The organism is Paenibacillus glycanilyticus (genome assembly GCF_023715145.1).
GTDB lineage: Bacteria > Bacillota > Bacilli > Paenibacillales > Paenibacillaceae > Pristimantibacillus > Pristimantibacillus glycanilyticus_A.
In genome coordinates, this window is the sequence record NZ_JAMBNP010000010.1 from 1 (window position 1) to 57,671 (window position 57,671).

53 protein-coding genes and 1 pseudogene (1 of these 54 running past the window's edge) are annotated in these 57,671 nt (G+C 50.8%); 31 read left to right on the forward strand and 23 right to left on the reverse strand.

The features are described from left to right. Positions 1-161: 161 nt before the first annotated feature. From M3194_RS22965 to M3194_RS22995, 7 genes are all read right to left on the reverse strand, one after another. Positions 162-419: a DUF6953 family protein gene (locus tag M3194_RS22965; RefSeq protein WP_251656424.1), complete on the reverse strand. Its 258-nt coding sequence runs from the start codon at positions 417-419 to the stop codon at positions 162-164. Positions 420-537: 118 nt separating this feature from the next. Beyond that, a complete protein-coding gene (locus M3194_RS22970) occupies positions 538-972 on the reverse strand; it encodes a hypothetical protein (protein ID WP_251656425.1) in 435 nt (144 codons plus the stop codon). A gap of 39 nt (positions 973-1,011) precedes the next feature. Continuing rightward, positions 1,012-1,917 carry an ABC transporter ATP-binding protein gene (locus tag M3194_RS22975; protein WP_251656426.1) on the reverse strand — a complete coding sequence of 302 codons (906 nt, stop codon included), beginning with the start codon at positions 1,915-1,917 and terminating at the stop codon, positions 1,012-1,014. Next, complete coding sequence (locus M3194_RS22980) at positions 1,904-2,935, reverse strand: ABC transporter ATP-binding protein (RefSeq protein ID WP_251656427.1); 1,032 nt, start codon at positions 2,933-2,935, stop codon at positions 1,904-1,906. Before M3194_RS22980 ends, M3194_RS22975 begins: the two co-directional genes overlap by 14 nt. A gap of 54 nt (positions 2,936-2,989) precedes the next feature. Next, a complete protein-coding gene (locus M3194_RS22985; protein WP_251656428.1) occupies positions 2,990-3,835 on the reverse strand; it encodes an ABC transporter permease in 846 nt (281 codons plus the stop codon). A gap of 4 nt (positions 3,836-3,839) precedes the next feature. Further along, on the reverse strand, positions 3,840-4,790 hold the full coding sequence (locus M3194_RS22990; RefSeq protein ID WP_251656429.1) for an ABC transporter permease: 951 nt from the start codon (positions 4,788-4,790) through the stop codon (positions 3,840-3,842). A 220-nt stretch (positions 4,791-5,010) separates the two neighbouring features. Further along, the gene (locus M3194_RS22995; RefSeq protein WP_251656430.1) at positions 5,011-6,624 is read right to left on the reverse strand and encodes an ABC transporter substrate-binding protein; all 1,614 of its coding nucleotides are present in this window, start codon (positions 6,622-6,624) and stop codon (positions 5,011-5,013) included. Positions 6,625-6,956: 332 nt separating this feature from the next. Between M3194_RS22995 and M3194_RS23000 the strand changes: the two genes are divergently transcribed. The 7 genes from M3194_RS23000 to M3194_RS23030 all read left to right on the forward strand — a co-directional run bounded on the left by M3194_RS23000 (position 6,957) and on the right by M3194_RS23030 (position 14,760). After that, the gene (locus M3194_RS23000; protein WP_251656431.1) at positions 6,957-7,835 is read left to right on the forward strand and encodes a hypothetical protein; all 879 of its coding nucleotides are present in this window, start codon (positions 6,957-6,959) and stop codon (positions 7,833-7,835) included. A 145-nt stretch (positions 7,836-7,980) separates the two neighbouring features. Next, positions 7,981-8,889, forward strand: a complete 909-nt coding sequence (locus tag M3194_RS23005; protein WP_251656432.1) for an ArsR/SmtB family transcription factor — start codon at positions 7,981-7,983, stop codon at positions 8,887-8,889. A gap of 203 nt (positions 8,890-9,092) precedes the next feature. After that, positions 9,093-10,841 carry an ABC transporter substrate-binding protein gene (locus M3194_RS23010; protein WP_251656433.1) on the forward strand — a complete coding sequence of 583 codons (1,749 nt, stop codon included), beginning with the start codon at positions 9,093-9,095 and terminating at the stop codon, positions 10,839-10,841. A gap of 60 nt (positions 10,842-10,901) precedes the next feature. Continuing rightward, a complete protein-coding gene (locus M3194_RS23015) occupies positions 10,902-11,855 on the forward strand; it encodes an ABC transporter permease (protein ID WP_251656434.1) in 954 nt (317 codons plus the stop codon). Between the two features lie 17 nt (positions 11,856-11,872). Further along, entirely contained in the window at positions 11,873-12,805 is a 933-nt protein-coding gene (gene opp4C, locus M3194_RS23020; RefSeq protein ID WP_251656435.1) for an oligopeptide ABC transporter permease, read from the forward strand. A 13-nt stretch (positions 12,806-12,818) separates the two neighbouring features. Then, the gene (locus M3194_RS23025; protein WP_251656436.1) at positions 12,819-13,802 is read left to right on the forward strand and encodes an ABC transporter ATP-binding protein; all 984 of its coding nucleotides are present in this window, start codon (positions 12,819-12,821) and stop codon (positions 13,800-13,802) included. Continuing rightward, a complete protein-coding gene (locus M3194_RS23030; RefSeq protein ID WP_251656437.1) occupies positions 13,795-14,760 on the forward strand; it encodes an ABC transporter ATP-binding protein in 966 nt (321 codons plus the stop codon). The genes M3194_RS23025 and M3194_RS23030 overlap by 8 nt, the downstream gene beginning before the upstream one ends. A 407-nt stretch (positions 14,761-15,167) precedes the next feature. Here M3194_RS23030 and M3194_RS23035 read toward each other — a convergent pair whose 3' ends face one another. Both M3194_RS23035 and M3194_RS23040 read right to left on the reverse strand, forming a co-directional pair. Beyond that, on the reverse strand, positions 15,168-16,673 hold the full coding sequence (locus M3194_RS23035) for a response regulator transcription factor (RefSeq protein WP_251656438.1): 1,506 nt from the start codon (positions 16,671-16,673) through the stop codon (positions 15,168-15,170). After that, positions 16,670-18,436, reverse strand: a complete 1,767-nt coding sequence (locus M3194_RS23040; RefSeq protein ID WP_251656439.1) for a cache domain-containing sensor histidine kinase — start codon at positions 18,434-18,436, stop codon at positions 16,670-16,672. The genes M3194_RS23035 and M3194_RS23040 overlap by 4 nt, the downstream gene beginning before the upstream one ends. Positions 18,437-18,569: 133 nt before the next feature. Here M3194_RS23040 and M3194_RS23045 point away from each other — a divergent pair, with 133 nt between their 5' ends. From M3194_RS23045 to M3194_RS23055, 3 genes are read left to right on the forward strand one after another with little or no spacing between them, the layout of a single operon-like run. Further along, positions 18,570-19,478, forward strand: coding sequence for an ABC transporter permease (locus tag M3194_RS23045; protein WP_251656440.1), 909 nt, complete (start codon positions 18,570-18,572; stop codon positions 19,476-19,478). Positions 19,479-19,489: 11 nt separating this feature from the next. Continuing rightward, positions 19,490-20,362: a carbohydrate ABC transporter permease gene (locus M3194_RS23050; protein ID WP_251656441.1), complete on the forward strand. Its 873-nt coding sequence runs from the start codon at positions 19,490-19,492 to the stop codon at positions 20,360-20,362. A 32-nt stretch (positions 20,363-20,394) separates the two neighbouring features. Continuing rightward, the gene (locus tag M3194_RS23055) at positions 20,395-22,080 is read left to right on the forward strand and encodes an extracellular solute-binding protein (protein ID WP_251656442.1); all 1,686 of its coding nucleotides are present in this window, start codon (positions 20,395-20,397) and stop codon (positions 22,078-22,080) included. A gap of 362 nt (positions 22,081-22,442) precedes the next feature. Here the strand turns inward: M3194_RS23055 and M3194_RS23060 are convergent, their stop codons facing one another. The 8 genes from M3194_RS23060 to M3194_RS23095 form a co-directional block, all read right to left on the reverse strand. Continuing rightward, positions 22,443-22,784 (reverse strand): ArsR/SmtB family transcription factor, encoded by a 342-nt coding sequence (locus M3194_RS23060; protein WP_251656443.1) that lies wholly within the window; start codon positions 22,782-22,784, stop codon positions 22,443-22,445. Positions 22,785-22,801: 17 nt separating this feature from the next. Continuing rightward, positions 22,802-23,224, reverse strand: a complete 423-nt coding sequence (locus M3194_RS23065) for a DoxX family protein (RefSeq protein WP_251656444.1) — start codon at positions 23,222-23,224, stop codon at positions 22,802-22,804. Positions 23,225-23,532: 308 nt separating this feature from the next. Then, positions 23,533-25,176, reverse strand: a complete 1,644-nt coding sequence (locus M3194_RS23070) for an S-layer homology domain-containing protein (RefSeq protein WP_251656445.1) — start codon at positions 25,174-25,176, stop codon at positions 23,533-23,535. A 116-nt stretch (positions 25,177-25,292) separates the two neighbouring features. After that, the gene (locus M3194_RS23075) at positions 25,293-27,476 is read right to left on the reverse strand and encodes an amidase family protein (RefSeq protein WP_251656446.1); all 2,184 of its coding nucleotides are present in this window, start codon (positions 27,474-27,476) and stop codon (positions 25,293-25,295) included. Positions 27,477-27,913: 437 nt separating this feature from the next. Then, a complete protein-coding gene (locus M3194_RS23080) occupies positions 27,914-28,459 on the reverse strand; it encodes a DinB family protein (RefSeq protein ID WP_251656447.1) in 546 nt (181 codons plus the stop codon). 66 nt (positions 28,460-28,525) lie between these two features. After that, positions 28,526-29,473 (reverse strand): helix-turn-helix transcriptional regulator, encoded by a 948-nt coding sequence (locus M3194_RS23085; RefSeq protein WP_251656448.1) that lies wholly within the window; start codon positions 29,471-29,473, stop codon positions 28,526-28,528. A 19-nt stretch (positions 29,474-29,492) separates the two neighbouring features. Then, complete coding sequence (locus M3194_RS23090) at positions 29,493-29,936, reverse strand: oxidoreductase (protein WP_251656449.1); 444 nt, start codon at positions 29,934-29,936, stop codon at positions 29,493-29,495. Positions 29,937-30,362: 426 nt separating this feature from the next. Beyond that, positions 30,363-30,623 (reverse strand): hypothetical protein, encoded by a 261-nt coding sequence (locus M3194_RS23095; protein WP_251656450.1) that lies wholly within the window; start codon positions 30,621-30,623, stop codon positions 30,363-30,365. Positions 30,624-30,882: 259 nt separating this feature from the next. On the opposite strand from M3194_RS23095, the gene M3194_RS23100 reads away from it, so the two are divergent. The 17 genes from M3194_RS23100 (at position 30,883) to M3194_RS23180 (ending at position 50,408) form a co-directional block, all read left to right on the forward strand. Continuing rightward, positions 30,883-32,103, forward strand: coding sequence for an ABC transporter substrate-binding protein (locus tag M3194_RS23100; protein ID WP_251656451.1), 1,221 nt, complete (start codon positions 30,883-30,885; stop codon positions 32,101-32,103). Between the two features lie 18 nt (positions 32,104-32,121). Beyond that, complete coding sequence (locus M3194_RS23105; RefSeq protein WP_251656452.1) at positions 32,122-33,948, forward strand: ABC transporter permease; 1,827 nt, start codon at positions 32,122-32,124, stop codon at positions 33,946-33,948. Between the two features lie 2 nt (positions 33,949-33,950). Further along, on the forward strand, positions 33,951-35,123 hold the full coding sequence (locus tag M3194_RS23110) for an ABC transporter ATP-binding protein (RefSeq protein WP_251656453.1): 1,173 nt from the start codon (positions 33,951-33,953) through the stop codon (positions 35,121-35,123). Then, entirely contained in the window at positions 35,095-35,859 is a 765-nt protein-coding gene (locus tag M3194_RS23115; protein ID WP_251656454.1) for a PHP-associated domain-containing protein, read from the forward strand. Before M3194_RS23110 ends, M3194_RS23115 begins: the two co-directional genes overlap by 29 nt. 33 nt (positions 35,860-35,892) lie before the next feature. Beyond that, positions 35,893-36,726 carry a MurR/RpiR family transcriptional regulator gene (locus M3194_RS23120; protein WP_251656455.1) on the forward strand — a complete coding sequence of 278 codons (834 nt, stop codon included), beginning with the start codon at positions 35,893-35,895 and terminating at the stop codon, positions 36,724-36,726. 187 nt (positions 36,727-36,913) lie between these two features. Continuing rightward, positions 36,914-37,315 carry a (deoxy)nucleoside triphosphate pyrophosphohydrolase gene (locus tag M3194_RS23125; protein ID WP_251656456.1) on the forward strand — a complete coding sequence of 134 codons (402 nt, stop codon included), beginning with the start codon at positions 36,914-36,916 and terminating at the stop codon, positions 37,313-37,315. 23 nt (positions 37,316-37,338) lie between these two features. Then, complete coding sequence (locus M3194_RS23130; RefSeq protein ID WP_397334376.1) at positions 37,339-40,242, forward strand: DEAD/DEAH box helicase; 2,904 nt, start codon at positions 37,339-37,341, stop codon at positions 40,240-40,242. A gap of 36 nt (positions 40,243-40,278) precedes the next feature. Continuing rightward, on the forward strand, positions 40,279-41,145 hold the full coding sequence (locus tag M3194_RS23135) for a phosphorothioated DNA-binding restriction endonuclease (protein WP_251656457.1): 867 nt from the start codon (positions 40,279-40,281) through the stop codon (positions 41,143-41,145). A 174-nt stretch (positions 41,146-41,319) separates the two neighbouring features. Further along, positions 41,320-41,904, forward strand: a complete 585-nt coding sequence (locus M3194_RS23140) for an RNA polymerase sigma factor (RefSeq protein WP_251656458.1) — start codon at positions 41,320-41,322, stop codon at positions 41,902-41,904. Beyond that, positions 41,864-42,874 carry a hypothetical protein gene (locus tag M3194_RS23145; protein WP_251656459.1) on the forward strand — a complete coding sequence of 337 codons (1,011 nt, stop codon included), beginning with the start codon at positions 41,864-41,866 and terminating at the stop codon, positions 42,872-42,874. Before M3194_RS23140 ends, M3194_RS23145 begins: the two co-directional genes overlap by 41 nt. A 262-nt stretch (positions 42,875-43,136) precedes the next feature. After that, positions 43,137-45,845 carry an alpha-L-rhamnosidase gene (locus M3194_RS23150; protein WP_251656460.1) on the forward strand — a complete coding sequence of 903 codons (2,709 nt, stop codon included), beginning with the start codon at positions 43,137-43,139 and terminating at the stop codon, positions 45,843-45,845. Positions 45,846-46,086: 241 nt separating this feature from the next. Further along, positions 46,087-46,872: a TatD family hydrolase gene (locus M3194_RS23155; RefSeq protein WP_251656461.1), complete on the forward strand. Its 786-nt coding sequence runs from the start codon at positions 46,087-46,089 to the stop codon at positions 46,870-46,872. A 318-nt stretch (positions 46,873-47,190) separates the two neighbouring features. Beyond that, positions 47,191-47,682 carry a hypothetical protein gene (locus tag M3194_RS23160; protein WP_251656462.1) on the forward strand — a complete coding sequence of 164 codons (492 nt, stop codon included), beginning with the start codon at positions 47,191-47,193 and terminating at the stop codon, positions 47,680-47,682. A gap of 77 nt (positions 47,683-47,759) precedes the next feature. Continuing rightward, positions 47,760-48,515 carry a helix-turn-helix transcriptional regulator gene (locus M3194_RS23165; protein ID WP_251656463.1) on the forward strand — a complete coding sequence of 252 codons (756 nt, stop codon included), beginning with the start codon at positions 47,760-47,762 and terminating at the stop codon, positions 48,513-48,515. 90 nt (positions 48,516-48,605) lie between these two features. Next, on the forward strand, positions 48,606-49,553 hold the full coding sequence (locus tag M3194_RS23170) for a nucleoside hydrolase (RefSeq protein ID WP_251656464.1): 948 nt from the start codon (positions 48,606-48,608) through the stop codon (positions 49,551-49,553). A 365-nt stretch (positions 49,554-49,918) separates the two neighbouring features. Continuing rightward, positions 49,919-50,119, forward strand: a complete 201-nt coding sequence (locus M3194_RS23175) for a cold-shock protein (RefSeq protein ID WP_012772304.1) — start codon at positions 49,919-49,921, stop codon at positions 50,117-50,119. Positions 50,120-50,201: 82 nt separating this feature from the next. After that, positions 50,202-50,408 (forward strand): cold-shock protein, encoded by a 207-nt coding sequence (locus M3194_RS23180; protein WP_397334377.1) that lies wholly within the window; start codon positions 50,202-50,204, stop codon positions 50,406-50,408. Positions 50,409-50,445: 37 nt separating this feature from the next. Here the strand turns inward: M3194_RS23180 and M3194_RS23185 are convergent, their stop codons facing one another. Next, positions 50,446-50,742, reverse strand: a complete 297-nt coding sequence (locus M3194_RS23185) for a hypothetical protein (RefSeq protein ID WP_251656466.1) — start codon at positions 50,740-50,742, stop codon at positions 50,446-50,448. A gap of 141 nt (positions 50,743-50,883) precedes the next feature. Between M3194_RS23185 and M3194_RS23190 the strand changes: the two genes are divergently transcribed. The 4 genes and pseudogenes from M3194_RS23190 (at position 50,884) to M3194_RS23205 (ending at position 53,519) form a co-directional block, all read left to right on the forward strand. Then, entirely contained in the window at positions 50,884-51,714 is an 831-nt protein-coding gene (locus tag M3194_RS23190) for a (2Fe-2S)-binding protein (protein WP_251656467.1), read from the forward strand. Between the two features lie 312 nt (positions 51,715-52,026). Further along, positions 52,027-52,383: pseudogene (locus M3194_RS23195) on the forward strand (SDR family NAD(P)-dependent oxidoreductase); the annotation flags it as partial. A 37-nt stretch (positions 52,384-52,420) separates the two neighbouring features. Next, positions 52,421-53,164 carry an SDR family NAD(P)-dependent oxidoreductase gene (locus M3194_RS23200; RefSeq protein ID WP_251656468.1) on the forward strand — a complete coding sequence of 248 codons (744 nt, stop codon included), beginning with the start codon at positions 52,421-52,423 and terminating at the stop codon, positions 53,162-53,164. Positions 53,165-53,240: 76 nt separating this feature from the next. Beyond that, the gene (locus M3194_RS23205) at positions 53,241-53,519 is read left to right on the forward strand and encodes a hypothetical protein (RefSeq protein WP_251656469.1); all 279 of its coding nucleotides are present in this window, start codon (positions 53,241-53,243) and stop codon (positions 53,517-53,519) included. A 47-nt stretch (positions 53,520-53,566) separates the two neighbouring features. On the opposite strand, the gene M3194_RS23210 is transcribed toward M3194_RS23205, so the two are convergent. From M3194_RS23210 to M3194_RS23230, 5 genes are all read right to left on the reverse strand, one after another. After that, positions 53,567-54,022 (reverse strand): YibE/F family protein, encoded by a 456-nt coding sequence (locus tag M3194_RS23210; RefSeq protein ID WP_251656470.1) that lies wholly within the window; start codon positions 54,020-54,022, stop codon positions 53,567-53,569. Next, complete coding sequence (locus M3194_RS31710) at positions 54,004-54,255, reverse strand: YibE/F family protein (RefSeq protein ID WP_251656471.1); 252 nt, start codon at positions 54,253-54,255, stop codon at positions 54,004-54,006. The genes M3194_RS23210 and M3194_RS31710 overlap by 19 nt, the downstream gene beginning before the upstream one ends. Positions 54,256-54,459: 204 nt before the next feature. Continuing rightward, on the reverse strand, positions 54,460-55,575 hold the full coding sequence (locus M3194_RS23220) for a PdaC/SigV domain-containing protein (protein ID WP_251656472.1): 1,116 nt from the start codon (positions 55,573-55,575) through the stop codon (positions 54,460-54,462). 88 nt (positions 55,576-55,663) lie between these two features. Next, positions 55,664-56,062 (reverse strand): VOC family protein, encoded by a 399-nt coding sequence (locus M3194_RS23225; protein ID WP_251656473.1) that lies wholly within the window; start codon positions 56,060-56,062, stop codon positions 55,664-55,666. Between the two features lie 516 nt (positions 56,063-56,578). Continuing rightward, positions 56,579-57,671: the 3' portion of an acyltransferase gene (locus M3194_RS23230; RefSeq protein WP_251656474.1), read on the reverse strand. Its footprint extends 71 nt past the window's final position; only the last 1,093 of its 1,164 coding nucleotides appear in the window; the start codon falls outside the window, past its right edge; its stop codon occupies positions 56,579-56,581.

Consider the following 57,671-nt stretch of genomic DNA (forward strand, 5'->3'; position numbering starts at 1 on the left):
AAGCAGCAAGAGCAAAAATATCGCTGCAAGGGTAACCCTCTGCAGCGATATTTTCATGAAAAAACGTTTATATTTACCTATGCGAGCCGTCTTTATAGTGAGCGATCACCTTTTGAGACGGCCTCTTATTATTATTGCATATGGACGCCGGTGCCTGTGATTTAGGTCCAAGCCCAGAAGAAGCCGTCCCGGTCCCAGGCGATTCTTCCTCTGTGCTGCTTGCGGAAGGCTTTCTTCACTTCCTTCTCCAGCGAGGCATTTCCGTTCTCGTTCACGAAGATGTACTGCTCGCCAAAATGCTGCTTCACATGCTCAATCGCTTCTTCCTGGCGCAGCATCCCTCTAAACTTAATCTCGTTAACCATCCATTCCGCGATTTGCTGCTCGGTTGTTGTATCCGCGTTCTCCACTTTATGCATAACCTCCCGAAGTGCCTAATTATGTTATTATACCACTTGCGCTTGAGCTCAACCGCAAATGAATCAAAAGGGGCTGTCCCCAAAGTCATTTAAGACTTTTGGGACAGCCCCTTAGCATTTACCGTTGGATGGGTTCGATCCGGTAGGAACCGTCTGCGCCGCTCATCGGTTCAATCGACCAGCCGAAGGACAACGCCGTCTTCACGCGCTCCAGCTGCTCTGGCGTCAGCGCTGCCGTTACGGCTTCCTGTCCGGCTTCCAGCTCGAGCTTAGGCTCTTCGCCAAAGGCGACCCAAATCCAGCTGCGGATGCCGCGCACGGTATTGTACTTGATCTGGTAGCCGTTGCGGACGGCTGCTTCGAACGTCTCGGGCTCTTTTTGAGCAAAAGCCGCCAGATCGCTGTAATTAAATTCAAACATGCTATCGTCCGTCGGAAGATCGTCTCCAGCCTTAATTCTTGCAATAATCTCGTCATCGGACCAGCCATGCCCCTTGCGCAAAGACTCCACAAGTAATGCATCCCATTGCGACAGCTTCACGATATTCGTCATTGGTTTTCAGCCTCCCTTAGCTTCACTCTCTTGAAATTCTTACGGCAATGCAACCCAATGCCCGGGGCTTACTTCGCGAAGCACCGCGGCTTCTTCAGCCGCAGCGTCCGGCGTATAGATCACCCGTTCAACTACGGCACGAGGATCCGGTACCGGAATCGCGGACAGCAGCGCCTTCGTATACGGATGAAGCGGATTCTCGTATAGCTCATCGCTGTCTGCAACTTCCACCAAGCGTCCATGGTACATCACGCCAATCCGGTCGGAAATATGCCGAACCATCGACAGGTCATGGGCAATAAACAGATACGTCAGGCCAAATTCGGCCTGTAAATCTTCAAGCATGTTAACAACCTGTGCTTGTACGGATACGTCGAGAGCCGAGATCGGCTCATCGCAGACCACAAAATCCGGGCGCACCGACAAAGCGCGGGCAATCGAGATCCGCTGGCGTTGACCGCCGCTGAACTCATGCGGGTAACGGTACAGATGCTCGCGCTTAAGACCTACTTTCTCGAGCAGCGCAGCAACCGTTTCCTTCCGCTCCTCTGCATCCTTGTACAGGCCGTGAATGTTCATCGGCTCGCCGATGAGATCAAGCACGCTCATACCGGGATTAAGCGACGAATACGGATCCTGGAAAATCGATTGAATCCGCCGGCGGAAAGGCTTGAGCTGCTTCTCGCCAAGCCTCGCCAGATCCTGGCCGTCGAACTTAACGGTCCCGTCCGTGTAATCGTAGAGCCGCAGGATACAGCGGCCAACCGTGGATTTGCCGCTGCCGGACTCGCCAACAAGACCAAAGGTCTCGCCTTTGTTGATCTGGAAGCTGACGCCGTCAACGGCCTTGAGCACCTCGGATGTACGTCCCCAGGTATCGCGGCTCTTCACAAAATGCTTCTTCAGCTGCTGGACGTCTACCAGCACCTTCTTATCCTCTGACATGTGCAGCGCTCCCTTCAAGCTCCGGATGGCGCGCTAGTTCGGCTTGAACCTCGGCATCGTTCAGCCAGCAGAGGGCGCGGTGGCCTTCGCCGATCTGGAAATGCGGCGGAAGCTCTGCGCATTTGGGCATCGCATGCGGGCAGCGTTCCATAAACGGACAGCCCGGCGGAGGGTCGAGCAGATCGGGCGGCGAGCCTTCAATCGGCACCAGCCGCTCGCGCGAACCGCCTTGCCGCTGCGGAACCGAACGAAGCAGCCCTTGGGTGTAAGGATGCTTGGAGTTATAGAAAATATCTTCTACCGTGCCTTCCTCCATCACCATTCCGCCGTACATAACAATTACGCGGCTGCACACCTGAGCGACTACGCCCAGGTCATGGGTGATAAGAGCGATAGATGCGCTAGTCTTATCCTTCAATTCCTTCAGCAGATCAAGAATCTGCGCCTGAATCGTCACGTCGAGAGCCGTTGTTGGCTCATCGGCGATAAGAAGCTCCGGCTGGCAGGATAACGCCATCGCAATCATAACGCGCTGACGCATGCCGCCGCTGAATTCATGCGGGTATTGCCGGACGCGGCGCTCAGGCTCGTTAATGCCAACCTGGCGCAGCATCTCAATCGCTTCTTTCAAAGCGGCTTCCTTGCTAAGTCCGCGATGCCGGCGGATAACCTCCGTCATCTGTTCGCCAATCTTCTTAACGGGGTTAAGCGACGTCATCGGATCCTGGAACACCATGGCGATCCGGTTGCCGCGAATCTGGCGCCATTTGCGCTCGGGTAAGCCGTTTAGCCTCTCGCCGGCAAACGTAATATCGCCGCTGATAATCTCGCCGGGAGACGGGATCATGGCCATGATCGCTTTGGCGGTGACGCTTTTGCCGCTGCCGGATTCGCCCACGATGCCGATCGTCTCGCCTTGATCAATATGGAGGCTGACGCCGCGAACCGCTTTATTTTCTCCGCTGCGGGTATGGAATGATACTTGTAGGTTATTGACGGTTAGCAGCCTGTCTGCCATCTAACGTTCACTCCTCTCGGAAGTGCGCGGGCAAGGGGGGACCTAACGTCCCTTTTACCGCTTGCCAAGCTTCGGTTCGAAGCCAACGCGCAAGATATCGCCTAGAATATTAAAGCTGAGCACGGTCAGCAGAATAAATAAACCCGGGAACAACGCAAGGTAAGGCGCCTGCGCGATATAGCCCTGCGCATTGTTCAGCATGCTTCCCCAAGTCGCGTTTGGAGCCTGTACCCCAAATCCGAGGAAGCTGAGGGTCGATTCCATCATAATCGCGGAAGCCACGTTGTTCGTTGCGCCGACGATAATGACCGGAACCAGGCTTGGGAAGATATGACGGATAATAATGCCCAAGTGATTCTGACCGGAGGCTTTCGCATACAGCACGTATTCGCGCTCCAGAAGCGTCATCGTCTCGGCCCGTATGATACGGGACATGTTCATCCACATCAGAAGCCCGATAATAAAGACGATACTGGTCAGGTTCGGCTTCAGGAACACGCTGAGCAAGAGCATGAGCAGGAAGGTCGGAATAGACAAAATGACTTCCAGCAAACGCATCAGCAGGTTATCGATCCAGCCGCCGAAGTAGCCGCTGACCACCCCAACGATCGTGCCGATCGTGGTAGCCAGAATCATTGCGGAGAAGCCGACCATCAGGGAGACGCGTCCGCCGTACAAGGCACGGGCGAAGTAATCGCGGCCGTAGTCGTCGGTTCCGAACCAGTGCGCGGAGCTTGGCGACTTCAGGCGCTGCAAGGCATCCAGCGCGTTGGGATCTTTAGGGGAGAGAAAAGCAAAGATCGCTCCCAGTATAAAAATAACGAGAATCGCGATTGCGACGATCCCCATTTTGCTTCGAACGAGCTCGAGGCCCGCATTTCGCCATTTGGTCCGATTCATGAGCTCACCTCGTTGATTTGATTCTCGGATCGGCGAATCCGTATAAAATATCCGCAAGCAAGTTCCCGATGATCAGGAATAAAGCGGAGAACAGCGTAATGCCCATAATAACGGGATAATCCATCCCTCTGACGGCCGTCATGCCAAGCGAGCCGATGCCCGGCCAGGAAAAGACGGTCTCCGTTACGATTGCGCCGGTAACCAGATCCGCCATAGACATGCCAAGCAGCGTAATGACCGGCAGCAGAACATGCTTCATCACATGCCGGAACAGGACTTGCCTGCGCGTTGCGCCAAACGCGTACTGAATTTGAACGTAATCTTCTTTCAACTGGCCGATTGTGCTGGAACGAATGTAACGCACGTAGACCGACAGGAAGCCGAAGGCAAGTACCGAACATGGCAGAATGCCGTGCTTGATAACATCCCAAGGAGATTCGACGCCAATCGTCCGCATGCCCATAATCGGAAGCCAGTGCAGTTCAATTGCAAATAAGTAGATAAGTAAAATAGCCAGGTAGAACAAGGGTACCGAGATGCCGATATAAGAAATCAGGTTAATGATCTTGTCCTGCCAGCGGTTACGGTTCGCTCCGGCAGTCAGGCCAAGCGGAATAGCAATCAGAACGGCCAGCGCGATGGCGCTGCCCATCAGACCCGCGGTTGCCGGCAGACGATCAAGAATTTGATCCATAACCGGCTGGTGGTTGATGAGCGAGTAGCCCAGATTGCCCTGGAACAGCTCTTTCACCCACAGCAGATATTGAATATAAGCAGGCTTGTCCAGCCCGAGATTATGCCGAATGCGTTCGATATCCTCGGGATGCATGTTTGGCGTCACGAAGGATAGAACAGGGTCTCCAGGAGCCAGCTTGATTAAGGCAAAGCAGGCGATCGAGACGAAGAACAAGAGCGGAATCGTCTGCAGTAAGCGTCTAGCGATGAGTTGTCTCATACGATTGTCTCCTATGCTGTTTACGGCAAAAAATAACTGGGTAACCCCCAATGTCATTAAGCTCGTTTCATTGAATGACATCGGGGTAGCCCCAGCTACTTTTTGCCTATATCCATATTCAATTTGGAATTACCACAATAGAATTTAAAATTCTATTTGGCGATAAAACCTACCACTAAACGCGGTCGCTCATCTTCGAATGACCTCGATTGAGGTTTTCTCATTTCATGTAGAGCTTGGACGGATCTTCGAAGATAACGACTGGCTTCAGAACAGCCTCATCCAGACCGCCGAAACGTTTGTCGATGGCTACGATTGTTTTCGTGTAGCCGACAGGGTAGATAACCGCGTCATCCGCGATTGTTTTTTGCAGCTGATCGTAAGCCTCGCCGCGTTTCGTTGCGTCCGCTTCGCCAGCGCCTTGGTCGAACAGCTTGTCTACTTCAGGATTGGAGTAGCGAGCGTAGTTGGAGTTCGAACCCGTTGTATAAAGGATACGGTAAGCATCCGGGTCATAACCCATGATGTAGCCTGCATAGGACAGCTCATAGTCTTTCGATTTCAGGTCAGTGAACTTCTGGCCGTACGCCGAAGCGTCCATGCTTTGCAGTTCAACCGTGATGCCGACAGCTTTCAGCTTTTGCTGAATGTACAGGGAAGCAGCCTCTTGCGCTTTGTTGCCGCTCGATACGATGAAGCGAAGCTTCAGGTTGCTTTCGCCGGCGGAAGCCAGCAGTTCTTTTGCTTTTGTTACGTCGTTGTCATAAGAAGTAACTTCGTTGTTGTGGAACAGACCATCCGGTGTTACGAACGATTTCGCCGGGTCAGCATAGTCGCTCGAGCCGTATACCGTTTGGATCAGCTCTTCGCGGTTCAGGGCGTAAGAGATCGCTTGACGAACTTCTTTTTTCTTCAGAGCGCCAGTGTCGCTGTCTTCATTGAAGAGCAGGTAAGCCAGACGGCCTTCGGAGTAAGCTTGAATGTCGAAGTTGCCCGTGCTTTCAATTGTGGATACGTCTTGCGGATCCAGGTATTTCACGTTAATCTCGCCGTTCTGCAGAGCCAGGTTCGCCGCATTCGCGTCTTTCGCTACACGGTAAGTGATCGAATCCAGATGCGGTTTGCCTGCGAAGTAGTTATCGAAACGCTCAAGCGTTACATACTCGCCTGTTTTGTACTCTTTGAATTTGAAGGCACCGGAACCAACTGGCGCGTTGTTTTTCGTGCTTTTCTCGATGTTCGCTTCGCCTTGGAAAATATGCTTAGGAATCGGAGTCAATTGCACGAGCGTTGCTTCGAACGCCGGGTTCACTTGCGGAAGTTGGAATTCAACGGTTATATCATCGACTTTCACGGCCTTGATTGGCTTGCCGCCGATGATCAGGTTCTCGCGGAAGAAGCTGTTTTGCTTCTCGTCGAGAATCGAGTCGAACGTGAAGACAACGTCGTCAGCCGTCAGCGGCTGTCCGTCATGCCAAGTCAGACCGCTTTTCAGTTTCAACGTATATGTCAGGTTGTCAGCCGAAGGCTCAAGGCTGTCAGCCAGGTAGAAGGTTTTCTTGCCGTTGTTCACTTGGAACAATGGAGCGTACAGAGCTTGGTCGATAGTCAGGCTGACGCGGTCGCCTGCGTAAATCGGGTTAAGTATAACGGGATCGGCTTGTACACCAAGAATCAGGTTGCCGCCGTCTTTCGCTTGATCGGCTGCTGCCGTGTTCGAAGGCGATGCTTCGGAGTTATTGCTTGCACTATTGCCGTTATTGTTGCCGCTGCAAGCGCTAATGACTACTGCTAGAATAATGAGGGTAAGTAAAGCGGGAATGCTTTTGCGCATGAATCCATCCTCCAGTTTTGTCAGAGCTGTTTTCTAATACCACTAATATTACATCGGATTACTCGGAATTACAATCTTTTTATTATATTTCTCTCATTATGCTCCTAAATCATAGCATTGTCGATGCAAGGAAGAACCTGTTATGGCGGGATATGACAAGGTTTCCCTTATATTAGGCGATGTTATTCATAAATTTAATGTAACCTTTACAGAGGCGGAAACGTTTGTAATGGTGAGCAAGGTTTACGAAGCAAGAATTGCTCCGCAATTCTTTAAGCTAATGCTTACGAAGCAAGAATTGCTCCGCAATTCTTTTTAGGAGGTTCCAGAAAATGAAGAAGAATAAGAACATCACGACCAAATTGACCGTCCTGCTGAGCAGCACCGTACTTGCGGCTTGCTTGTTATCGGCCTGCAGCGACAACAACTCCAATACGAATGCTAGTCCAACGCCAAGCGCAACGGTATCGGCATCTCCCGAGCCAACCGAATCGCCGGACGCCGTAACCAAACAAGCACAAGGTGTATTTGTCGGTCTGGCCGACTCCCATACGGTTGAAATTACAGTGGACGGCGAGGCGGCGTCCTATCAGCTTGGAGAGGGAACGGATGAAGCGGCAAACGCTCTGAAGGAAGGCGATGCCGTAAGCTTTGAATATATGGAAGAAGCCGTTGAAGGCGATGCGACAGCCAAGCTGCTGACCATCACGAAGATCGAGAAGGCAGCCGGAGATAAGCCTGGGCACATGGAGCTTCCTGCGACGAAGGACTTCAAGTTCCAGCTCGAGGGCAATGAAGAGACCCGTACGGGAACGCTTGCGAAGGGCGACGGCTACGCGCTGTATATCTTCGAGCAGTTCAAATTCGATGCGGCTGCAGGCAAGCTGATCATGAACGTCGACAACAACTATTATGTCGAGATCAGCAAGCTGCCGGAAGGCTTCAAGCTCGATAAGATTAAGGCAGACGCGGAGAAAGAGCTTGCATCCGTGGGCGATGTGCAGACCATTGATCCGAAGGACTCAAGCTCGACGATCGACGATTACGATCTGATGCTCAAAGCGGCAAGCAATAAGCTGACGAAGGAAGTTATCGTGAAGACGGTAGACGGCACAAGCTTTATGTTTAAAGTGAATCAGCCGGTAGGCGAGCCGACAGAAGGCTTTGGACCACTGGCATTCGCGTCGATGGGTTCCATTGTTAGCCAGTAATTAGAATCTTCTATTATAAAAGAGCAGCATCCGGGAAGCACTATGCTCCTTGGGTGCTGCTCTTCATGTTGCAATCGTATTCATTTCCGTGTAGAATACGCCCAAGTCAAGGTATTTTTACCTAGAAGGCGAAGGGTGGGTGTGGATGGATTACCATATAGACATCGAATTTAAACCGCTGAACGAAGCGATCAGTAGTTTGCATACCTATATTTGCCGAAAATCGCATAAGAAGCTCGATCTTTCACCAAGCTGGGCGCAGGAAACCCGCATCAAGCTGACGCCGGATTTGGCCGAATGGCTGGATCGGCTAGCTATTGATCAGGAATGGAAGTATGCGTTTCTGCTTGTTCATTTGTGTCCGGAATCCGATGTTCCGGCCTTTGTGAATTGGCTGTCCAAGCACAGCACGGGTGATCTGTATGAAAGGATATCACCGTACAGCAGCAGCTTTCCGGTAGATATGAATGCGTTTAGAGATAAGCTCCTCAGACTGTTCACCATGTGGCAGGAGCAATATTTCGGGCATATCAGCCCGCAAATATTGAGCAGCCTCGAGGGAGTTGCGGCGGAGAGAAAGAACGCCAAGTCAACACTGCCAGCCTGGCAGTTCATAGACGAGACGACAAATGGACTTATATTTGAGCCTATTCCCAATTTAAGCAAGCTTGTGCTTATTCCGCAGTATCATTTTCAGCCCATTAACGTGATATCGCACTTTAATCAGATAACGCTTTGCTACTACTCCGCGAGAGTGGATCTTAGCGAGGAAGATTTTTTATCCGCCCATGATTATCGCATCTTAAGAAGCTTGGGGGAGAAGAGCAGACTGAAGATCCTGCGTTATCTGCATCAAGGCCCAAGAACTTTTATAGAAATTCATCGCCATTTAAAGCTGTCCAAAGGAATTACGCATGATCATATTACGAAACTTCGGAGCGCGGGACTGATTCATGCCCATTTCGAAGGCGAGAACTTGACGGTATACAGCTTGCGTGCCGGAGCGCTTGATCGTCTGCAACATGCTATTATGGATTATATAACCGGAAAATAGCCACTTGGAAATGCCGCCATCCCCGAAAAGGGGGTGGCGGCATTTTTGTTATTTCCTGTATTTCTTCGTAAAAAGAAATATTTTTTAGTTCTCTCTTTACAGAACTGTCTCGACTTTCTATAATAAGGACTAAAGATTCCAATTCATAGTCGTTTAATCGGAATTAATCGGATATCAGTATTGTACATTATGGGAGGGTATTTATGAAAAAGTTAACTTTAGCCACAACATCCGTCGTGCTTGCCGGCACCTTGCTCCTAGCTGCTTGCTCCGATAATAGCGGCGATGGCGGTAACCAGGCTCCTGCGAACTCGCCGACATCCAGCAACACCAACGTTCAAGCTGGCGGTAATAACGCAAGCTCTGCACCGCAAGGCTCCGCGGACACGATCCTTGCCAGCGATATCAGCAAGCTGCCTGATCAAGCGAAGAAGCGGACGGATACGATTATCGTCGGACTCACCGACCCAAGCGGTGCATTTACTCCTTATTTCCAACAAAGCGGCTATGACGGAAACGTCTCTTCGCTTCTCTATACCCCGCTTGTTACCGTGGATGATAAAGGCGCTCCTCAGCCAGGACTGGCGGAGAAATGGGAAGTATCGCCTGACAGCTTGACCTATACGTTCCACCTGCGCAAGGATCTGAAATTCAGTGACGGCTCTCCGCTTACAAGCGATGACGTAGCGTTCACGTGGACGATCCTGAATGACAAGTCGTATGACGGTGACTCGCAGGTTAACACGCTGGGTATTAAAGGAAGCGCGGCTTACAAAGACGGAAGCGCGACTTCTATCGAAGGCATCAAAGTGGTTGATCCGCAGACCATCTCTGTTACTTTGGAGAAGCCTAATGCGGCTGCGCTTGTCCTGCTTGGTTCCGATGTTCTGTCCAAGGCTTATTACGGCAAGGACTACAAGCAAGGCGATCTGGGCTATATGAAGCAGCTTAGCTCGAAGCCGATTGGCACTGGCCCGTACAAGCTGGAGAAATTCCTTCCAGGCCAAGAGGTTCGTTTCACGGCTAATGACAACTATTACGGCGAGAAGCCAAAGACTAAGAATTTCATCTACAAAACATCCGAGGGCGATACATGGCAATACCTCGAGACAGGTGAGGTTGACTATGCGTCCTTCAGCGCTACTACCGAAAATATAGACAAGCTGAAGTCGCTCGGTTTCGTGAATATCGTTCCCTATACGCCAAGCACTTATAGCTTCCTGCAGCTCAACTTCGAGCATAAGGCGCTTCAGGATAAAAAGGTACGCCAAGCTTTGACTTACGGCTTAGACCGTCAAAGCATCTACGTCGATGCCAACCAAGGTGCTGGTGTTGTCGCTAATATTCCATCTTCGCCAATCTCGTGGGCCTATACGGAAGATAACATTAACCCATACAAATTCGACACGGAAAAAGCGAAGTCGCTTCTCGATGAAGCCGGTTGGACCGTTGGTGCAGGCGGCATTCGCGAAAAAGACGGTGAGAAGTTGAAGATTCATTACCTTGGCTCTAAGAGCAAGAACACGGATATCTTCATCGCGGTTGCCAAAGAAGACTTCGCTGCGCTCGGTATTGAGTTTGAACCAGAAGTATTCGCCGATTTCAACTCGCTGTCCTCTAAGGTAGAAGGCGGAGACTATGACATGGTATCCTTCTCGACCCCTCTCTTGACGGATCCTTCCGACGGTTTGTTGCAATTTGTAGACGGCGAGATTAAAGGCTACAATAATCCGAAGTTCAAGGAGCTGTACGAGAAAGGTCTTGCTACTACCGACATCGAAGAACGCAAGGCGATTTACAAAGAAATTTTCCAGCTGCTTAACGATGATCTGCCGGTTATCTTTACCAATTACAAGAAAAGTGTTTATGCTTATAACGCAAGAATTGAGAACCTGTCCCTCAGCCCATTCTACGGGCTGGCGTCAAGCCTGCCGAATTGGAACCTGAAGTAAAAATAATGTCCCCTGCCCGGAGCAAATGCCGGGCAGGGGATGTGAGGTTAAGGAGCCGATATGAGCACTTATTTCGTGAAGAGATTGACCTACATGGCCATTATATTGCTCGCCGCTTCCTTTCTGATCTTTAGCTTGTACGCCTTGACGCCGGGTGATTTCATCACAGGCAATATTAAATTAACCCCGGAACGCAAGGCGGAGCTGCGGGAAATTTACGGGCTTAGCAAGCCATTGATGGAGCGGTATCTCACTTGGATGACGAATGCTATACATGGAGACTTCGGCTATTCCCTTGCCCAGCAGAAGCCGGTGCTCACCTTGTTCAATCAATACATCTGGAACTCGTTCCTGCTTGCGGTTGTTTCTACCTTCTTTACTTGGCTGATTGCCGTTGTGGTTGGAGTAATCGCCGCTTATAAACAATATTCCTGGTTTGATACGCTGGTGATGGTGCTAATCTTTGCCGCGATGTCCATCCCATCCTTCTTCATTGGATTATTCCTGATTAAGGTGCTTGCCGTTGATTTGAAGTGGCTGCCGCCGGGAGGAATGATTACGACGGGGAGCAACGCCCAGGGATTTGCCTATGTGAAGGAAGTTATTCACCATATGACGCTTCCGGTCATCGTTATGACGCTGCTTGGCGTTGGCTCGCTGACGCGTTACTTCCGCAGCAATATGATTGACGTCATTAAACAGGACTATATACGAACTGCCCGGGCAAAAGGGTTGACCGAGCGCAAGGTGTTATTCACTCACGCCCTTCGCAATGCCCTGCTGCCTGCCATTACGCTGGTGGGCTTCGAGCTTCCGGCTTTGTTCGGCGGGTCTCTTATTATTGAGAAGATCTTTAACTGGCCGGGCATCGGACAACTGTATATGCAGTCATTCGGACTGCGCGATTATCCGCTGCTTATGGGCTTTACGATGTTTATCGCCGTGCTGACGGTAATCGGAACACTATTGTCCGACATTCTGTATCATCTCGCGGATCCGCGGGTGAAGCTGTAGGAAGGGAGGACTTATAGATGACGATTGCTAGTGGTGAAACGGCTCAGGGAATAAACGTCAATAAAAATCAATCACAAGTAAGGTCTTCGTTGTGGCGGCAATCCTTCCGGAGACTTGTACGCAATAAATTGGCGATAACGGGATTTGCTGTTGTCGTGATCATGTTTTTGGCTTGTTTTATCGGCCCCTTCTTCTCGCCTTATACGGATAACAAGATCAATATGGCGTTAATGAATCACGCCCCGAATGCCAAGCACTGGCTTGGCACCGATACGCTTGGACGGGACGTGCTGACCCGTGTGCTGCAGGCGGGGAGAATCTCGCTTACGGTGGGACTTGCTTCGATGGTATTGTCCGTCTTCATCGGTACCCTGCTTGGCATTATTGCCGGTTACTATCGAGGTGTTGTCGACCAGCTCATTATGAGGCTGGCTGACTTGCTGCTGACGATACCAAGCCTTCCGCTTCTATTCATTATCGGTGCCTTGCTGTCTGAGTGGAAGGTACCGCCGGACTACCGGATGTATATCGTTATGCTGATGCTGAGTGTCGTCAGTTGGCCGGGATTAGCCCGGATGATCAGGGGCCAGATGTTGTCCTTGCGCGAGCGGGAGTTCATGCAGGCGACGATCGTGCTGGGCCTCAGCGATAGACGGAAGCTGTTCCGGCATCTGCTGCCGAATCTTGTTCCGCTTATTATCGTTATTGCAACGCTCAATATCGGCGGTGCGATATTGAGCGAATCGGTGCTTAGCTTCTTCGGCTTGGGCGTTATGCCTCCAACGCCGACATGGGGCAATATGATTGATGCCGCGAATAACATGATTGATTTCCAGGAGCGGCCATGGCTGTGGGTACCGCCAGGCTTGTCCATTTTTGCGACTGTCATTGCCATCAATATATTTGGTGACGGCCTGCGCGATGTGCTGGATCCGAAACAGAAAAGGTAGGTGAGCTTCTATCATGAAGGATTTGCTATCCATTGATCATCTCCAGACCTTCTTCAAGACGGAAGCCGGAACTGTCCGTGCCGTGGACGATGTCAGCCTGCGGATCAAGCCGGGCGAGACGGTCTGTATCGTAGGGGAATCTGGCAGCGGAAAAAGCATCACCGCCATGTCAGTCATGGGACTTATCGGGAATGCGGGCGGCAAGGTAGAGGGCGGCAGTATCCAGTTCCAGGATCGCGACCTGCTTAAGCTGTCCCGTAACGAGCTTCGTACCATACGCGGACATGAAATCGCGATGATCTTCCAAGAGCCGATGTCTTCGCTTAATCCGGTTCTGAAGATCGGCGAGCAAGTGATTGAGCCGCTGATGGAGCATCTGAAGCTGAGCAGGAAGGCGGCACGTAAGCGTGCAATTGAGCTGATTAAGCAAGTGGGTATTTCCAGGGCGGAGCAGATTGTCGATGCGTATCCGCATGAATTAAGCGGCGGCATGCTGCAGCGCGTCATGATTGCCATGGCGATCTCCTGCGAGCCTAAGCTGCTTATTGCCGACGAACCAACTACGGCGCTCGACGTTACGATTCAGGCACAAATCCTGGATTTGCTTCGCAGCCTGAAGGAAGAGAGCGGGATGTCTATTCTGCTCATTACTCATGATCTGGGCGTGGTGGCCGAAATGGCCGATTACGTAGCCGTCATGTACGCCGGCAAGATCGTTGAGCAAGGTGAAGTAGAGGCGATTTTCGCGAATCCGAAGCATCCTTATACGAAGGGGCTGCTGCGTTCGAAGCCGATCATGAATCAGCTGCAGGATGAGCTGTATTCCATTCCCGGACAAGTACCGAACCCGCTCGAGCTGACGGAGTCGTGCTACTTCCATGACCGGTGCGAGCAATGCATGGCCATTTGCCGGACCAAGCAGCCGGAGCTTATCCCAGTAGGCGATTCGCAGCAAGCGGCTTGCTGGCTGTATGAGGAGGAGAAGCAGTATGCCTGAAGCGTTGCTGGAAGTGCGCAATCTGAAAAAGTATTTTCCCATTCAGTCCGGGCTTCTGAATCGGACGGTTGGTCACGTAAAGGCCGTTGATGACCTCAGCTTCACGATCCGCAAAGGCGAGACCTTTGGTCTTGTGGGCGAGTCGGGCAGCGGCAAGAGCACGGTTGGCCGTTCGATTGTCCGCCTGACCGAGAAGACCTCGGGCGACGTCCTGTTCAAAGGAACGGATATCTACTCGCTTCCGAAGGATGAGCTTCGTCAATTGCGGCCGGCTCTGCAGTTGATCTTCCAGGATCCGTACAGCTCGTTGAATCCGCGGGTGCGCGTCGGCGATGCGATCGGCGAGGCGCTTATTGATCATCAGCTGGCAGACACGTCGGAGATTCGTAATCGGGTGCTGGAGGTACTGGAGTTATGCGGTCTGTCTGATTATCACATTGATCGTCTTCCGCATGAGTTCTCGGGCGGCCAGCGTCAGAGGATCGGGATAGCCCGTGCGCTTGCGCTTAATCCGGAGCTTATCATTGCCGATGAGCCGGTGTCTGCGCTGGACGTATCGATTCAGGCTCAGATCATCAACCTATTCCGTAAGCTTCAGGAAACAAACGGATTATCTTATTTGTTTATCTCCCATGATCTAAGCGTTGTTGAGCACCTGTGTACGCGGATCGGCGTTATGTATCTGGGCTCCATGGTCGAGACGGGGACGAGGGAGGAATTGTTCCTCCGTCCGCAGCATCCGTATACGAAAGCGCTGCTGTCAGCGGTTCCTGTTCCTATTCCGAAGCTGAAGAGGGAACGCATTGTGCTCAGCGGCGATATCCCGAATCCGGCTAATCCGCCATCCGGCTGCAAGTTCCATACCCGCTGCCCGTTTGCAACGGAGCGCTGCAAGGAAGAGGTGCCGGCCCTTCGGACCATTGGCACCGATCATATGGTGGCTTGCCATCTGGTTTAAATAGTAGAAAAGGACTCTTTCGACGGTTATTGTAACGATAACCGCCGAGCGAGTCCTTTTTACTTATTAGAGGAGAATCCGGAGAGTGTACTCCGAATTCAGCTTAGGGCGGCAATGCTACATTGGAATATATCCAATATAATGGGCTCCCCATGCACCGGTCCTGAGTCTACGTTGGATTACGTCCAACATCATTAGCGGATCGGAGCGAAAAACGCCATTAACGGTTGATTTCCCTGTATGAAATCCAACGTAGGAGTTGAATCCCGAGCTAATATTCGTAATACGTTGTACAAGATCCAACGTACTAGGAGAAGGGGTAGGGTATGCGGAAAGGGAGCTTCTGCCCTTAATAAAACAGCGGCCATGAAGCGCATGACTTCTTGGTCGCTGGCTGCTTTACGCCGTTAATGCTGCTGCCGGAACTCGCTCGGCGAGACTTGGAAATGCTTCTTGAACACGCTCGAGAAATAAGTAGAGTCGTCGAAGCCGACGGTCTGGCAGATCTCCGAGATTTTCAAATCGGTATTGCGCAGCAGCACCTGCGCCTTCTGCAGCTTGAGCCTGGTGACGTAGCCGGTGAAGGTCTCGCCGGTTTCTTTTTTGAACAAGGTGCTGAGGTAGCTCGGATTCAGATGGATATTCTCGGCGACTTGCTTAATCGACAGCTCGCTGTCCAAATAATGCTCCTCTATATAATCGATGGCTTGCTGAATGCTGTTCACGTAAGGGTTGGCCTGCTGCTTCCAGCGGTCGAGGCGAGTCTCGAAATCCTGGCAGGCTGCCTTGAACCAGCTTCTGAGCTCCGCGCTTCCCGGAAGCAGATCCACCGTCTGCAGCAGCGAATCTGACGGTTTGTTCTGAGGGGGGAACAGCCCCAATACCTCGGAGATCTGATTCAGCGCCAGAGCATGGTTGATGACGAGGATTTTCCCGTCCGTCAGCTGCAGCAAGGCGGCTTGCCCGCCAATCTTCTCGAAGTAGTCATGCAAGGCGTGAAGATCGCCGGAGATGATGAGCGACATGATTTCATTTTTTACCGCTTCAACCGCCTGATGCTTGCTCGTTCTGTCCGCGGCTTGAGGAGTCCTGGCCGGCTGCACGAGCTGCTCGTTATAACTGCTGTAAGCCGACACCAGCTTATTAATGTCCGAGCTTGGGCCAAGCAGAATACTCTCGATGCCGATGCCCAAATATTCGCGTACGGCAAGCTCCGCATGCTCCCGCCAGCAAGTCGAATCAAGTCCGGAGGATACCGAGAGAATAAACTGGTCTTCCTTCAGAATAAGCAGCTTGGCAGCCGCATCCTCGCCGAGCGCAAGCTCCTGAACGATGTTGTAGATCCCGTATTGCAGCACGTACAGATCGTCTGCCCCATAAGGCTTACCCTCCGGAAAATAATCCGTTATCGTCACCAGCCACAGCCGGCTGTCTTCGAACATGTGGAGGAATTGCGAGGTCAGCTCCTGGTTCATCTGATACTTAAGCAGAATCGAGCGGAGCAGATGCTCCCTTGCGGTCTGCTGGTTCTTGCGCTTAACCTGAAGCCGCTTGGAGGCGCTGCCCAGTATACGCGAAATATCCTCATCCGAGCAGGGCTTAAGCAAGAAGTCCATCGCTCCGTAACGGATAGCGGATTGCGCATATTGAAAGTCCTGGAAGCCGGTAATGATGATGAACAGCGTATCCAACCCATGCGCATGAATGCGCTCCGCCAGCTCGATCCCGTTCATAACCGGCATGTGAATGTCCATCAGAATGAGGTCGGGCTTCAGCTCCAGTGTCTTCTGCCAGCCTTCCTCGCCGGTCTCCGCTTCTCCGATGACGGTCCAGCTCCTGCTCTGCGAGATCATAAACTTCAGCCCCTCGCGGAAATTAGGCTGGTCCTCTACAATTAACACGGTTCCCTTCATGCGAAGTCCTCCTTGCTGATCGGTAATATAAAGCTGACGGTAGTTCCCGAAGCCCCATCGCTGACAAATTGCAGGCCGTAAGGCGCTCCGTACACGAGCTGTATTCTTCTCTCCACGTTATGAATGCCCAGATGATTGCCGTGAAGCTCCCTTTCGCCAGCCGCTAATTTGCGCAGCATTTCGGGTTCGATCCCTTTGCCGTTATCCGTCACATCCACCCTCAGATGATCCTGCTCCCGATAGGTATGGATGCGCAGAAGCTTCTTGTCGGCCTTGGTCTTATCCGCAAAAGCATGGACAAAAACGTTCTCGACCGCCGGCTGCAGAAGCAGTCTTTGCATGTCCATGCCAAGTAAGTGCTCGTCCGTCTGCATGTCGAGCTCCAGATCCGGATGGAACAGCTCCATCTGGATAGTAATGTAGCTGCGCAGCTGCTCCAGCTCCTCGCGAAGCGTGCTTGACTGCTGGATCGGCTTCAGGGAGTATTGCAATATTTTCGAGAGCGACTGGATGACTCCCGCGGAGTCCTTGGCGTTCTGGAGATACAGCTTCCAATAGATTTCGTTCAATATATTATACAGAAAATGCGGATTGAGCTGCGCTTGTATGGCCCTAAGCTCCGCTTCCTTCTCCCGCAGCTGCTTCAGCAGCACCTCGTCAATCAGCTTCTGGATGTGATCGGCCATGTCATTAAACGACTCCCCGAGAAAAGCCAGCTCGTCCTTGGATCGCACCTCGACGCGGGCATTCATGTGGCCCGAACGAAGCCTGCGCATCCCGGATACAAGGTTGCCCAAAGGCCGCAGCAGCCGGGTGCTTGTAAGCGTCAGAAGCAGACCGGTCAGCAGGATGCTGGACAAGCCGGATATCGCGATGGTTTTCAGTATATCCGCATTCCGCTTGTCCAGCGCATTCAGCCCAAGGCCGCTGATCAGCTTGAAGATGCCGGAATCCGAGGTGTTCTTCACAAACAGATAATTGCCTTGATCGGTGGCTTGAACAACGGATGCCCAATCTCCTTCGTCATGCTGAAGCGGAATGGGCTCCGAACCGGGCGTTGCGCCGTCCTCCTCGCTGCGCTGGCTGAACAAGAGGCGATCCTTGCGGTCAAGCAGATAGACGATGCCGTCGTCCTGACCGATATCGTCAATCACCTCGGAGAAAAAGCCTTCGTCCAGCACGAGCACAAGCGTGCCGTACGTTTCCTGGTAGGTGCTCTTCATTTGGCGGGCGGCAATAATCATATACCGGTATCCGCTTGGATCAGCCGAGCTCGAGAGCTTCAGCCGGAACCAGGTCAAAGCCCCGTTGGTGCCCGCGAGCTCTTGATTAATAAGACTGCGGGTCGGCTGGTCCAGCATGGAGACCGCGCCGAAATTCGCGTTGTAATAGCTTTCGCCGCGCAGGTTGTAGATGAACATGGCCCGGATATGAGGCGCATCCAGCTTCGCCTGCGAGACCATTTCGTACATCAGCTGCAGCTGCTCGACCTTATCTTCATTTTTGAGGGAATTCGTTAGAATCGATACGACGGTAGGGTGGAAGACGATGGACTGCGAGACGCGCTCAACCTCGTGGATATTCTGGTTGACCCGCTGAAGCGCCTGCTTGTTGTTTTGCAGGAATTGGCTTCGGATTTCCTCGCGGAACATCTTCTGATTGGACCGGTACACGATGATCCCGGTTATGGAGGAAGTTAGAATAACGATCAGCGACAGGCTGAGAATCAGCTTGACGACAAGACTTCGTGTATAAAACGGCATGGCAAAGTCAGCCTCCTTACAAGATCTAATTTTAGCTAAAGTTCCTCCAATTAAAATTAAAGAAGCACCCTATGGAAACGGATACACTGGTAACAGATCAAAGGTTAACAGTAACTTGAAAGGAGGGAATAGCTTGAAATCAGCATCTAAGAAAGCTTTGTTCAAGAAAAATGTGCCTCTCATGTTGATGTTTGCTCCGGCACTTGCATATTACTTGATTTTTAGATACTTGCCAATAGGCGGGCTGGTCATCTCTTTCGAGAACTACAACTTCTTTGATGGCGTGTTCCATAGTCCTTGGGTAGGCTTCAAAAATTTCGAGATGCTCTTCAGCAACGACAAAACCATCCGCATTATATGGAATACGCTTTGGCTCAGCGTGCTGAATCTGGTGGTTGGCTTCCCGGTACCGATCGTTCTGGCGCTTATGATTAACAGCGTTAGACGTTCATGGTATAAAAGATTTGTCCAGACGGTCGTCTATCTGCCGCACTTCTTCTCCTGGGTTATCGTAGGCGGCATGGTGATTACGCTGTTCTCGATGGAGTCGAGCTTCCTGAACCATTGGATTGAAGACAAGTATGGCGAGCCGTATCCGTTCCTCTACAAAACCTTGTCCTGGGTAACGATCTTCGTTGGATCGGGCGTGTGGAAGGAGATGGGCTTCAGCACCATTATTTATCTGGCGGCCCTAACGTCGATTTCGCCGGCGCTTTATGAAGCGGCAGCTCTCGACGGAGCAAGTAAGTGGAAACAAACCTGGCATGTGACGCTGCCCGGAATCAGAGGCACGATCATCCTGGTGCTCATTCTCTCCATGGGACGAGTCTTAGAAGTTGGTTTCGACCAAATCTACAACCTGCGCAACGCAATGGTGTCGGATATTTCCGAGGTTATAAGCACGTACATCTATACGCTGGGTATACAAGGCGGACAATTCAGTCTGACAACGGCGCTTGGCCTGTTCGAATCGGTGGTGGCCTTTATCTTGATTCTGGGCGCGAACCTGATCGCCAAGAAATTCAATAACAATTTGTTCTGAGGTGAACTAGAGTGAGAGAATCTTATGGAGACAAAATAACGAGAATAGGAATTTCGATTCTCCTGCTGCTCATCTCGATCTCGTGTCTGGCTCCCGTCATTAACATTCTGTCCATCTCCTTCAGCGGCAAGCAGGCTGTCGAGTCCGGCAAGGTATTGCTCTGGCCGATCGACGTCACGCTGCAAAGCTATTCCGCTTTATTTGAAGGAACGCGGGTACTGGCGTCACTGTGGAACGGGGTTGTTATGACGGTTGGGGGCGTCGTTATCTCGATGGTCTTTACCATCTGCGCGGCTTATCCGTTGTCGAAAGGCTATTTCTATGGCAGAAGAACCTTTACGCTGATGCTTCTGTTCACGATGGTCTTTACCGGCGGCTTAATTCCTACGTATCTGGTCGTGAAGAGCCTAGGCCTGATCGACTCGTATTGGGCGATCTGGATGCCTGGCGCGGTCAGCACGTATAATATGCTCATTATGCGCTCTTATTTTGAAGGAATCGAGCCGGAGATCGAGGAGGCGGCGCGGATTGACGGCTGCAGGGAGATGTCCCTGTTATTCCGGATCGTCCTTCCTCTGTCCATGCCGGTGATCGCGACCTTGATCCTGTTCTACGGCGTAGGCTATTGGAACAACTTCATGAACGTACTCATTTATATCAATTCGACCGAAAAATATACAATCACCGTTCTCATCCAACAGATGATTGCAAGCCAGCAGCTGCTTACCGAATCGCTCGCGAACGATACGAGCGCGCTGGAATTAGTGCCTGAAGGCATCAAGTCGGCCGGTATTATCGTGCTTATCCTGCCGATGGTTCTGATCTATCCATTCTTGCAGAAATATTTCGTAAAAGGCGTCATGCTTGGGTCTGTGAAAGGGTAACTTTACATTTTTGGCGATGGGGGAATAGATATATGTTAAAGATGACGAAGAGAAATGTCTTGCTGGCCGGCACGTCGGTAGCTCTGCTTGGGGTTCTGGCAGCCTGCGGAAGCAATGACAATGCGGACAACGGCGGGAAATCCGGGGACAGCGGCAGCGGCAAAAAGCCAACGATCAGCGCAACGGTCTACGACCGCGGTCTGATTGCGGCATCCGAGGGCACGATGGAGAAAAACCGCTGGACCCAGTGGATTAACGAGAACAGCCCGACAAGCGTGAAATTCGCGGCAATTCCGCGGACGGAATCGAAGCAGAAGCTCAATACGCTGTTCGCGTCGGGCAGCGCGCCGGACCTTATCTTCGAGTTCGACCCTAACATCAAGAACCCGCTGTACGATCAGAAGCAGCTGATGCCGCTAGACGATATGATCAACCAGTACAGCACGACCTACAAGAAGCTGCTGGAGGATAATCCGATTCTGAAGCAGGTATCCGTCAAATCGGACGGCAAGATCTATGAGTTCGGCAAGCTGAACGAGGCGATTCCGCAGTTCATTATCGCGATTCGCCAAGACTGGCTGGACAAGCTGAATTTAACGATGCCAAAAACGACGGAAGAGATGTACCAGGTAGCGAAGGCATTCACCGAGCAGGATCCGGACGGCAATGGCCAGAAGGATACGTACGGACTTAACGTTGGTCCGGGACTTGGGGATATTTTCGGCGGCGTGAACCTGAGCAATTCCTATGAAGACGAGGGCGGCAAGCTGACCCGTACATGGGATAACTTCGAGCAATACATCGCTTTCACCAAACGTCTGTATGACGAAGGCATTATCGACAAAGATTACATTACCGACAATAACGGGGCGAAGGCTCGCCAGGACTTCCTGAACGGCAAGACGGGCATGTTCCTTGTTCAATCGAACTATAGCTTCTGGAACCGTCTGTGGATTACGGATTATGCAACGCTGCAGGCGAATGCGCCGGGCGCCAAGCTGGAGATCATGCCTTATCCGGAATCTCCGCGCGGCCAATTCATTAACTGGATTAACAATCCGGTGCAGCTGACCGCGGTTGTGAACCGTACGGCGAAGAATCCCGAGGCCGTTATGAAATACGTGGACTTCCTGTCGACGCCGGAGACTGGCAGAACGCTGACTAACGGTATGGAAGGCACGCATTGGCAAGCTGGGGCAACCGGCTGTCCGAATCCGATTGACCAAGAGAAGAACAAGACGGAGCTTGGCTATCTGGGGCAAGACTACAATATGATCTTCTCGGTTGTTAACGGCGGCAAATGTTCGTTCACGGCTAGCAGCTTTAACCCGGATAAGCCGGATGAGAAGCTTGCGAAGGATAAGTTCAAGGAAAACATGGACATCTTCTACAGCATGATCGATAAAGGTGCCAAATTCCCTGGCCTGACTCACCTGGAGCATCTGCCAACCGTTCCGCAGGACCTGCTGGTGGACTTCCAAAATGCAAATACCGAGATCGGCAACCTGATTACGAAAGCGATTGTAAGCGGCGGAAGCTATACAACGGATAAAGCGATCAGCGACGCGCAAGCGCTGTGGAAGAAGTATAACGGCGACAAGCTGGACGCGTTCTACCAAGAGTGGTACACCGCCAATAAAGATACGGCGCTTATGCCGGATGACATCTTCCAGATCGTGAAGGATCAGAAGGCGACGCAGGAAGAGATTTTAAAGTAGGAATCTTGAAATAGGAATCTTGAAAAGAGAATAGGTAAGAGACAGCCCCCGGGAAGCGTAATGCTTGCCGGGGGCTGTTTGGTTATCGTCTTCCGTAGAAAACGGGTGAACGCAGACGCTAAGCCATTAAACATTAGCCCGCAGCTGCTACGTTGGATTTCCTCCACTAGAATCGGCAAAAAGGAGAGTCAGCGCGATGCTACGTTGGATTCGTTCCAGTAAAAGCGGCTGAAAGGGACCTTATCGATCAAAATAAGCGGATTATACTGCATTCAATCCAACGTAGCCGAAGCGGTTGGTCAAAAAAGCCGTTTTTACTGCATGCAATCCAACGTAATCGGTCAAGGCACACCATAGCTTCCCTATTGAGGCTGCGTACTTTCTTCCTCCTCTAATAGTTGGTTCAAGCGCTGGATATTTGTACTCCAGGACTTGCTGTAAAAGGTCACCCACTCTTGGATTTCCTTAATTGGCGAAGCATGAAGTCTGTATCGCGTTTCTCTGCCGACTTTGCGGTCCGTCACCAGTCCGGCCTCTTTAAGGATGGAGAGATGCTTGGATATCGCTGTCCTGCCGATCGGGAATTTCGCCGTAATCTCGTGAAGCGGTATCTCCTCAGTCTCTGCTAACAGCCGGATCAGCCGGCGCCGGGTGGGATCCGCAATCGCGTCAAACACATCCCGCAGCGGGTTGTTCTCATCCACGCAAGCTCATCGCCTCCTTAAAGCTTGCGGTTTGCCGGACGCAGAGCCCACGAGACGATATTTAATGCGGCATAGAAGAGCGGAAGGATAACGTTGAACCCGCCATCGCCATAATCGTGATCAAGGAGGTGAGAGAGAGCCGCACCCGTCATGAGGAAGAAGATTCCGGCATGCGTCCATTCCTTCAACCTTGGAAAGCGCGGCGCGAGAATGGCGATTACGCCAAGCAGCTTCCAAACCCCTAGAATCTGCATGATATAGAGGGGGTACCCCAGATTGGTTACGAGATCTACATTCCCGCCTAATTTCATCAGCTGCCCGAGTCCGCTTAACGTGAGAGCCGCCGCGAGCAATCCTGTGACGGACCAATAAGCGATTGTTTTACCCTGAAGCTTGGTACGTGCTTTTGCGGTTGTTACCGCGCCAATTGTTTTACTCATTTTGTTTCCTCCTCGAATGTGGGTTTTAGTTTCTTGCGGGCTGCCGATGTAACTGAATGACTGATTGTTTAATTGGACACCATTTAGTGTCTCTTTGTTGAGTTTAGTATATGACACCATTTGGTGTCATGTCAACGGCGTTTGAATAAATTTGTGAAAAAATCTTGAAAGGGACTTCGATTTTGGAACCATGCGTAACTGTTGTGCGCGCAAATAAACGCAAAAAAGAACGGAAGGGAATCTGATTCCCTTCCGTTCTTGCTGAAGATCCGAACTGCTTTATGTTCCCGGTAAACCGGGTCAGCAGCTTATTGAATAACTCCGTAAATCATTTGCGCGGCTTCGGCTCGCGTCGAGGTGCCAAGCGGAACGAATTGGCCTTCCGCCCGTCCTTTAACGAGACCAAGCGATACGGCTTTCTTCACGTCTTCCAGTGCCCAAGCGGAGATGGAGGCTTCATCCTTAAATGGTTCGGCTGCCGTAACGGCAGGCTTGCCATTCAATAACTCATAACCGCGCATCGCGATCGCAACCATCTCTTGGCGGGTAATCTTGGCGCCAGGGGAGAACGTTGTTGCGCTTACGCCTTGAACAATACCAGCTTTATGCGCTGCGGCAACGTCATCCGCGTACCAAGCGCCTGCGGGAATATCCGTGAAGGCGGTTGTTCCTTCGGCTTTAAGGCCAAGCGCCCTGACGAGTATCGCCGTAAATTCGGCGCGGGTAATGCTGCGGTTCGGCTCAAAGGTGGAAGCCGTCGTACCGGTCACGATCTGCTTCGCGAAGAGCTCCATGATCACGCCGGAGGCCCAATAGCTGCCGGGTACGTCGGAGAAATTCTTGTTGATCTCGAGTACCGCGTAAGAGCTGAAATGCGAGAGCTGCGCCACATATACGCCATTCTCGTACGTCCCGCCCACGAATTCGGGGGTTCCGCTATCCGGGAGATAGAAGATGGACGCCAGCTTCGGATTGATAGAGGCGTCAACCGGCAAGCGAAGGGTTACGGGCTCTTTGAACTGGTGCAGATCGTAAGCCGTACCGTCCGCCGCAATCCATTGCAGCTTCAGCTCATAGCTGTGTCCGCTTAGCTTGGTATCCGTTCCTAGTGCCGGCGCTGTGACCGGCTTAACGGTCAGGGAGATGGAGCCGCCCTGCAGCTGCGCAGCGGTTAAGGTTTTCTTCAGCTCGGTGAACACGCCTGCCGGAATTTCCAGCGCGGCTTTGCCCGAGGTGACGATGTTCAACGGGGCTTTCCCAAGCAGCTCGTCCGTGTTGGCCGGCAGTTTAATGACGGTAGCCGCTTCCGGCACCGAGATGGTAGCGTGGCCCGTGCCGTCTACCTTTATTTGCTCTGGAGTCACATTTAACGTGCCCTCCGATTCAACGGGCGAGCCGCCTGAGGAACCGCCCGAGCCGCCATTGCCGCCGGAGCCGCCGGAGCCGCCCGATGATCCGATCTGAATCGAGGTGCCGTAATGTTCGTCAATGGTGCTTGAAGCCAGCCCCGAATCAACGAGCCGGATTTTTCTGACCTCGATGTCGGCTTTTCCGTTCGCGGCGGCCTTGAAGGTGAAGGAAGCCAGATCGAGGTCGCCGCTGTCGCCAGGCGAGCCTCCCGACTTGGTGTGCGCGAACACGAGATGAGATTCGCCGCCGCCGTCCGCGATGACATTGGCCGGCGTATTGAAGCCAACCACATCCGTCTTCTCGCTGCCCGTTTTGAACGTCAGCAGATCGGAATCGTAGTACACGTGCATTTCATAGGCATACACATCCTGCAGCTGGCTTCCTTTTACCGTCACGGTAACTTCGTCGCCGCTGTTCAGGACGCTTTTGTCGGATGTCAAGGAAAAGGAGGCCGAGTCTGCCGCGGCCATTGCATATTGAGGTACGAGCATGGCTATCGCTAAGCAGATCGTTGCAAGCAAGGGAAGTCGTTTACGCGCCATAACAGGTTCGTCCTTTCTCGTATAGTAAAACGCCGGCGATTGAAGAACGGAAGAAGGGGCGGAGAGGCGAACATGTCTTGTCCGCCTCTCCGCTCTCCGATCACGTTCCTAAGAGCTTATTTGCCGGTCAAAGCCGGAACCGAACTCGGCGCTACGCGGTGATGCGTCGCTTGCTCGTAAGCATAACCAAGCTTGATCAGCTCGCCTTCCTCGTAAGGGCGGCCGAGCAGCTCGATGCCGACCGGCAGGCCGCTGGACACGTAACCGGCTGGTACACTGATCGCGGGGAAGCCGGAGAAGGGGCTCAGACGGTTGGCATTGCCGGAGCTTGAACCCGCAGGTCCCGTGGTCGAGAGATACAGGATCGCGTCAAGGTCGTTATTGGCCATCAGGCTGAGCAGCGACTGCTGGGTTAAGCGCGTCCGGAACAGCACGATGTCCTTGTATTCCTGGGTATCGAGCGACTCAACGGCATTCCGCGTGGTCAACGTGCTCTTCAGCGAGGACAGGAAATCGGTCCCCGAGTTAATGATGTCCGTCAACGAGTGATAGCGGACCACGGCCGGGTCGACCATCCGCGGATTGGACAGGTAATCGTTCAGATTGAATTTAAATTCATAGCCGCTGAGGCTTGGATATTTCATAATATCGGCGACGCTTGGGATATTGACGCCAATTACCGTTGCGCCTTGATCGCGCATATCTTGAGCGGCATTATTCAGAAGACCAAGCGTCTCCTGGTTGGTGCCAACAACGGTGCTGTCCAGAACGAGGCCGATACGCGCGCCTTTAAGTCCGTTCTTGTCCAGGAATTTGGTATAGCTGACCGGTTTCTTGCCGAAGCTGCCGGCGGTGACGATATCGTTAGGGTCATAGCCGCTGACCGCGTCGAGCAATACGGCGGCGTCGGCTACCGTTCTGGCCATCGGTCCGCCAACGTCCTGCGACAATGCGAGAGGAATGATGCCGTCGCGGCTTGTCAGACCAATCGTTGGCCGTATGCCAACAACGCTGTTCCAGGAAGAAGGGATGCGGATCGATCCGCCCGTATCGGTGCCAAGACCGGCTACGGCGAAGTTGGAGGCAAGCGATGCGCCCGTGCCGCCGCTGGAGCCGCCGGGATTCTTCTTCAGATCATAAGGGTTCCACGTTTGGCCGCCAAGCGAGCTGTTCGTGTCCGTATTAATCGCGAATTCGCTCAGATTGGCTTTGGCCAAGATGATAGCCCCGGCATCCTTCAGTTTCTTGATCATGAAGGCGTCGCTGACCGTTTGATTGTCCTTCAGACAGGTACATCCGGCGCTTGTCGGCATGCCAAGGGTGTCATAGTTATCCTTGACGATAATCGGGATGCCGTGCATGAGACCGCGCGGTCCCTTCTCCTTGCGCTCGTCGTCCAGCGCCTTCGCGGTCGCCAGCGCATCCGGATTAATCGTGATGAGCGAGTTGATGTCATCGTCGTATTCGTTGATCCGGTCCAGGTACATCTGAACGAGCTGCTCGGAAGTCAGCTTGCCGGCAGCCATGGCATTCTGAATGCTCATGATGTCGGTCTCCATCAGCTGGAACGGCTGGCCGTTGTCGTAGAGCACTTTTTTGCCCAGAGTGGCCAGGTCCTGCAGATCAATCGTATTGTCCTTGTTGAAGTCACCGCTCGCGACCTTCGACCAATTCGGGTCATCCGAACGGATGCCGAAGTATTTGATCAGGATCGAGAGGTCGCCGACATCGATGACGCTGTTGGCGTTCAGATCGCCTTCGGCGGCATCGCTGATTTGGACGTCAAGCGATCCCTCCGGCGTCTGAACCGTGCTGCCGTCGTCGATGCCAAGCTCTACGGTGCCGCTGATTCCGCTCAGATCGGTAGCCGCTTTGGCTTTGAAGGTCAAGGTGAGGATGGAGCCGACGGTCGTAAGGCTTCCCGTTGTATCCGTCGTTACGATGGTGACCTTGCCGGTCTCGGCGTTTACGCCGGCAACGCTGACTGCCGAGCTGGCGGCTTCAGCGGAAATGTAGTCAAACTGAGTCGGGTCATATTCGAAAATGAATTTTCCCGCGGTCGCATCGCCGGTCACGCCCGTAAGCGTTACCGTAACGTTGAAGTTGTCGCCGACCGAAGTGAGCGCAGGACCGGAGAGCTGAACCAGCGCCTTCGGGTCTTGAGCTTGAGGCTGCTCCAAGGCGGTAGGCGTGCTCGAAGCGCTAGCGTATGCGCCGGTGGTGTTCAGGAATGGGGTAGAGTAGACAAGCATGCTGCCCAGCAGCAGAAGACTAGTGAATTTAACAATCGGTTTAATCATGGCGTCCTCCTCGGGTTGGTATAAGCTAATTTCCAATGTCAAATATAATTACTTGAGAAGCGAAAATACCAAAAGATGTCCCGTTATATCTAACATGCGTGTTACATATAGTACGCCTCCCCTTGAATCTCTCTATGAGTCTATCGATTATGTTAGTTAAGTTAGCAAAGCAAATCAAACGAGAAGGATGCCTAATAAACCGCTTAAATGCGATGTTATCTCGTTTTTTATCGATTGTTTAGTACTAAATCTCTTTAGTGGAGCGTAGTGTTAAAGAAATTGTCGAAATGTAATATTTTATGACATTATAATTCCAAAGAGCTAGATTTTAATAGGAGTGAGAGGTGGGCAGATGAAAGACGCATGAAGAACGGCAGCCATCGGCGGGGAGGCCCAGGCTGCCGGGGAGGGGGTTCGTCTATAGAAAGGGCTGCATGCTAGACATGTACATCCTCTAAAAAAAGCTTCAACCGTTCCAGCTGCAAGAAATGATGACGGTAGTGCATCTCGATCAGCAAAAACCACTCGGCAGCGTTTAAAGCTCCAAAATTGGGATGGGGGACAGTATTCTCTCGAGGCGCCTGAATTAATGCCGGTTCCGTAAGCTTCATTCTTTCCGCTACTTCTCGCAGTCCTTCAATTAGCTGCTCCTTATTGTCCGGCTGCTCAGGCGTGTAGTGGGGAGAAGCCGGGACCCGAATCCGAATGGGCGGGAAGCTTCCGAGCTCGAAGGCAGCCTTGCCGTTCTCCGATTTAACGCCCGTGCCTACCAATACCGCTTCGCTTCCCGCCATGCATTGATCAACGTTGCGAAGATGCAGGTTGTTGGCGGACCGGATTAAATGGACAACCATTTGCCCAATCGACCATTCTTCCTCGCTTGGCTTGGCAAGCAATTGCTCCATGCTGAATGGGGTTAATTCATCTATATACCGTTCAACCGACTTTTCGAATGCCCGCAAGGCTTCCGTTGTGCTTCTCATTTTCAATAACACTCCTCTATATTCGGGATAATCCCAATATAAAAGAACGCTACTGACAACAGTATGTCAGTAGCGTTTGAACATTTTTTCGGCTTCCTCCCGAACGCGGCAGCGTAAAGACTCCGGCTCCATAACTTCAACGTCTCCGCCCCAGCTAAGGATAAGATGAAGGATCTCTTCCGGTGCCCGAACGCGCAGGTGTACCCAGAGATCTCCCTCGCGCTCCTCGGCGGATTCCATATAGAAGCTGCCGGTCTCGGCGATTTTGTCGGCAATCTCGGGGTTGGCCCGAATCCAGATATGCTCATTGCGGTCATCCTGCGGACGGTAACGGCTCAGGTTGAACCCATGCGGCATGGCAAACGGCGCGTCGAGCACGACAAGCTCCGTCATTCGCGATAACCGGAAATGGCGGATATCCTGGCGCAGCCCGCAATGCCCGATCAGCATCCAATTGCCCTGAGCAAAGACCAATCCGTAAGGGGCTACCTCGCGGATACTCTTCCGGTTGCCGTCCGCTTCCGGCGTTTTTTTCTTATAGGAGAAGCTTATTTTGCGACGCTCCAGGATGGCGCGCCGCACTTGTTCGAGCGTGTCTTTTTCCTTCATGCCGGTTCTGAGCTCTCCGGCGTTCAGGAGCCGCATCGTTTCCCGGACGCGTATCGATTCGCCTCGTACAGTCTCCGGCAGGATAGCTTCGATCTTGCTCTTCGCGGCCTTCGCCGCTCTTCCGTAATCGCCATCGAGCCGCTGCTCGATAAAGTCCGCGCCAAGCAGCAGGGCTACCGCTTCTTCGGCCGAAAATCCGATGGGCGGCAGAAAATAGCCTTCCATCAAGGAGTAGCCATGACCGGGAGCGCCAAAGATGGGAATGCCCATCTCGCTCAAGGCTTGGATGTCCCGATAGATGGTCCGCACGCTTGTCTCGAACAAGGCGGCCAAATCCTCCGCTCGCACGACCTTGCTCCGCTGCAGCTCAAGCATGATGGCAAGCTGCCGATCGGTTTTGTTCATTTTTGCTTCCTCCGGTACACTATTGAATTCCCGCAACGCCAAAGGTGCTGTTTATTACTCTTTTATAATGATCCCACTCAAAGTAAAAAGGGCCGATATCAATCTTCTTCATGGCAGGCTCAAGGAGGAAATCCTTCCAGGTGACCACCTTGTTTTCTCTATCCACTTTTACGGATATGTACCCGCACTCTTCATCGCCACACCACGAGCATACCATAAGGGGATACCTGTACCACATGGTTTCATGCGGCTTGCGAAGCAGGAAATAATCAATCATTTCACTCTGACATTCCTGACTCATCCAGCCGAGGGAAGGGACCTTATCATAGATTTTCAGCATCTGATAAAGCGATCTTCCGTCGATAAGGAGATCCGCAAATCGAGTATTCTTTTCCCCTTCAGCAATTGGCCCGAAATCTGCGCGGCTTGCTGGCTTCATCTCTAAGTTATTGATTGTTTTCATCGCAGCTCCTTGGCGGTGTATCTCCTATTTCCTCTAATTTTAATAGATGCGGGTCATCATCCTCAACAAAAAAGCGGGGCAGGAGCTGCAATTGCTTGAGAGGTTGCCTTGAACGCCAATATGAAGAACTAGTGAGCAATGACGGGAGGCTACGTTGGAGTTAGTCCAGTAAATGGGCGGGCAAACGTACAGAAGGCTCAGCCACGTTGGATTTTATCCAATGGAATGAGTGGTGATGAGCTAGTTTGAGACTAGAATGATGAGGGCCGCTGTATGAAATCCAACGTAGGTTAAGAAGCTCGCGGGAATGAGGCGTTTATGCTGGACAGAATCCAACGTAGGCAATGAGAGAGCTATGATGAGCATGAAGCAGCAACAGCCTCAGGCTTATAAACGTCCAAGCTGATATGGCTTAGGTTCGCATAGCTAGACCTCGTTATCTTTGTCATTCTGCTGCTCCCTTTTCAGTTGCCTATAACGGATAACCCCAGCGGGCAAATTCAAAGCTCCCATCAAGAAGCAGCTTATATAGGGCACTAATTTAGGAAACGTAAAGTAATCGGGTTGGCCATTGCCAACGGGTCCTATTTTCGGCTGATGCATATCCCAATACATAAACAGCAAGAAGATCACCGGCATGATAAGGCATAGAATGCTTACCGTGATCTGTATGATGGACCTAGTCATGAATAGTTGCCTCCTGCGCATCGGATTCGTTCATCTGTATATTATTCGTCCCCATAGAAAAGTTTCCTTTTTATGTAAAGTGAACTCTCTCTGCCTCAAAATGAAGAAAAACTTTCATAACGTGAAAAATAATAGTTTTTTACTAAAAATCCACATGAGGATAACATGACTCTTACAATTCGGATCTATGATCTAACTCGAGAGACAAACAAAGATGAGGACTTGGAGAGAGCCCATCTATTAGGAGGAAATTATCCTTATGTTCATTTCGAAGAAAAAGCCAGCTCTGGTGATGATGACACTGGTGTCGGCAATGGCCATTATGTCCGCATGCGGAGACAACAAGAGCTCGAATACACTCTCGAACGCCGTACCATCCAACACGGAAGCAAGCTCCAATGCAAACGCATCGGCGCCAGCCGCAGAACAATCTACTGCTCCGGCAGCAGAGTCGGTTGACGAGCTGTACGCGAAAGCGAAGGAGGAAGGCAAAGTCGTTGTCTACTCGACCTCCGGCCGCGCGAACGATGCAGCGGAGACTTTCATGAAGCAATATCCCGGAATTAAGGTGGAAGTGAGTAAGGTTAAATCCGACGAGATGATGGATAAAGTGACGAAGGAGCAGGACGCGGGCCAGTTCAACCCGGATGTCATTATTACGAAGGAAGTCAGCGGAGCGGTGGAGGAAGAGATGGTCATGCAGGGCCGTTACCTCAAATACCTCCCGGAGGATATCGCGCCGATGGTCGACGAGCCTTACCGCACGCAGGCGGAAGCTTATGCGAACTACGTGGAGTTCAGGACTCTTTTCTATAACAAATCTACATATGCCGAGGCGCCCGTGACGAACTGGTGGGATCTGACGACTCCGGAGTTCAAAGGCAAGGTATACACGGCTGATCCGCTCAGCTCCCCGGCGTTCATGGACCTGTTCACGACGATGGTCATCAACAGCGACGACATGGCGGCGGCTTACAAGGAGAAGTTCGGCGAAGAAATTAAACTGAACGGGACGGAAAATGCCGGCTACGAGTTCATCCAGGAGCTGTTCGATAACGGTCTGATCGTGCTGAAGGGCAGTGACGACGTGCTGGATGCCATCGGCAAAACAAAAAGCGACGCCCTTGGCCTTGCCGTATCGGGCGACGTATCGAAGAACGAAGAGAACGGCTGGACGATCGCGCCGATCTACGATATCAAACCAAAGACGTCCGTTCCGGATTCCGGTTACTTCTTCATCGCGAACAAAGCGCCTCATGAGGCTGCGGCGAAGCTGTTCCTCCGCTGGATGATGGGCGAGAAGGACGGCACGGGCGAAGGCCTTGCTCCGTTCAACGAAGTAGGCTCGTGGGTACCGCGTTCGGACGTGAAGACGAAGAACGATATTTCCTTTGAGGAGCTGAACCTGTGGCTGTTCGACGGCGACAAGCTGTACAACACGGCTCCGAAGGTGCGCGATTTCTGGATTAAACAAAAATAAAGCAAGGTGGAGAGAGAATTGGCGAACAAACCGGCGGTGACCGTGAAGCGGCCGCGGCTCCATAACCAGACCTTGAACTGGCTGACGAATCCCGTTCATCTGATCGGGCTTGCAGCCCTTCTCTTTTTGGCCTACACGATTGTATGGCCCGTTCTGAAGATTCTATACACAACCTTCCTATGGAGACAGCAGGACGTAAGGCTGACGGGAGAGGCGGATCCGGGGCATTTCACGCTGTATCACTGGACCCGGGTGCTGGCGAGCGACATGAGCATGAGCCTGTTCTACAAGCCTATTCTGAATTCGCTTGGCGTTGGCTTCGCCGTGTCGGCCTTGTCCATGCTGCTCGGCTGCGGGCTGGCGTGGCTCGTCGTGCGGACGAATATCCCCTGGAAGAAGACGATCTCCTTCCTGGCCGTTATTCCGTACCTGCTGCCCTCCTGGATCCTGTCGCAAGCTTGGCTGACCTTCTTCAAAAATGGCAAAATCGGAGGGACGCCCGGCATTATGCAGGCTTTGCTCCATGTATCGCCGCCCGACTGGCTGTCTTACGGCTTCGTGCCGATCGTCTTCTCCCTGTCGATTCACGACAGCGTGTTCTTCTTCCTGATCGTTGGGGCGGCGTTAAGCTCCATGAACAGTCAGCTGGAGGAAGCGGCAAGCGTGTCGGGCGCCAAAAGGCTGACCGTGCTGCGGCGGATCGTCTTCCCGCTGGTGCTGCCGTCGATCTTGTCCGGCTTTATCCTAATCTTCACCAAAGCCATCAGCTCCTACGGGGTTCCGGCATTGCTCGGTACGCCCGTGAACTTCTATATGATCTCAACGATGCTGTACTCCAGCATGCGATCCCGCCTGACGACCGAAGCGAACGTGCTTAGCCTGACGCTTATGATCATCTCGATGGTGACGATTTATCTGAACCAGCGGGTGGTTGGGCGGCGTCGCAGCTTCGTAACGGTGACGGGCAAGGACAGCGCAAGAACGTTAACCTCCCTTGGACGCTGGAGATATCCGGCGGCGGGCATGGCAACGGCGGGGATGATTATCATCTCCGTGGTGCCTCTGCTGGTGCTGCTGCTCCAGTCGTTCATGCTGAAGGAAGGCGAGTATTCGCTGAGCAACTTGACGATGCATTACTGGTGGGGCGGCTCGGATCCGGACATTAACACCGGCGAGAAGGGCGTCTTCCAAAATCCTATTTTCATGCTGGCCCTGAAAAACTCGCTCTACATCGCGGGCGTTTCCTCCGTCATCGCCGCTGTCATCGGTCTTATCTTGGGCTATGTGGTAGCGCGGGGCAGACAATCCTGGCTGGGGCGTGCGGTGGATCAAGTATCCTTCCTGCCGTATCTCATTCCCGGCATCTCGCTTGCCGCGATCTATATCTCGATGTTCGCAAAGCCAACCTTCATTATCCCGGCCTTGTACGGGACGATTACGCTGCTCATTCTGATCACCGTCGTTAAGGAGCTGCCGTTCACCGTAAAAGCGGGCAGCGCCTCCATGATGCAGATCGGACGGGAGCTGGAGGAAGCGGCTCAGATCAGCGGAGCTCCCTGGTTCACGCGGTTCCGAAGGATTTTGCTGCCGCTTAATCGCAAGAGCTTAATGTCGGCTTTCCTGCTCGTATTCATCGGGGCTATGAAAGAGATGGAGCTTATCATCCTGCTTATCACCCCTCGGACGGAGACGCTGACGACCATTACGTTCTATTATGCCGAGAAGGGCTATGAGCAGCTGATGAACGTCATTCTGATGATCATTATCGCGATCGTGATGACGGTATATTTCCTTGCGGTGAAGTTCGGCAAAGCCGACCTGACGCAGGGGATAGGAGGACAATAAACATGCATGCAATTAAGCTGCAGGGCATCCGCGTATCGCTGGATGGGAAGCAGGTTCTTAACGATATTAATCTCACCATTAAACAGGGAGATTTCATGACCTTCCTCGGGCCGTCCGGCTGCGGCAAAACAACGCTGCTCCGCACCATCGCCGGACTCCAGCAGGCGGAAGCCGGTACGATCACGATCAGCGGACGCGAAGTGGCGAACGGGGAGACGTCGTTCCATATGGAGCCGTCGAAGCGGAGGCTAAGCCTTGTTTTCCAAAGCTATGCCTTATGGCCGCATATGACCGTATTCGATAATGTCGCCTTTGGCCTGCAGGTACGCAAGCTGGGGAAGGCGGAGATCAGGGAGAAGGTTGGAGCGGCCTTAGATAAAATGCGCATCGCCGAGCTGGCCGCCCGTTACCCAAGCGAGCTGTCCGGCGGCCAGCAGCAGCGCGTCGCCATCGCCCGGGCGATTGTCACCGAACCGGATATTTTGCTGCTGGATGAACCGCTGTCGAATCTCGATGCCAAGCTGCGCGTCGAGATGCGCGCCGAGTTGAAGCGGCTCCATCAGGAGCTGAACACGACGGTCATCTACGTAACCCATGACCAGCATGAAGCGATGACGCTGTCGACGCAGGTTGCTGTCTTCTTCGGAGGGCAGATCGTGCAGCTAGATAAGCCGCGTCAGCTCTACAAGCATCCGCAGACGCTGCAGGTATCCGAATTTATCGGCAATACAGGGATGCAGATGAACCGGCTCGATGCTATCGTTCGTACAGATGATGAGGGGCTTGCATGGCTGGACACGCCGGTTGCGCTGTTGCCGCTAACCGCGGGTGAAGGGCTGAAGGATGGGCTGGAGGTTGTGCTTACCGTTAGACCGGAGGATATCCGGCTGCATGAGAGCAAGCGGCCGGGCAGCGTGGCCGTCAGCGTTACGGCTGTGTTCCCAAGTGGTGCCGAGACCTATGTCCAGCTGGATGCGGGAGGGCATCAGCTGATGGCCCGCGTCATCGGGGAATCCGAATACGAGCCGGGAACAACCTTGTTCGCCGTGCTGCGCGAGGATCAGATGAATGCTTATGACAAGAACACAGGTATCCGTATGGAATTGAAATATGCAAGACACAACAATGAACCGGGGGAATCCGCACATGAAGATCGACTTTCATATTCACGTTAAGCTTTCCAAGAAGACTAATTTCGAGATCGAGCATTTCAACTCCATGATTAATGAGGCAAAATCGCACGGACTTAACGCCATTACGCTGACCGAGCATTTTAACACGCACCGCTTCGAGGACGTATACGGTACGCTCGACCAACTCTACCCTTGCAACAACCACTACTACAATGTCGACGGCTTCAAGCTGTTCACGGGCATGGAAGTAGACGTAGCCGAAGGCGGCCACATCCTCGTCAGCGGTCCGAAGGATAAGCTGCTTGAAGTACATGCGGTGCTGAAGGAGCAGCATCTGACAGCGGATCGTTTTATCGGGTTGGAGTGTCTGTTCGAGCTCTGTCATCCGCGTGGTCTGATGGTCATCGGCGGACATCCGTTCCGCGAGTCCAACCATCTGTACCATATCGACAAGGAGCTACTGAAGCGGTTCGATGCGTTCGACCTGAACGGCAAAGACCTGCATGAGATCGGCATTCAGGAAAATATCGCGAAGGTGCTGACGCTGGGCGAAGAGCTTGATGTACCGGTCATCGCGGGAAGCGACGCGCATCAAATGTTCCAGGTGGGCTGCGTATACAACGAGTTCGCGGGGGACTTCGAGACCGTAGCCGAGCTGAAGGCAGCTATTCGTTCCAGAGCGTACAAGCGCGTCATCTCGCCTAGCCTCAATCTGCAGGTGCGCGCGGCGAATTACGTGAAGAAGCTGCTGAAGAAGAAAGTCGAAGTCGTCGTTTAATTCGGCGCGGGAACGGGGGAGAAAGCAGTGGCTATGATGTTATTTGATGAGGCCAAGCTGACGCGCGGCCATCAGCGGATCGCGGATTATATCAGCAAGAACATGGACGACATTCCGTTCATGGTAGAGGAGACGATCGCGGCGGCATGCGGAGTAAGCATCTCCACCGTCTCGCGCTTCTGGGCGGAGGTAGGCTCGAAGAACCTGAAGGAATTCAAGCAGCGCGTCAAGGACGAGGCGCTGCTTTCTCCTGCCCGGAAGCTGCAGTCTGCCTTTGACAAAGTAAGCGGTGAGAGTGGGGCAAGCGTGAGCGTGCTGGGATCTGTCGATTACCTCCAGCAGTCGGTCGATCGCCTTGATCAGGCGTCGTTCGACGCGGCAGTTGGCCTGCTCGCTAATGCGGGTACTGTTCATATCTACGGGCCCGGCTCCGCGGAATGTTTAACCGCGTTAATGGATTTTCGGCTGTCTCGCTTCGGCGCCGACGTCCGTCGCTTGGATCGCGGCGGCCACGAGCTGTTCGAGAGCATGGTGCCGATCAAGCCGCAGGACGTCATCGTCATCTTCGGCTTCGTCTCCGAATCCCCGGAGATGGCCGTTTTATTGGACTTCGCGCATGAGCGCGGCTGCCGCACGCTGCTCATCACCGACCTCGCCGTCAGCCCCATGCTCGCCAAAGCCGACATCTCCCTCTTCACCGCCCGCGGCCAGCTCTGGGAGTTCCACTCGATGGTGGCCCCGATCGCCGTCATCGAGGCGCTGATCGTCGCGGTGGGAAAAGAGAGGGAGCAAGCTGCGCTTGCGGGGAGCGAGGAGCTGCATCGGTTGAGGCGGAAGTATGCGAAATTGTTGCCGAAGCGGGTTTGAGGAGAAATTCTTAAACTGAGAATAGCTTGGAAGGTGAGTTCTGAGGTTAAACGAAAAGTATTCATTTATTAAAACAGAATTAAGTATTTATTACAAAAGGAGCCTAAGTATATGGGGCTCCTTTTGTTGGTTGCCTCCCCTTATATTACGAAGTATGATATTTGAAAAGATGCCTATAGGAGGAAATATGAAAAAGAACATAAACGTTGTTGGAGCGGTCATTGTACAAGATGGTCGGATCTTATGTGCACAAAGGGGAGAGAATTCTTCATTGGCTCTGAAGTGGGAATTTCCTGGAGGTAAAATAGAAGCCGGTGAAACGCCACAAGAGGCTCTTCGCAGAGAGATCTTTGAGGAGATGAATTGTACTGTCGAAATTGGTAAGCAGGTCGAATACACGGCTCATGAATATGATTTTGGTATAGTCCATTTAACGACATTCTATTGTAAACTCATTGCAGGTACTCCAACTCTGACTGAGCATGCAAGCATTGAGTGGCTTCATGTTGCTGAGTTAGATTCTCTAGATTGGGCTCCTGCGGACATTCCAGCGATTAATAAAATTATGGACCAACCCTTGCCGTTCTAACAACTATTGATGAGGTGTAATTTGTGAGCCAAGAAAGTATTATTCTACAGTCTTATGTTTACGAACAAGTATTACCTCAACTTGAAGGAGTGGTTTCAAGATACTCTCCAAAGCTCCTAATTAACAATCCAAGAACACGCGAGAATGTTCTGAATGAAATCATTCAAGAACTTAACGCATGTAAGTCTTTTATGATAATCGTAGCATTTGTCACAGAAAGTGGACTGGCTACATTAAAGACACAGCTTTTTGATTTGAAGCGAAGAGGAATAAAAGGGAAACTACTTACTTCGACATATCTAAACTTTAACCATCCAAAAGTTTTTCGTGAGTTATTAAAGATTGAAAACTTAGAAGTGAGGCTCTCTGATCTAGAGGGCTTTCATTCCAAAGGTTATATTTTTGATGCCCACGAAGATTTTGCTTTAATTATTGGAAGTACTAATTTAACGGCTAATGCATTGAAAGTAAACTACGAATGGAACGTGAAGCTCCGTTTACTGCCAACAGAATATTTTATTAAACAAATACGTAATCAGTTTGAGTCAGTATGGCAAAATTCAGTTGCTTTGACCGAGGAATGGATCAAAGGGTATGAGGTATCCTATGTTCAATATGCTGCAAAACAGGTTGTTCAGGAAGAGTTGGCATTAGTTAAACAACGATTTGAAGCTAGCAGTGTTCTGACAGCTAAAATTGAACCTAATAAAATGCAAACCTCTGCTTTAAATAACATCAAAATACTACGTGAACAAGGACAACAAAAGGGCCTTATTATCTCTGCGACGGGTACCGGTAAGACATTCCTAGCTGCCTTTGATGTGAGAAGCTATAAGCCTAAGCGGATATTGTTTATTGCACATCGTGAACAAATTTTGATAAAGTCGAAGTCTGATTTTATTAAGGTTGTAGGTGGTGACGAGTCTGACTACGGGTTATTATCTGGATCTAACAAAGATCTTGATACTAAGCATCTATTCTCCACGATTCAGACTATCTCGAAGTCGGACGTACTTTCGCAGTTTAGTCCAGATGAGTTTGACTATATTCTAATTGATGAAGTACATAAAGCGGGAGCAAGCTCATATCAAAAGGTCATTGACTATTTTAAACCGAAGTTTCTCATGGGTATGACTGCAACGCCGGAACGAACAGATGAGTTTAACATCTATCAATTATTTGACTACAATGTTGCTTATGAGATAAGACTTCAGGCTGCCTTAGAAGAGGATATGCTATGTCCATTCAATTATTTTGGTGTAACAGATTTTGAAAAGGATGGCGAAATGGTTGATGACACAACAGTTTTAGCCAAGTTAGTAACGAATGAACGAGTTGACCATATTATCGAGAAAATCGAATATTACGGGTACTCGGGTACACAAGTACGAGGTCTAATGTTTGTTAGTCGTAAAGAGGAAGCGATTGACCTTTCTTTTTTACTGAACGACCGAGGTTACCGTACGGTAGCATTAACAGGTGACGATAGTATCGAGCATCGGGAAAGGCAGATTAAAGCACTTGAACAAGGTGAATTAGAATATATCATTACAGTAGATATTTTTAATGAGGGTATTGATATCCCGTCAGTCAATCAAGTTGTCATGCTACGACAAACACAATCTAGCATTATCTTTATTCAGCAGCTTGGTCGAGGCTTGCGGAAGCACAACTCTAAAGAGTTCGTTACGATTATTGATTTTATTGGAAACTATAAAAACAATTATCTCATTCCTATCGCTCTATCTGGTGATAAATCTCTTAATAAAGATAATATTCGGCGGCATATGAAGGATTCGAGTTACATCCAAGGGGTATCTACTATTAATTTTGAGGAAGTCGCCAAATCACTAATTTATAAATCAATTTCAAATAATAATTTGACGGAGTTCAAAAAACTCAGGGATGAATTTGTTGAGTTGAAAAATCGTTTGGGACGAAGACCATACCTTTATGATTTCGTAATGAATAATTCTATAGATCCTGAGGTTATTGTGAAGAACCACGAAAACTATCAAAAATTTTTAGAGCGTTTAAAAGAGGATGTTCCTAGTCTTACAGACTATGAATGTAAAGTGCTTACAATGATTTCTAATGAATTAATGAACGGCAAACGCCATCATGAAATTATTCTTTTAGAGCTACTACTCGAACGAGGTGTAATTTCTAAAGAAGAGTTTACACTTCAACTTCAAACTGAAGGATGTCGAGTTGATCAAGCAACACTTTCATCTGTCCGCAATGTAATGGAGTTATCATTTTTCGTGCAGGCTAATCAGGCTAAATACGGGGGACACCCAATTTGTAATTATAATTTAGATGGTAGCATCTACTTTTCAGAAACTCTAAGAAATAGGTTGATAGTAAATGAACATTTTAAAGAGATGTTTGTAGACGTTATTCGAGTAGCAAGAGAGAAAGCGACTGACTATAATCCTTTAAAACCGTTGACACTACACCGTAAGTATACCCGTAAGGAAGTATGTAAGTTGCTTAACTGGGAAAATGATGAGAGTAGCACTGTATACGGATATAAGACCAAACATCAAACCTGTCCAATTTTTGTGACTTACCATAAGCATGAGGAAGTAGAGTCAAGCATTGACTATAGTGATGAATTGCTAGACCCAACCACCTTCAAGTGGTTTACTAGAAGCAACCGTACTCTACAGTCAGATGAGGTTCAAAAAATTATTGAAGCAAAGCGAAATAATATTGATATTCATATTTTAGTTAAGAAAGATGATGATGAAGGTAGCGATTTCTATTATTTAGGTCAAGCAACTCCTGATATGGCTACCGTTCATCAAACAACAATGGCTGGTAAAAAAGAAGGCGAAACATTACCGGTTGTTTGTATGAACATGTTATTGGAGCATGCAGTGGATAATAAGTTATATCAATATTTAAAGTCTAGTGGTGTTTAATGTTGTTCGTAATCATGCTGGAAGTAGGGAAGCCGCATGGAGGTTAATGAGCTTAAACAAAGAATCGCGAACCTGTCCATCTGGAAAAAGAACGGACAACGTGCTCCGCATAAGCCATTGTTAATCCTATTAAGCTTAGCTCAGTTACAACAGCAGAATACCGCTTTACCTTACGAGATGGTGAGAGAGAAGCTGAAAAAGCTACTTATTGAGTTTGGCCCGGCAAGGAAGTCCTATCATCCAGAGGAGCCTTTTGTCAGGCTTTCTACCGACGGGATATGGGAGCTTAGTCAGCCCGTGGATAAGAAGAACTTCTCGGACAAGCTACTGTTGACGGAGCATATCTCCGGTGGTTTTAACAACGAGGTGCTTGAGCTGCTTCGCAGCGATCGCTCCCTTATTCAGGAGCTGGCGGAGATCCTGCTAACGGAGCATTTTCCGGATAGTATTCACCAGGATATTCTAGACGAAATTGGGCTCGACTTCTCCATGAAGCGTAAAAGGCCCCGTGATCCGAACTTCAGAGATCGCATTCTGAAGGCTTACGAATATAGCTGCGCGGTGTGCGGTTTTAATGTCCGGCTGGGTAACAATCTAGTCGCCATAGATGCTGCCCATATCCAGTGGCACCAAGCTGGCGGGCCAGACAAAGAGGATAACGGAATCGCGTTATGCTCCTTGCATCATAAGCTGTTCGACCGCGGCGTATTCACGATTACCGAGGAGCGGGAGCTGCTTGTTGCGGAACAAGCTCATGGCACCAACGGCTTTAATGAGTGGCTCATGAGATACCATGGCCATAAGGTGCGCGAGCCGATTAACCCGGACTATATGCCGAAGGATAACTTTGTTCATTGGCATTTCCGAGAGGTGTTTAGAGGCCCGGCGAGGTATAAGGTGTAGGAAAATTAAATCCAAAAAAAACTCAACCAATAGAGATTTTGTGGTTGAGTTTTTTATTGTTCATCTTTACCGTTAAGAAAAAAGTGGGAAATTATCAATGTGTTTGTCACAAAATAATGAGCTCGCGTGTTACAACTTATATGAGGCCTCGGGAAGCTTAAGAGTGGAGGGTATATGAATCAGAGCATGCGCAGCAAAACCGCTGATATCGAGCTATGGATACGGCTTGTCAAAGAAGGAAATAAGGATGCTTATCAGCATGTAATTGAATTCTATCAGTTGCCTTTATATCGATATGTTTATCAGTTGCTACACGATCGGGAGGAATCAGAGGACGCCGTTCAAGATGTATTTTTACAAGTGTTCAGGAATATGGACAAGTATTCGCGGCAGATCTCCTTTACCTCATGGTTGTATAAGATTGCCTATCATCATTGCTTAAACTTAATTCGCAAGCGAAACGGCTTATTGTCGAGATTGCATCTGTTCCGACGAGAGGCAGTTACAACCGATTATGATTCTTCATTGAGAGTAGATGAAATATTACGAGGCTTATCGCTGGAAGAAAAACAGATTGTGCTTTTGCGAGTCGTAGAAGAACTGACTTTTGAAGAAATATCTCTAATCCTCGATTGCAAGGCGGCGACAGTGCGAAAGCGTTATGAGCGCACGAGAGTTAAAATGCAACGAAATTATGTAAATGAGGAGGGGAAAAGCAATGGAAAAGAACCTTGGGCATCCATTTCAACAGAAAGATAATTATACGGACGAGCTCACTGCTGCGTATTACAACATACCAATTCCAATGCGTTCGAGTAGTAATGTTGCAGCAGAGGTAATAAGCCGATTGTTAGAAGAGAATGAAAGCTTTAGTAATCATAGAAATCTGTCTTACAGCGTAATAAAGAGAAGCTTGTTTACCCGTGTGGCTGTAATGCTCTGTCTATTTCTGCTGGTTGGAGGAACTTGCTACGCTGCTTATTCTGGATATATGCTTCCGCTACGTGATAAGTTAGGTCATACAACTCTTCAAGTGGCTCCAACGGATATACCCTCTACTCCTATTGAGGAGATACAAATACTAAATCGTGTGCGTGACGGGCTTAAGGACGGGGAGCAAGCGGTTGTATATATTGGACAAACAGCAATACTCGAAGAAAATGGTAAAGTGTTGCCGCAGAAAGGCTCTCACTATACTATTGTCGTAAAACCTCTTGAGTTTGATACTCCCGAACATATGAATGATTATTTGTTAGGGCGTGGAATTACAATTAGTCTGCCGCTATCTAATTGGAAGGGGTGGAGCCTACGCCGAACGGAACTGCAAAATGATATCTCGAGCAAGAGCTCATATAAACGAAATTGGAACACTACGTATGATGAAGATTCAGGTAAGAAATATATCTATGCGGTAGAACCAAGCGGAACGAAACCCCAATCTCTAAGTTGGTTCTACAACAAGGCTGATGAAGAGATAATACTTACGGTGTCTTTAGATATTCCTGTGTTGCCAACTTTTTATGACAGTCACCCATCCTCTGAATCTATACTCGAAATTAAAGGAGTCGACACCTATTTTTATCGGGATACCAATGGGAGCGAGAAATCGATTCATTGGTCGGAGAAAGTAGCCGAGGGTAATTATCGAAGCTTCTCGGTAACGTCTCATTCAACTGATGAGAATGAGTTGCGTAAGTTCGCTACGGCAGTTATTGCACATAATGATTAACGGACTTATAAGCATGCTGACAGGAGTTATCAATAGTAGTAGATAACATTACAAATTTGAACAAAAAGGAAGTCAAGTAAATCAGATGAACTGATTCACGTGACTTCTTTTTTGTTTCTTGGTATGAGTAATCTGGTATATCTTGTTTAGTTAGTATGTTATTATAGCTATGAAACTCTTTTTTTATGTATACTAACTCACTCAAAATGAAAGCGAATACAAAATCGCACTTATCCTTAATCAGTAGAAGGGGACTACGATCATGGAAAAGATTCATCGATTGCGATGCGAGTATAATCAAAACCCTATTGGCGTACAAACAACCCAGCCTCGCTTCAGCTGGGAACTAGAATCCTCCAAACGCGGGCTACGGCAGACTGCCTATCAAATTATCGTATCCGATAACGAGAGGGATGCGCTTGCCGGGATCGGCACACTATGGGACTCCAAAAAAGTTGATTCTGCGGAAACCTTTCATATTGCGTATGCGGGCAAGCCGCTGGTTAGCTGGCAACGCTGTTACTGGACAGTCAGATGCTGGGATCAGGATGGGGAGCTATACGAGGCGGAAGAAGCCGCTTTTTTTGAGATGGGAATCCTCAGCCCGGAGGAATGGATCGCACAGTGGATAGGAGCAGACGAGACGATTGCATCACCGTTATTTCGAACATCCTTCCACATACATAAAGCAGTTAAACAGGCTTCCTTATCGGTGTCGGGCCTAGGCTACTTCGAGCTGTATATGAACGGCGAACGAGTCGGCGATCACGTTCTTGTTCCGAACTGGACGGATTATGACGAGCGGCAAATTGAAGGGCTGCTCTATCCTTTCGACGATCAAACTTCCAAGCGGGTTAATTATCTTCAATACGCTGTGACGAACAATATCTTGCAAGGCGAGAATGCGATTGGCGTAATGCTCGGGAACGGCTTCTATAATCAGACGGAGAGAACGATTGAAGGGAAAATGCGCTACGGCGCTCCAAAGCTAATTGTGCAGATAGTCCTAACCTACGAGGATGGTACGGTGGACTACATCCGCAGCGATGAGAGCTGGAAATGCAGCTCCGGGCCCATCGTGTTCAATAACGTCTTCTACGGAGAGATCTATGATGCGAGGCTGGAGCAGCCGGGTTGGAATGACCGGGGCTTCGATGATTCGTCCTGGGAACAAGCCCGCTTGGTTCGTTCTCCGAAGGGTCAGCTGACCGCTCAAACGTCTCCACCGGATAAAAAAATAAGCACGCTCGCTCCAATCCCCAGTGCCGATCCTAAGTCCAATACCTACATCTTCGATTTTGGCCAAAACTTCTCGGGCTGGGTGCGCATTCGCATGCAAGGAAATGCCGGGCAGCAGGTTACGCTGAAGTTTGCGGAAAATCTCAGCGCAGATGGCGCGCTTGATACGTTAAACTGCGGAGGAGACAGCCAAGTTCAGAAGGATACTTACATCATGAAGGGTCAGGGGATAGAGCAATACGAGCCCAGATTTGTCTGGCATGGTTTTCGTTACGTGGAGGTCACCGGGTATCCCGGAGTACCGGAGCTAACGGATCTTGAAGGGATTGTGGTTCATACTTCTGTGGAATCCGCAGGCCATTTTTCTTGTTCTGAACCGTTGTTGAACCAGATGCAAAACGCTTATCGCTGGTCGCAGCTTACGAATATGCATGGCGGCGTGCCAAGCGACTGCCCGCATCGCGAGCGGCTCGGATACACGGGGGACGGACATTTAACGGCCGAAGCGGCCGGTTATAACTTTGATATGGCAGCTTTCTACACGAAGTGGATCGAAGACATCAGCGATTCGCAAAACAAACAGACGGGCTTTGTTCCCCATACGGCTCCGTTCAACGGGGGTGGAGGCGGAGTAGCTTGGGGATCCGCTTATATTATCATGCCTTGGATGATGTATCGTACTTATGGAGATCAGCGTCTGCTCGCTGAACATTATGAAGGCATGAAAAGCTGGATCGGTTATTTGAGTACGCGCAATCGGGGCGGTTATCTGGTTGAATACGAGGAGGAGGGCAGCTGGTTTCTGGGGGACTGGTGTATCCCCGGGCAAAATGATCTTCCTCCTCAACTCGTGAGCACGTTCTATTATGCTTTTACGGTGAACATCATGTCCAGAATCGCCGGGGTACTTGGTTACGAAAAGGATCGTGAGCAGTATGCGGAGCTATATGATCGCATATGCCAAACGTTTAACGAGGCCTTCTTCAATGCTGAAACTGCCACTTACTCCATAGGGCGGCAAGGCGCGGATCTGTTCCCGCTGGTTCTGGGCTGCGTTCCCGAAGGTTACGAGGATCAAGTGTGGGAACGGGTTTTGAAGCACTACCGGGAAGATCTGAACGGACATTTGGATACCGGCATATTCGGGACATCCTTCCTGTTCGACCTGCTGAGTGACCGCGGGGAGACGGACTTAGCATTGGGAATGGTGACGACAAGAGATTATCCAGGCTACGGATACATGATCGCAAACGGTGCCACCACCTTATGGGAATCATGGGACGGACACGACTCCCATAATCATCCGATGTTCGGAAGTGTCAGCGCCTGGTTCTACAAGCATCTGGCCGGATTAGCTCCTCACCCGGATACGGTTGCCTTCGGGCAAGCTGTCTTCAGACCATTTCGCGCGGAAGGGCTAAGCCATGCCTCTGCTTCCGTTCATACCATTCGAGGGCAGTATGCCGCTCGTTGGTCCACGGAGAGCAGCGGCAGCTGGGAATGCGAGATTCGGATACCGCCAAACTGCACGGCGGAAGTCCATTTTCCATTACAAAGCCGTAATTCTCTTATTTTATCCATCTTCGAGCAAGGCTGTAATCAGACTATATGGCCAAGTTCCGACCTGGAGCAAGCAGCCAAATCGCTTCGTGTAAAAAAGGAAACGAACGATCTTGTTGTCGTTCTTGGATCAGGCCATTACGAGTTTCAAGTAACCGTTAAGCCAGAGTAAGTCGGGCCTGAACCAATCCTGTGGTTCAGGCTTTTTTTCCATGGGAACGTTTCTGTTAATCCAATTAATCCCGCCTATAAATAGAGCGGAAAAGTTATAATGCACTTAATGGAAGTCGAACAAAGAAAGCGAAGTGAAAGCCATGCTGAATCAAGCCATGGAGCAAAGCTTAAGCAAGTTAATGACCAAGATCCTTCGGCATACGCCTAGTGCCGGCCGAAGAGAATGAGGAGCAGAGATCATGAATAATTCAATCATAAATATCGGCGTCAACCTGATGCATCGCTCTTTCCACGAGGACCGGGATCTGGTTGTGGCAAGGGCGTTGGAGAATAACGTTACGCCGCTTATCATCACGGGAACAAGCCAGCGCAACAGTGAAGATGCGGTTCGATATGCCGGACGGTATCCCGGGAAGCTGTATTCTACGGCCGGCGTGCATCCGCATGACGCAAAGAATTGTAACGAAGAGACGATAACGAAGCTTCGTGAGCTTGCGGCGCTGCCGCAGGTGGTAGCGGTGGGGGAATGCGGGCTGGACTACAATCGGGATTTCTCGCCGAGGGATGTGCAGCGGAGATGGTTCGAGGAGCAGATTCGCTTAGCGCTTGAGCTGGATATGCCGCTGTTTCTTCATGAACGGGAGGCATCAACGGATTTTATCGGGATGCTGAAGGAGCATAAGGTGAAGAATGCCGTTGTTCATTGCTTTACCGGTTCGTTGCCGGAGCTTAAAGCCTATCTGGACATGGGATGCCATATCGGAATTACGGGCTGGATTTGCGATGAGCGAAGGGGCAAGCAACTACGGGATTTGGTGCGAATCATTCCGCTCGAGCAGCTCATGATTGAGACGGATGCACCGTTCCTAACGCCGCGGGATCTCAAAGAAAAGCCGGCCGATGGACGGAATGAACCTGCACTGCTTCCTCATATTTTGAGGACGGTAGCCGAGTGTATCGGTAAACCGGCGGATGAGGTGGCTAAAGCCACGACTCAGACGGCGAAAGCCTTCTTCCGCATCTAATCACAAAGAAACGAAGCGCCGGGCTTCCCTTGACCGACGCTTCGCTTTATTTCCTTCTAAATTGCTTTGCCCACGCGTTAATAACTTCATCTCTAGTCATGTGCTGTGTCCTTGGCCGCTTGGATGTCTCCCATTGATGAATGGCTTGCTGTTTGGTCTCGTAAGAACGATAATCGCAAATATCCCAGGAACAATACAGCTTCCGATACCATTTGCCGTTTGAAATATCATCCCTGAAGCGGCGTACCGCTTTTGCTGCCTGGCGTTTAGCCCAGCTAGTACCGGGAGTGTGATGATCCATGTTTCTTCTATAGAAAGGTGGTTAACCCTATAAAATATTTCAAGTCCAGCCTCTGGTCCGCCATAAATTCAGATAATCCGGAAGAGCGAAAGCAAGCGAAAGAAGAGTGGAGGAAGAACGACGCACGTTATTGGGCTGAGTATGAGAAATTGGAAGGCAGGCTGAATAAGGAGCTCTTCGCCTTTTTCCATACGTTCAGCTTTCATGATTATGACTTGAAGGAATATAAGCTTGTGCAATCCGAGGTCCATTACGAGAAAATCGTGGATTTGCATATCACGGTATCGAATGCCCAAGACGAATGGACGCTGGTCTATAACAATGTCAGCAGGGTTGGCATCGCTATTGAGCCTCCTGATCAGCTTGATCGCAGTGGCTTCGACGATTGGGGTTACGATGAGCTGCTAATCGTAGACGAGAAGACCCTTTCTCACGAGATCCTCTTCGCCTCGGGAGCCGCATTCCTCATCCATTTTCCAGACAGAGGATTAACGGTGAAGCAGAATTAAATCTCGTATATATCGCCCCTTGAGATTTCTCTTTTTTGCTATACTAAGGTTAACTTCCGATCACTAGGAGGAACCTCATGAACTGCTCCTTTGATTTTCTGTATCATTTTGTCCGGGAGGCGGGCAGCTTCATCGATTTCCATACGCATGCCAGCTATGAGGTGGTCTATTACGTCAGCGGCAGCGGAACGACCCAAATCGGTAAATCCGTCTATGAGTATGCACCCGGAACATTCACGATCATTCCCCCGCACACGAAGCATAATGAATATCGCCATACCAACAGCGAAGTGCTATTCGCCTGCTTCTCTTATGATAACGCCATGTTTACGCTGAATAACGGACTGTATGCCGATCATGACCGCAAGCTGGAGCAGCTGCTTCGGGCGATGCAGGATGAGCTTGGCAGCAAGCGCCATTATTATCATCTCACGCTGCATGGCCTTCTTTGCCAGACGATTGCGGAGATTGGCCGGTTAACGGATAACGCGGACAACAGCGCCGGAACCAATGACAAAGTGAACTATGCTAAGAACTATCTGGAGCAGTATGCCTCGGAATCCGTTGATCTTCAGGCGATTGCCCGCAGTCTGGGGTATAGCTACGACCATTTCCGCCATTTCTTCAAAAGGGAAACCGGCTATTCGCCCAACCAATTCGTGATAAGGAAGCGGGTGGAGAATGCCAAGGCGATGCTCCTTCATTCCGGGAAGTCGATGATGGAGATTGCGCATGATTGCGGGTTCAGCAACGCGCCGCAGTTCAGCATGCTCTTCAGCAAGCATACCGGCTTATCTCCGCGTGCCTTCCGCATGGTTAACCAGATCGTATAAGAATACAGCCGAATTCAGCTAGTTTCGGCGGGCCTCTCTAATTATGATGGGAATAGATTTACGATACTGAAGCCGAGTGGAGTGAATGCCGTGAATTACCCTGTCATTTCCGATGCTTTGCGATTAAGCCGACTTGCGCCTCCTGCGGGCCGGATACATGCCGTACTGGATACCGATACCTTTAACGAGATTGATGATCAGTTCGCCCTTGTCTACGCACTGTTATCGCCGGAGCGGATCCAGCTGGATGCGATCTATGCGGCGCCGTTCTGGAACGAGCTGTCCGAAGGGCCGAAGGACGGCATGGAAAAGAGCTATGAAGAGATCGGGAGAATTCTGAATCGGCTCCGCTGCGAAGAGGACAATGCGGTATTCCGCGGCTCGGACAGTTATCTGCCTGAAGCTGCGACGCCCGTTGACAGTCCCGCAGCCCGGGATCTTGTCCAGAGGGCGCTTGCAGCCTCTGACGAGGAGCCTCTTTACGTGATCGCGATTGGTGCCATAACGAACATTGCATCGGCCATTTTGCTGGAGCCTTCGATTATCGGCAAGATCGTTGTTGTCTGGCTCGGCGGCCATCAGCTGTCCTGGAGAGATACGAAGGAATTTAATCTGGCCCAGGACATTCATGCGTCGCGGATCATGTTCGACAGCGGGGTGCCGCTTGTTCTTGTTCCGTGCCACGGTGTTGCTTCGCATCTGATTACGACGCTGCCGGAGATTAAGCATTTCGTGCAGGGACAAGGAGAGATCGGGGCGTTTCTGGCAGAGCGGTACGAAGGCTGCAGCAGCGATCATTATGGCTATTCCCGCGTTATCTGGGACTTATCCGCAGTCGCTTATCTGGTGGATCCGGCTTTGGTTCCATCCGATCTCGTGCACAGCCCGGTGTTGACCGATCAGGTGACCTGGAGCCTCGACACGCGCCGGCATCTGATCCGATGCGCCAGCGCCGTACATCGCGACGGCATCTTTAAGGATCTCTTCCGCAAGCTGGAGCATGCCGCGGAATCGAAGCTGCAGGAAGCGGGCGCGTGATCGATCGAGACGATCCGTTCGATGTTTGTCCTTCGGGACGGCGATGAATGTACTTTGGCGAGAAGGGAATTATATAGGTTATAGCGCGACAAGAGCGGGGCAATCCCGCTCTATCCATAAGAAATTCAGGTGTCCGGTGAGGCATTTAAAAAAATGTCCAACTTTTTTTCCTAATGGATCCCATTGGAATTAGCTATTTCCATCTAGATGTGGTACAATGGGTTTATACAAAAACGTGACCTGAATTCACATAACGTAGAGGGTTATTTTTTTTAGGGGAAATAATCCTGCACGATATGTGAATTTTTTATTGTTAGCACAAGATAAGAATGTCATGTAAATCATATACAAGGTGGTAATTAGAAATGGAACAAGGTACAGTAAAATGGTTTAACGCAGAAAAAGGTTTCGGCTTCATCGAAGTTGAAGGCGGCAACGACGTATTCGTACACTTCAGCGCTATCCAAGGCGACGGCTTCAAATCCCTGGACGAAGGTCAACGCGTTGAATTCAACATCGTTCAAGGCAACCGTGGCCCACAAGCCGAAAACGTTGTAAAACTGTAAGATCGTCGAAGAACGCCCCGGATCGTAAAGGTTTGGGGCTTTTTTTCATTGACCATTACAGATTCAAGGAAAGAGGGATATGATGTATTCTCGGAAAAAGACGGTTGAAGAACTGCCTACTGAATTAACAGTGGTATGGTCGTGCTCTAGCGAGCAATGCAAGGGATGGATGAGGGATAACTTCTCATTGTCCGAAGCTCCCGTATGCTTCCTATGCCAATCCCCCATGATCAAGGAAGAAAGAATGCTGGCTACCGTAGAGAACACGAGCTACAGCCATCGTAAATAGTACATTCAAGCATCTCCTCACAAGGGAGATGCTTTTTTCATGTCCGAGCCGTTCCTAGTCCCAGCCCCACAACAATTCTGGCTAGCCCATACACCATCAGATATCCCGTGCTGATAATAAAAGTCGGGGACTCCAGCACCGAATGAATCTCCGTCATGTAGACGGTGTTGTCCATAATCGTCCGCGTTGCGGCGGTGGCAATGACGGTAGAGGCCAGGAAGATCGCGATGGCGGCGAGTCCGCCAAGCACGGATTGTCCCATTTTGCTCCGGTAACTGATCCAGCCTACGAGGACCGCCGCTACGGCAAGTCCTAATCCAATAATAAAGCTCATGACATTCACCCCTTAGTTACAGCTTGAGGCAAAAAGGGTAATCTTATGCGATGCAAATTGACAGTATATATGAGAATCGTTATCATATAAGAGGATTAGATACATAGGAATAGGGATGTAGTCTAAGTGGGCTAATAGTCCATGGGAGAAATGAAATGGGGGTCGGGTACGTTGTTCGATTTTTCGATCGTGAAGATGTATTATCATATTTCGCCCGAAGGGGCAGATCATCCGATTTATGAGATTCCGGCAACGGGCTTTTTTGATCCGGCTATCCTGAAAGAGGCGCTACAGCGGAGCGGGGATAGCGTGCAGGCCATCTCGAATGCGCTGCCGGCGTCATTTATCGGAACCACGTTGTGCAAGGTGAGTATCGTTCAGCTGTTGTTCGTCTCGATGTATCATCAGCTGATGGATATGTACCCGGATAATTTGAACTACCAGCTCGAGATGCATGACGATCATGCCCATATCGGTTATAAAATAAAAGAAGTCCGCTCCGTCCCGGTTCCCATGGAGCCTGAAGCGCGCAAAGCTTTCCTGCTTCAGCACTGGGAGGAGTACTTCACGAACTTCATTACGCCCGCGATTGAAGCGATAGCAGCTGCCGGGGATCTGAAGCCGGATGCCATCTGGCAGCAGTTCAGCGGTTATCTGAAGATGACGCAGGATTTCCTTGCGGATCATATGAAGATGCCTCCGCTCACGGAACAGTTCCTCTCAGACGGCAAGCTGCTGGCGGAATTCCTCGACCCTGCCTTGTTCAACCGCAGACGGAACCCGTATTACTTGGCGAAGCCCCGTTATGTCGAGAACCCGTATAAGCCGGAGGAGAAGTGGCTCATGCATTCCTCCTGCTGCATGTATGACCGCCGCGAGAACGGGACCAAATGCTACACGTGCCCACGCATGACCGAAGACGAGCGGGAAGCGAGAAAATGCGAGATCCTCGCAACTGCCGACGCGCACTAATCCATATTCGATAACTGAGAGTATCTCCTTATTGAACATCCCCTGCCTGCTGGCCAGGCGACGGGAAGTTCGAAGGAGGTGCTCTTTTTTGCTATGAGTCAAGTGGACGCCGGGGAACCGGTGGATAAACGTCTTGATGATCCTGGAATTTGCCTTGGTCTTCGACTGCATCCACCCCAGTGGAACGGGAGGGGCGTTAGGCAGGTCAATGTCCAGGATTTTATAGGTCGGATAGCTCTGATAATTTCCGTAGTTGAACGAATAGCTCAGGCCAAGCGTAATCGCAAGCTCCTCGTCCAGCGCCTGGCGTAGGGCTCGATCATTAACGCTTCGTCGATTGCGGGTCTTGGCGGTTCGCCAAGCCATGTGCTGTATGGCGCGAGCAAAGGCGCCGTGCGCACCATGACGAAGGATATCGCAATGGAATTCGCAACGCAGGGCGTACGGGTCAATTCGATTCATCCGGGGTACATTAATACGGCTATGGTTGATTATGCAGCGGCAACAACAAAGCGCGACAAAGCCGAGCTTGGAGAAGCGGTGTCGCCGATGGGCCGGGTAGGTACGGTAGATGAGGTGTCCAATCTGGTTCTGTTCCTGGCATCGGATGAGTCTTCCTATATTACCGGTGCGGAAATGGTGATTAACGGCGGAGCAATGGCTCGATAAGGAATGATCTATATTCTTGCAAAAGGTGGCTGGTAACATGCGTTTCCAAGATAAGGTTGCAATTATAACCGGCGGGGCGAGCGGTATTGGCGAAGCAACGGTACGTCAATTCGCTGCCGAAGGCGCGAAGGTTGTCATTGCGGATTTTTCGGACCGCGGGGCTGCGGTATCCGAAGAGCTAAACAAGCAGGGTCATGATACGTTCTTCGTAAAAACAAACGTAGCAGAAGAAGCCGGCGTGAAAGCCATGGTAGCCGCAACGGTGAAAAAATACGGCCAGCTGGATATTCTGTTCGCGAATGCCGGAATTGGCGGTCAAGGCGTTACGCATGAGCTGGCAGTGAAGGATTGGCAGCGCATGATCGACATTAATCTGACGGGCGTATTCCTCTGCAATAAGTATGTCATTGATCAAATGCTGAAGCAGGGCACTGGCGGAGCGATCGTGAACTGCGGATCGATTCACAGCCATGTCGCCCGCAACACGATCCCGGCCTACTCGGCGGCAAAAGGCGGAGTGAAGCTGCTTACGCAAAGCACGGCGATTGCTTATGCGCAGCAGAACATTCGCGTGAATGCGATTTGCCCGGGCTATATTGATACTCCTCTTATTCAAGGCAGCAGCGAAGAAGCGCGTAAGTATCTCATCAATCTGCATCCGATGGGCCGACTCGGCAAGCCGGAGGAGATTGCGAAATCCGTCCTCTTCCTTGCCAGCGAAGACGCTTCTTTCATTACAGGTACAACGCTGAGCGTTGACGGCGGTTATACGGCGCAATAACGACGTTTTTTTGAATCTGCTCCCCGGGATGGTACAATAGTCCAATAACGAAAATCCGAGGAGTTGTCAAAAACGTATGAGCGAATTAAACGAAAAAGAATTAGTAAACTATCTGGCCGAGAAAACGAAGGTGCCGGCGGCAACCGTCAGCCTGGTGCTGAAGCATGAGCAGGCTTTTATCGAGAAGGCGCAAAGCTCGGCAAAAGGCCAAGTTATCGATATCGACAGCGATGAGCTGGTTGATTACGTTCTGAAGCAGCGTGATGTGAAGCTGGATGAAGTTACCGTCGAGAGCATTCTTGATCTGGAGATGGATTATCTCGTCGAGCACGGCTTCGCGGAACACGAAGACTAAATGCAAGAGAAGAAAGCCATCCGCAGGAAGCGGATGGCTTTCTTTATTTACATGGCGGTTTGTTCCTTCTCCATGCCGGAAGGGGCTTGTACCTTTTCCTCCGCTTTGGACTCGGCAGCTCTGCGGGCCAGCATCCGGTCGTAATACGGCATCAGCCTTGAGGAGACAAACGCCACGATGGGGGCGGTCAGAATAACGCCGATACTGCCGGTCATGCCTTGCAGCACCTCGATGGTTACCAGATTCATATTCACGAGCTGGTCATAGGGCACTTTATAGGCATAGAGGACAAGAAGTGACATCAGGGAGGAGCCGGTGAAGGCCAGGATCAGCGTTGTCGCCATTGTTCCCATCCTGTCGCGGCCAACGTTCATCCCGGCCATGAATAAAGCGCGCGGCCCAAGCTCCCGGTTCGCCGTATACACCTCATGAACAGCAGAGGCGATCGAGATGCCAACGTCCATAATGACGCCAAGCTTGGCGATCAATACCCCGGCGAACAAGATACCTTGGACATGCAGTCCGTATTGTCGGCAACTAGAAGGAGGGTCTCGGAATCATTCGTATTAAAGCCCGATATATGCAGAAGCTCTCCGGCCAAGACGGCCACGCCGCCGGCCAGGATGACGCCGATCATGATGCCGATGATCGCGGACAATGATTTGGAGCTCCATCCATCGAGCAAGAGCAGGGTGATGATAACGGTTGTAGCGACGACGATGATCGCAGCGAGCATGGGAAATCCACGGTTTCTTTGTCGTTGCAGAGGTTTCTGACGCAACCAATCCGGACTGAGTCGGAGTGGTTGTCGTTAGAACGCAACCAACCCGGTGTAAGTCGGATTGGTTGTCGTTAAATGCTTTGCCCCGACATAACAACAAACAAGCCGAGCTATGCTCAGGCTTGTTTGCGTTCCTGGATCTCCATGGTGTGCTTGCGTCTATCCTTTAATCGTGACCGAGTTGTCGGCCGTATTATTCTTCATCTCAAGGTGAAGAATCTTGCTGAAGAATTCATCCGGCACATACAGGGACCCTTCGATAAACTTAGGCGCGGCGAACAGCTGGAGCGGAGCCATTTTGTTAATGGTGTAGCTGTTTTTGCCTACGGCAACCGATGTCCATTGAGCATCGCGGGAGATTTCCGCGCTTTGCGTCTTGTTGCTCCATTTTACCTTGTAGCCTAGTGCTTCTGCAGCTTTGCGAAGCGGAACGAAATGCGCACCGTTCGGGCCGCTGGCCAGATCTTTGGTGGACAAGGTGTAGGATGGACCAACCGAGGTCGTCTCGTCAACCGGAATGTTGATGATGCCGCCGGCATAAGGCGCAATCTCGTATTGCTGGAAGACCAGATTAACGATGCCTTTGCTGTCTACGAAGTAAGCGTGATCCGCGTCTATTTTGAACGTCGTGATAGCATCCCAGAAGAAGTTATCCGGTTTTTTGCTGATTGTGTAACGCACCGCGCTGTTTGCGGCCGCAAAACCGCCTTCGCCAAGCGCTTGCTCAAGGGTCAGGTCGGCAGCTTGCTGACCGTTTACGATATTGTAGCCTTCCACAGCAGTGCCGCCATGTGCACCGCCAGTGAATTCATAGGTGGATACCGTGAACGAGACAATGCCTTTGGCGGCTGTGCTGCCATCGGATTTGAGCTCATAGGATACGTTCAAGTCATAAGGACGGAACGGATAGTCGCTTTCTTCCGCGGACTTTTTGTCCTCGGCCGCCAGAGCTTTCAGACGGTCGACCTCCTTGGTCGCTTTTTCCTCGATGCTGGCATTTAATTTATCTTGATAAGAAACGTCAAGCAAACCGCTGATCACAGGAACGGAGATCTTTACGGTGAGCAAATCGGATGTTTCCTCAATGACCTTCGCGGTCACTTTTACGGCTTGCGTATCTGGAAGCACGGCATTGATGGGCACGGCTGTAATAGGCTCGGAGGTTACGACAATGGGTACGGCAGTAGTTTCCTGTGCCATCGCAAGCGCTGGAGTGAATGTGAGCAGGCAGGAGCCGGCTACGGCGATTGTAAGCATTTTGAATGGTTTTTTCATGGTGGATAGCCTCCTAAAGTGTGTTCGGTGAATGAAGACACCAAGTAGACGATTGTATTTTACAAAAAGTTTGAGAGCTAAAATATTTTTATTTCAGCTCGCTGCGGATCCCTCCGCCAAAGGCAATCCGATAGCCATCGGCATCCTTAATCGTGAACTCATTCCAATGCTCGGAATAGTGAGGGCCATTAACAATCTCTACCCGGTTAGCGCGGCATTCTTCAACCAGCAGGTCTACGGCATCCGTGTAGGCAAAAGCATCAAAGTATAGTCCGCCCTGCGCAGCCGAGCTTGGACGCACATCCTCCTTGTTCGCGGCCGGATGCAGGATGAAGGTGATCATTCCCCTGGATACATGGACATGCCCGCCAATCTCTTCATATGTAAATCCGAGATTTTTATAGAACGCAGAGGCCTCTTGTATATCTTTAACCAGCAAAACGATAGATGAACCCGTAATCTTTGCACCTACTGTTGATTGACTCATATGAACCCCTCCGCTTAATTGGAATAAATAACCATTATTAAACTTGATCATACAATGGGGAATTAGCAAAGGCAATACGGAATATGGACTAACAGTGGCGAATCTAGCGGGGTTATGCATGTAGTTAAGCAGGCATTGTTGAGAGGTATAAGCACGGCTAGTGCTTGGTTAGGGCATGCTCCGTGAGGCGGTGATAAGCGCGAGGACATTGGGGCCGGAGCAACTTGAAGGAGCTGAATGTAAGGCGGATTGGAGCAAAGAAGATGGAATACGAGCTACGTTGTACGATGTGCAATATAATGGCCCAATTTAGCCCCAAAGTATGAGTTACGTTGTACGTTATGCATTATAAATGGCTAAAATCGCCTGAAAAGAGATCAAAATGGCAAATATCCTGCATTCCATACAACATATCTACAAAGGCAGCGCCAATATCGGGAAATATACTGTAAAACATACAGTCAGTTGAGTAGCTGGGAAGGGAGAGTTATCAAAAGGATGGCTTTTCCGCCAAAGCTAGCCCCGCACAACGCTTCTTGCCTGCTTTCGAGGCAGCTCCCCAAACAACAGCGACGCTCCCGGCAGATAGCGAGCGGCCGCCGCAACAATCAGCCAGGTGCCGCCTAGCGCCAAGCCGAAGCCAACGGCATACCACGCATGATAATGCCAGGAAACCCCGCCTTCGGCCGGGAACTTCCGGTAGAAATACAAGAGCAGCGGATGCAGCAGATAGATGCCAAACGATAACGCGGCAATCGAGTCCAAGGCGCGCAGCCCTTTTCCGGGCAGCAGTCTGTAGAGGAAAGGCGCGATAAGCAGCAGCATCAACGAGCTTGTGACCGAGTAGAGCATCTTCAGCACATTAAGCATTAGCGGCGAGTACACCGCGCCATTCATCCGGCTGTCGTAGAGGATAACCAGCATCGCGGTCAGACAGCAGAGCCAGGCGGCAAGCCCAGTCAGCCAGCCGGCGATTCGCCTTGGAGCCGCATGCTCCCTCGAGATATGAAGCCATCCGCGAAGCCGCGGATAATAAATGCCAAGTACGGCGCCAAGCATATACGGAGTGGCATAGGAAGGGGCCCAGCTCATCAGATTGGTGATATGCAGCGCTTCCTCGTTCCAGATAAAGAAGCCAAGCTGGACTACGAGAGCAGCCGGCACTGCCCACTTGATCAGACCGGAGAAGCGCCGGAAGAGCAGCAGCAGCACCGGGAACAGAACATACATCTGCGCCATGATAAACACATAATAAAGATGCGTATAAGCCTTGCCGGTGGCGAGCTTGATCAGGAAGCTGCGGAACGTCTCCTCGGCCGGCATAGTTGGCGTGTAGGCATTGTAATACAGGATAAAATAGATGACTGAAAAGAAGACATAGGGAATAATGACGAACGTCATTCTTTTTCGGTAAAAGCTGCTAATTAAAGCGCCGTTGATCGGGCGGGTACAGTAGCTGTAGAACAGCACAAAGCCGCTCAGGAAGACAAAGGCCGGCGTTGCGAATGCCATGGATACGTTCAAGAAATGATAAACGGGATACAGGCTTGAATCCTTCATCTGAAGCGTAGCGAAGGAAGTCGCATGAATCATAATAACCGCAATAATC

What these genes read in the sequence shown, in the direction of transcription:
- M3194_RS22965 (WP_251656424.1), bottom strand. Translation starts at nt 419, where the DNA reads ATGCATAAAGTGGAGAACGCGGATACAACAACCGAGCAGCAAATCGCG.
- M3194_RS22970 (WP_251656425.1), bottom strand. Translation starts at nt 972, where the DNA reads ATGACGAATATCGTGAAGCTGTCGCAATGGGATGCATTACTTGTGGAG.
- M3194_RS22975 (WP_251656426.1), bottom strand. Translation starts at nt 1,917, where the DNA reads ATGTCAGAGGATAAGAAGGTGCTGGTAGACGTCCAGCAGCTGAAGAAG.
- M3194_RS22980 (WP_251656427.1), bottom strand. Translation starts at nt 2,935, where the DNA reads ATGGCAGACAGGCTGCTAACCGTCAATAACCTACAAGTATCATTCCAT.
- M3194_RS22985 (WP_251656428.1), bottom strand. Translation starts at nt 3,835, where the DNA reads ATGAATCGGACCAAATGGCGAAATGCGGGCCTCGAGCTCGTTCGAAGC.
- M3194_RS22990 (WP_251656429.1), bottom strand. Translation starts at nt 4,790, where the DNA reads ATGAGACAACTCATCGCTAGACGCTTACTGCAGACGATTCCGCTCTTG.
- M3194_RS22995 (WP_251656430.1), bottom strand. Translation starts at nt 6,624, where the DNA reads ATGCGCAAAAGCATTCCCGCTTTACTTACCCTCATTATTCTAGCAGTA.
- M3194_RS23000 (WP_251656431.1), top strand. Translation starts at nt 6,957, where the DNA reads ATGAAGAAGAATAAGAACATCACGACCAAATTGACCGTCCTGCTGAGC.
- M3194_RS23005 (WP_251656432.1), top strand. Translation starts at nt 7,981, where the DNA reads ATGGATTACCATATAGACATCGAATTTAAACCGCTGAACGAAGCGATC.
- M3194_RS23010 (WP_251656433.1), top strand. Translation starts at nt 9,093, where the DNA reads ATGAAAAAGTTAACTTTAGCCACAACATCCGTCGTGCTTGCCGGCACC.
- M3194_RS23015 (WP_251656434.1), top strand. Translation starts at nt 10,902, where the DNA reads ATGAGCACTTATTTCGTGAAGAGATTGACCTACATGGCCATTATATTG.
- opp4C (WP_251656435.1), top strand. Translation starts at nt 11,873, where the DNA reads ATGACGATTGCTAGTGGTGAAACGGCTCAGGGAATAAACGTCAATAAA.
- M3194_RS23025 (WP_251656436.1), top strand. Translation starts at nt 12,819, where the DNA reads ATGAAGGATTTGCTATCCATTGATCATCTCCAGACCTTCTTCAAGACG.
- M3194_RS23030 (WP_251656437.1), top strand. Translation starts at nt 13,795, where the DNA reads ATGCCTGAAGCGTTGCTGGAAGTGCGCAATCTGAAAAAGTATTTTCCC.
- M3194_RS23035 (WP_251656438.1), bottom strand. Translation starts at nt 16,673, where the DNA reads ATGAAGGGAACCGTGTTAATTGTAGAGGACCAGCCTAATTTCCGCGAG.
- M3194_RS23040 (WP_251656439.1), bottom strand. Translation starts at nt 18,436, where the DNA reads ATGCCGTTTTATACACGAAGTCTTGTCGTCAAGCTGATTCTCAGCCTG.
- M3194_RS23055 (WP_251656442.1), top strand. Translation starts at nt 20,395, where the DNA reads ATGTTAAAGATGACGAAGAGAAATGTCTTGCTGGCCGGCACGTCGGTA.
- M3194_RS23065 (WP_251656444.1), bottom strand. Translation starts at nt 23,224, where the DNA reads ATGAGTAAAACAATTGGCGCGGTAACAACCGCAAAAGCACGTACCAAG.
- M3194_RS23070 (WP_251656445.1), bottom strand. Translation starts at nt 25,176, where the DNA reads ATGGCGCGTAAACGACTTCCCTTGCTTGCAACGATCTGCTTAGCGATA.
- M3194_RS23075 (WP_251656446.1), bottom strand. Translation starts at nt 27,476, where the DNA reads ATGATTAAACCGATTGTTAAATTCACTAGTCTTCTGCTGCTGGGCAGC.
- M3194_RS23080 (WP_251656447.1), bottom strand. Translation starts at nt 28,459, where the DNA reads ATGAGAAGCACAACGGAAGCCTTGCGGGCATTCGAAAAGTCGGTTGAA.
- M3194_RS23085 (WP_251656448.1), bottom strand. Translation starts at nt 29,473, where the DNA reads ATGAACAAAACCGATCGGCAGCTTGCCATCATGCTTGAGCTGCAGCGG.
- M3194_RS23090 (WP_251656449.1), bottom strand. Translation starts at nt 29,936, where the DNA reads ATGAAAACAATCAATAACTTAGAGATGAAGCCAGCAAGCCGCGCAGAT.
- M3194_RS23095 (WP_251656450.1), bottom strand. Translation starts at nt 30,623, where the DNA reads ATGACTAGGTCCATCATACAGATCACGGTAAGCATTCTATGCCTTATC.
- M3194_RS23100 (WP_251656451.1), top strand. Translation starts at nt 30,883, where the DNA reads ATGTTCATTTCGAAGAAAAAGCCAGCTCTGGTGATGATGACACTGGTG.
- M3194_RS23110 (WP_251656453.1), top strand. Translation starts at nt 33,951, where the DNA reads ATGCATGCAATTAAGCTGCAGGGCATCCGCGTATCGCTGGATGGGAAG.
- M3194_RS23115 (WP_251656454.1), top strand. Translation starts at nt 35,095, where the DNA reads ATGAAGATCGACTTTCATATTCACGTTAAGCTTTCCAAGAAGACTAAT.
- M3194_RS23120 (WP_251656455.1), top strand. Translation starts at nt 35,893, where the DNA reads ATGATGTTATTTGATGAGGCCAAGCTGACGCGCGGCCATCAGCGGATC.
- M3194_RS23125 (WP_251656456.1), top strand. Translation starts at nt 36,914, where the DNA reads ATGAAAAAGAACATAAACGTTGTTGGAGCGGTCATTGTACAAGATGGT.
- M3194_RS23135 (WP_251656457.1), top strand. Translation starts at nt 40,279, where the DNA reads ATGGAGGTTAATGAGCTTAAACAAAGAATCGCGAACCTGTCCATCTGG.
- M3194_RS23140 (WP_251656458.1), top strand. Translation starts at nt 41,320, where the DNA reads ATGAATCAGAGCATGCGCAGCAAAACCGCTGATATCGAGCTATGGATA.
- M3194_RS23145 (WP_251656459.1), top strand. Translation starts at nt 41,864, where the DNA reads ATGGAAAAGAACCTTGGGCATCCATTTCAACAGAAAGATAATTATACG.
- M3194_RS23150 (WP_251656460.1), top strand. Translation starts at nt 43,137, where the DNA reads ATGGAAAAGATTCATCGATTGCGATGCGAGTATAATCAAAACCCTATT.
- M3194_RS23155 (WP_251656461.1), top strand. Translation starts at nt 46,087, where the DNA reads ATGAATAATTCAATCATAAATATCGGCGTCAACCTGATGCATCGCTCT.
- M3194_RS23165 (WP_251656463.1), top strand. Translation starts at nt 47,760, where the DNA reads ATGAACTGCTCCTTTGATTTTCTGTATCATTTTGTCCGGGAGGCGGGC.
- M3194_RS23175 (WP_012772304.1), top strand. Translation starts at nt 49,919, where the DNA reads ATGGAACAAGGTACAGTAAAATGGTTTAACGCAGAAAAAGGTTTCGGC.
- M3194_RS23180 (WP_397334377.1), top strand. Translation starts at nt 50,202, where the DNA reads ATGTATTCTCGGAAAAAGACGGTTGAAGAACTGCCTACTGAATTAACA.
- M3194_RS23185 (WP_251656466.1), bottom strand. Translation starts at nt 50,742, where the DNA reads ATGAGCTTTATTATTGGATTAGGACTTGCCGTAGCGGCGGTCCTCGTA.
- M3194_RS23190 (WP_251656467.1), top strand. Translation starts at nt 50,884, where the DNA reads ATGGGAGAAATGAAATGGGGGTCGGGTACGTTGTTCGATTTTTCGATC.
- M3194_RS23200 (WP_251656468.1), top strand. Translation starts at nt 52,421, where the DNA reads ATGCGTTTCCAAGATAAGGTTGCAATTATAACCGGCGGGGCGAGCGGT.
- M3194_RS23205 (WP_251656469.1), top strand. Translation starts at nt 53,241, where the DNA reads ATGAGCGAATTAAACGAAAAAGAATTAGTAAACTATCTGGCCGAGAAA.
- M3194_RS31710 (WP_251656471.1), bottom strand. Translation starts at nt 54,255, where the DNA reads ATGCTCGCTGCGATCATCGTCGTCGCTACAACCGTTATCATCACCCTG.
- M3194_RS23220 (WP_251656472.1), bottom strand. Translation starts at nt 55,575, where the DNA reads ATGAAAAAACCATTCAAAATGCTTACAATCGCCGTAGCCGGCTCCTGC.
- M3194_RS23225 (WP_251656473.1), bottom strand. Translation starts at nt 56,062, where the DNA reads ATGAGTCAATCAACAGTAGGTGCAAAGATTACGGGTTCATCTATCGTT.